The sequence below is a fragment of the Brachyspira hampsonii genome, from assembly GCF_001746205.1.
GTDB lineage: Bacteria > Spirochaetota > Brachyspiria > Brachyspirales > Brachyspiraceae > Brachyspira > Brachyspira hampsonii_B.
Window position 1 is genome coordinate 1 of sequence record NZ_MDCO01000015.1, and the last position, 56,444, is coordinate 56,444.

General features: G+C 27.3%; 67 protein-coding genes and 2 pseudogenes (1 of these 69 running past the window's edge). 43 read left to right on the plus strand and 26 right to left on the minus strand.

The features are described from left to right. Positions 1-71: 71 nt before the first annotated feature. The 4 genes from BFL38_RS13885 (at position 72) to BFL38_RS13900 (ending at position 2,290) form a co-directional block, all read left to right on the plus strand. Positions 72-365: a DUF2314 domain-containing protein gene (locus tag BFL38_RS13885; RefSeq protein WP_069727599.1), complete on the plus strand. Its 294-nt coding sequence runs from the start codon at positions 72-74 to the stop codon at positions 363-365. A gap of 233 nt (positions 366-598) precedes the next feature. Continuing rightward, complete coding sequence (locus BFL38_RS13890; protein ID WP_069727600.1) at positions 599-1,318, plus strand: N-6 DNA methylase; 720 nt, start codon at positions 599-601, stop codon at positions 1,316-1,318. Between the two features lie 30 nt (positions 1,319-1,348). Continuing rightward, a complete protein-coding gene (locus tag BFL38_RS15635) occupies positions 1,349-1,870 on the plus strand; it encodes a hypothetical protein (protein WP_256097286.1) in 522 nt (173 codons plus the stop codon). 72 nt (positions 1,871-1,942) lie between these two features. Further along, positions 1,943-2,290, plus strand: coding sequence for a hypothetical protein (locus tag BFL38_RS13900; RefSeq protein WP_013113819.1), 348 nt, complete (start codon positions 1,943-1,945; stop codon positions 2,288-2,290). Between the two features lie 43 nt (positions 2,291-2,333). Here BFL38_RS13900 and BFL38_RS15225 read toward each other — a convergent pair whose 3' ends face one another. The 3 genes and pseudogenes from BFL38_RS15225 to BFL38_RS15640 form a co-directional block, all read right to left on the minus strand. Further along, a complete protein-coding gene (locus tag BFL38_RS15225; protein ID WP_176720590.1) occupies positions 2,334-2,492 on the minus strand; it encodes a hypothetical protein in 159 nt (52 codons plus the stop codon). 33 nt (positions 2,493-2,525) lie between these two features. After that, complete coding sequence (locus BFL38_RS13905; protein WP_069727601.1) at positions 2,526-2,963, minus strand: hypothetical protein; 438 nt, start codon at positions 2,961-2,963, stop codon at positions 2,526-2,528. 4 nt (positions 2,964-2,967) lie between these two features. Then, positions 2,968-3,051: pseudogene (locus tag BFL38_RS15640) on the minus strand (glycoside hydrolase family 19 protein); the annotation flags it as partial. A gap of 117 nt (positions 3,052-3,168) precedes the next feature. Here BFL38_RS15640 and BFL38_RS13910 point away from each other — a divergent pair. The 5 genes from BFL38_RS13910 to BFL38_RS13930 all read left to right on the plus strand — a co-directional run bounded on the left by BFL38_RS13910 (position 3,169) and on the right by BFL38_RS13930 (position 6,908). Next, complete coding sequence (locus BFL38_RS13910; RefSeq protein WP_008728128.1) at positions 3,169-3,495, plus strand: YbjQ family protein; 327 nt, start codon at positions 3,169-3,171, stop codon at positions 3,493-3,495. Positions 3,496-3,511: 16 nt separating this feature from the next. Next, a complete protein-coding gene (locus BFL38_RS13915; protein ID WP_008728127.1) occupies positions 3,512-3,838 on the plus strand; it encodes a YbjQ family protein in 327 nt (108 codons plus the stop codon). A gap of 23 nt (positions 3,839-3,861) precedes the next feature. Then, entirely contained in the window at positions 3,862-4,521 is a 660-nt protein-coding gene (locus tag BFL38_RS13920) for an LOG family protein (RefSeq protein ID WP_069727602.1), read from the plus strand. 104 nt (positions 4,522-4,625) lie between these two features. Next, the gene (locus BFL38_RS13925; RefSeq protein WP_256097287.1) at positions 4,626-5,111 is read left to right on the plus strand and encodes a hypothetical protein; all 486 of its coding nucleotides are present in this window, start codon (positions 4,626-4,628) and stop codon (positions 5,109-5,111) included. A gap of 411 nt (positions 5,112-5,522) precedes the next feature. Then, complete coding sequence (locus BFL38_RS13930) at positions 5,523-6,908, plus strand: sodium-dependent transporter (protein WP_069727604.1); 1,386 nt, start codon at positions 5,523-5,525, stop codon at positions 6,906-6,908. 106 nt (positions 6,909-7,014) lie between these two features. Here the strand turns inward: BFL38_RS13930 and mgtE are convergent, their stop codons facing one another. Beyond that, positions 7,015-8,379: a magnesium transporter gene (mgtE, locus tag BFL38_RS13935; protein ID WP_008722877.1), complete on the minus strand. Its 1,365-nt coding sequence runs from the start codon at positions 8,377-8,379 to the stop codon at positions 7,015-7,017. Positions 8,380-8,515: 136 nt separating this feature from the next. Between mgtE and pfkA the strand changes: the two genes are divergently transcribed. Together pfkA and BFL38_RS13945 are read left to right on the plus strand one after the other, a co-directional pair. Then, positions 8,516-9,496 (plus strand): 6-phosphofructokinase, encoded by a 981-nt coding sequence (gene pfkA, locus BFL38_RS13940; protein WP_069727605.1) that lies wholly within the window; start codon positions 8,516-8,518, stop codon positions 9,494-9,496. A 22-nt stretch (positions 9,497-9,518) separates the two neighbouring features. After that, on the plus strand, positions 9,519-10,277 hold the full coding sequence (locus BFL38_RS13945) for a WecB/TagA/CpsF family glycosyltransferase (protein ID WP_069727606.1): 759 nt from the start codon (positions 9,519-9,521) through the stop codon (positions 10,275-10,277). 82 nt (positions 10,278-10,359) lie between these two features. Here the strand turns inward: BFL38_RS13945 and BFL38_RS13950 are convergent, their stop codons facing one another. The 4 genes from BFL38_RS13950 to BFL38_RS13965 all read right to left on the minus strand — a co-directional run bounded on the left by BFL38_RS13950 (position 10,360) and on the right by BFL38_RS13965 (position 13,911). Next, entirely contained in the window at positions 10,360-11,400 is a 1,041-nt protein-coding gene (locus BFL38_RS13950; protein ID WP_069727607.1) for a tetratricopeptide repeat protein, read from the minus strand. A 16-nt stretch (positions 11,401-11,416) separates the two neighbouring features. Beyond that, a complete protein-coding gene (locus tag BFL38_RS13955; RefSeq protein WP_069727608.1) occupies positions 11,417-12,388 on the minus strand; it encodes a hypothetical protein in 972 nt (323 codons plus the stop codon). A 149-nt stretch (positions 12,389-12,537) separates the two neighbouring features. Then, positions 12,538-13,395 (minus strand): DUF368 domain-containing protein, encoded by an 858-nt coding sequence (locus BFL38_RS13960; protein WP_083249433.1) that lies wholly within the window; start codon positions 13,393-13,395, stop codon positions 12,538-12,540. A 132-nt stretch (positions 13,396-13,527) separates the two neighbouring features. After that, positions 13,528-13,911: a RidA family protein gene (locus BFL38_RS13965; protein WP_008729803.1), complete on the minus strand. Its 384-nt coding sequence runs from the start codon at positions 13,909-13,911 to the stop codon at positions 13,528-13,530. 193 nt (positions 13,912-14,104) lie between these two features. Between BFL38_RS13965 and aroE the strand changes: the two genes are divergently transcribed. From aroE to BFL38_RS13980, 3 genes are all read left to right on the plus strand, one after another. Next, positions 14,105-14,956 (plus strand): shikimate dehydrogenase, encoded by an 852-nt coding sequence (aroE, locus tag BFL38_RS13970; RefSeq protein WP_069727610.1) that lies wholly within the window; start codon positions 14,105-14,107, stop codon positions 14,954-14,956. 34 nt (positions 14,957-14,990) lie between these two features. Next, positions 14,991-15,749: a type I 3-dehydroquinate dehydratase gene (gene aroD, locus BFL38_RS13975; protein ID WP_069727611.1), complete on the plus strand. Its 759-nt coding sequence runs from the start codon at positions 14,991-14,993 to the stop codon at positions 15,747-15,749. 77 nt (positions 15,750-15,826) lie between these two features. Continuing rightward, positions 15,827-16,660, plus strand: coding sequence for a leucine-rich repeat domain-containing protein (locus tag BFL38_RS13980; protein ID WP_069727612.1), 834 nt, complete (start codon positions 15,827-15,829; stop codon positions 16,658-16,660). 73 nt (positions 16,661-16,733) lie between these two features. On the opposite strand, the gene BFL38_RS13985 is transcribed toward BFL38_RS13980, so the two are convergent. The 3 genes from BFL38_RS13985 to BFL38_RS13995 all read right to left on the minus strand — a co-directional run bounded on the left by BFL38_RS13985 (position 16,734) and on the right by BFL38_RS13995 (position 19,193). Next, positions 16,734-17,552, minus strand: coding sequence for an amino acid ABC transporter substrate-binding protein (locus BFL38_RS13985; RefSeq protein WP_069727613.1), 819 nt, complete (start codon positions 17,550-17,552; stop codon positions 16,734-16,736). Positions 17,553-17,785: 233 nt separating this feature from the next. Beyond that, positions 17,786-18,559: an amino acid ABC transporter ATP-binding protein gene (locus tag BFL38_RS13990; RefSeq protein WP_069727614.1), complete on the minus strand. Its 774-nt coding sequence runs from the start codon at positions 18,557-18,559 to the stop codon at positions 17,786-17,788. Further along, entirely contained in the window at positions 18,543-19,193 is a 651-nt protein-coding gene (locus BFL38_RS13995; protein WP_008722892.1) for an amino acid ABC transporter permease, read from the minus strand. Before BFL38_RS13995 ends, BFL38_RS13990 begins: the two co-directional genes overlap by 17 nt. Positions 19,194-19,375: 182 nt before the next feature. Between BFL38_RS13995 and BFL38_RS14000 the strand changes: the two genes are divergently transcribed. Next, positions 19,376-20,125, plus strand: coding sequence for an SDR family oxidoreductase (locus BFL38_RS14000; RefSeq protein ID WP_069727615.1), 750 nt, complete (start codon positions 19,376-19,378; stop codon positions 20,123-20,125). Between the two features lie 442 nt (positions 20,126-20,567). Here the strand turns inward: BFL38_RS14000 and BFL38_RS14005 are convergent, their stop codons facing one another. The 3 genes and pseudogenes from BFL38_RS14005 to BFL38_RS15875 form a co-directional block, all read right to left on the minus strand. Then, positions 20,568-21,956 (minus strand): DUF4132 domain-containing protein, encoded by a 1,389-nt coding sequence (locus BFL38_RS14005; RefSeq protein WP_069727616.1) that lies wholly within the window; start codon positions 21,954-21,956, stop codon positions 20,568-20,570. 54 nt (positions 21,957-22,010) lie between these two features. Further along, positions 22,011-23,015 (minus strand): C45 family autoproteolytic acyltransferase/hydrolase, encoded by a 1,005-nt coding sequence (locus BFL38_RS14010; protein WP_069727617.1) that lies wholly within the window; start codon positions 23,013-23,015, stop codon positions 22,011-22,013. Positions 23,016-23,284: 269 nt separating this feature from the next. Further along, positions 23,285-23,401, minus strand: a pseudogene (locus BFL38_RS15875) (PepSY-like domain-containing protein); the annotation flags it as partial. A gap of 7 nt (positions 23,402-23,408) precedes the next feature. Between BFL38_RS15875 and BFL38_RS15230 the strand changes: the two are divergent. After that, complete coding sequence (locus tag BFL38_RS15230) at positions 23,409-23,579, plus strand: hypothetical protein (RefSeq protein ID WP_176720591.1); 171 nt, start codon at positions 23,409-23,411, stop codon at positions 23,577-23,579. A 113-nt stretch (positions 23,580-23,692) separates the two neighbouring features. Here BFL38_RS15230 and BFL38_RS14015 read toward each other — a convergent pair whose 3' ends face one another. Then, positions 23,693-25,537: a methyl-accepting chemotaxis protein gene (locus BFL38_RS14015; RefSeq protein WP_069727618.1), complete on the minus strand. Its 1,845-nt coding sequence runs from the start codon at positions 25,535-25,537 to the stop codon at positions 23,693-23,695. Between the two features lie 489 nt (positions 25,538-26,026). On the opposite strand from BFL38_RS14015, the gene BFL38_RS14020 reads away from it, so the two are divergent. Genes BFL38_RS14020 through BFL38_RS15235 form a run of 6 tightly spaced genes read left to right on the plus strand, consistent with a single transcriptional unit; the run spans position 26,027 to position 30,847 of the window. Then, positions 26,027-26,623: a restriction endonuclease subunit S gene (locus BFL38_RS14020; RefSeq protein ID WP_069727619.1), complete on the plus strand. Its 597-nt coding sequence runs from the start codon at positions 26,027-26,029 to the stop codon at positions 26,621-26,623. Between the two features lie 39 nt (positions 26,624-26,662). After that, positions 26,663-28,159: a type I restriction-modification system subunit M gene (locus BFL38_RS14025; protein ID WP_069727620.1), complete on the plus strand. Its 1,497-nt coding sequence runs from the start codon at positions 26,663-26,665 to the stop codon at positions 28,157-28,159. A gap of 47 nt (positions 28,160-28,206) precedes the next feature. Continuing rightward, the gene (locus BFL38_RS14030; RefSeq protein ID WP_069727621.1) at positions 28,207-28,509 is read left to right on the plus strand and encodes a helix-turn-helix domain-containing protein; all 303 of its coding nucleotides are present in this window, start codon (positions 28,207-28,209) and stop codon (positions 28,507-28,509) included. A gap of 8 nt (positions 28,510-28,517) precedes the next feature. After that, positions 28,518-29,669, plus strand: coding sequence for a nucleotidyltransferase domain-containing protein (locus BFL38_RS14735; RefSeq protein ID WP_083249435.1), 1,152 nt, complete (start codon positions 28,518-28,520; stop codon positions 29,667-29,669). A 15-nt stretch (positions 29,670-29,684) separates the two neighbouring features. Next, positions 29,685-30,020 (plus strand): HepT-like ribonuclease domain-containing protein, encoded by a 336-nt coding sequence (locus BFL38_RS14040; RefSeq protein ID WP_069727622.1) that lies wholly within the window; start codon positions 29,685-29,687, stop codon positions 30,018-30,020. Positions 30,021-30,028: 8 nt separating this feature from the next. Continuing rightward, entirely contained in the window at positions 30,029-30,847 is an 819-nt protein-coding gene (locus BFL38_RS15235) for a restriction endonuclease subunit S (RefSeq protein ID WP_256097289.1), read from the plus strand. Here BFL38_RS15235 and BFL38_RS15005 read toward each other — a convergent pair. Then, positions 30,844-30,990, minus strand: coding sequence for a hypothetical protein (locus tag BFL38_RS15005; RefSeq protein WP_305143776.1), 147 nt, complete (start codon positions 30,988-30,990; stop codon positions 30,844-30,846). The genes BFL38_RS15235 and BFL38_RS15005 overlap by 4 nt on opposite strands. A gap of 1,150 nt (positions 30,991-32,140) precedes the next feature. On the opposite strand from BFL38_RS15005, the gene BFL38_RS14055 reads away from it, so the two are divergent. The 14 genes from BFL38_RS14055 to BFL38_RS14115 all read left to right on the plus strand — a co-directional run bounded on the left by BFL38_RS14055 (position 32,141) and on the right by BFL38_RS14115 (position 40,554). After that, positions 32,141-32,344, plus strand: a complete 204-nt coding sequence (locus BFL38_RS14055) for a hypothetical protein (RefSeq protein ID WP_069727623.1) — start codon at positions 32,141-32,143, stop codon at positions 32,342-32,344. Positions 32,345-32,347: 3 nt separating this feature from the next. Further along, positions 32,348-32,521: a hypothetical protein gene (locus BFL38_RS15245; protein WP_176720592.1), complete on the plus strand. Its 174-nt coding sequence runs from the start codon at positions 32,348-32,350 to the stop codon at positions 32,519-32,521. Between the two features lie 128 nt (positions 32,522-32,649). Further along, a complete protein-coding gene (locus BFL38_RS14060; RefSeq protein ID WP_069727624.1) occupies positions 32,650-33,405 on the plus strand; it encodes a cobalamin adenosyltransferase family protein in 756 nt (251 codons plus the stop codon). Continuing rightward, positions 33,402-34,037 (plus strand): phosphate propanoyltransferase, encoded by a 636-nt coding sequence (gene pduL, locus BFL38_RS14065; RefSeq protein ID WP_069727625.1) that lies wholly within the window; start codon positions 33,402-33,404, stop codon positions 34,035-34,037. The genes BFL38_RS14060 and pduL overlap by 4 nt, the downstream gene beginning before the upstream one ends. Then, positions 34,034-34,879: an ethanolamine utilization protein EutJ gene (eutJ, locus tag BFL38_RS14070; protein WP_069727626.1), complete on the plus strand. Its 846-nt coding sequence runs from the start codon at positions 34,034-34,036 to the stop codon at positions 34,877-34,879. Before pduL ends, eutJ begins: the two co-directional genes overlap by 4 nt. A 2-nt stretch (positions 34,880-34,881) precedes the next feature. Then, a complete protein-coding gene (locus BFL38_RS14075; RefSeq protein WP_069727627.1) occupies positions 34,882-35,526 on the plus strand; it encodes a hypothetical protein in 645 nt (214 codons plus the stop codon). Between the two features lie 20 nt (positions 35,527-35,546). Beyond that, the gene (locus BFL38_RS14080; protein ID WP_008725473.1) at positions 35,547-35,819 is read left to right on the plus strand and encodes a EutN/CcmL family microcompartment protein; all 273 of its coding nucleotides are present in this window, start codon (positions 35,547-35,549) and stop codon (positions 35,817-35,819) included. 18 nt (positions 35,820-35,837) lie between these two features. Continuing rightward, a complete protein-coding gene (locus BFL38_RS14085; protein ID WP_069727628.1) occupies positions 35,838-37,208 on the plus strand; it encodes a 4Fe-4S dicluster domain-containing protein in 1,371 nt (456 codons plus the stop codon). Beyond that, complete coding sequence (locus tag BFL38_RS14090; protein WP_069727629.1) at positions 37,205-37,750, plus strand: BMC domain-containing protein; 546 nt, start codon at positions 37,205-37,207, stop codon at positions 37,748-37,750. Before BFL38_RS14085 ends, BFL38_RS14090 begins: the two co-directional genes overlap by 4 nt. A 17-nt stretch (positions 37,751-37,767) precedes the next feature. After that, complete coding sequence (locus BFL38_RS14095; protein ID WP_069727630.1) at positions 37,768-38,082, plus strand: hypothetical protein; 315 nt, start codon at positions 37,768-37,770, stop codon at positions 38,080-38,082. A gap of 10 nt (positions 38,083-38,092) precedes the next feature. Further along, positions 38,093-38,368 (plus strand): BMC domain-containing protein, encoded by a 276-nt coding sequence (locus BFL38_RS14100; RefSeq protein ID WP_069727631.1) that lies wholly within the window; start codon positions 38,093-38,095, stop codon positions 38,366-38,368. Between the two features lie 22 nt (positions 38,369-38,390). Continuing rightward, a complete protein-coding gene (locus BFL38_RS14105) occupies positions 38,391-38,822 on the plus strand; it encodes a EutQ-related cupin domain-containing protein (RefSeq protein ID WP_069727632.1) in 432 nt (143 codons plus the stop codon). Between the two features lie 170 nt (positions 38,823-38,992). Then, the gene (locus BFL38_RS14110; protein WP_069727633.1) at positions 38,993-40,027 is read left to right on the plus strand and encodes an RluA family pseudouridine synthase; all 1,035 of its coding nucleotides are present in this window, start codon (positions 38,993-38,995) and stop codon (positions 40,025-40,027) included. Positions 40,028-40,125: 98 nt separating this feature from the next. After that, positions 40,126-40,554 (plus strand): PepSY-like domain-containing protein, encoded by a 429-nt coding sequence (locus tag BFL38_RS14115; protein WP_069727634.1) that lies wholly within the window; start codon positions 40,126-40,128, stop codon positions 40,552-40,554. Positions 40,555-40,607: 53 nt separating this feature from the next. Here the strand turns inward: BFL38_RS14115 and BFL38_RS14120 are convergent, their stop codons facing one another. From BFL38_RS14120 to BFL38_RS14140, 5 genes are read right to left on the minus strand one after another with little or no spacing between them, the layout of a single operon-like run. Then, the gene (locus BFL38_RS14120; RefSeq protein ID WP_069727635.1) at positions 40,608-41,660 is read right to left on the minus strand and encodes a sulfate/molybdate ABC transporter ATP-binding protein; all 1,053 of its coding nucleotides are present in this window, start codon (positions 41,658-41,660) and stop codon (positions 40,608-40,610) included. 9 nt (positions 41,661-41,669) lie between these two features. Next, positions 41,670-42,338 (minus strand): molybdate ABC transporter permease subunit, encoded by a 669-nt coding sequence (gene modB, locus BFL38_RS14125; protein ID WP_069727636.1) that lies wholly within the window; start codon positions 42,336-42,338, stop codon positions 41,670-41,672. 2 nt (positions 42,339-42,340) lie between these two features. Then, positions 42,341-43,120 carry a molybdate ABC transporter substrate-binding protein gene (gene modA, locus BFL38_RS14130; protein ID WP_069727637.1) on the minus strand — a complete coding sequence of 260 codons (780 nt, stop codon included), beginning with the start codon at positions 43,118-43,120 and terminating at the stop codon, positions 42,341-42,343. A 43-nt stretch (positions 43,121-43,163) separates the two neighbouring features. Beyond that, positions 43,164-43,640, minus strand: coding sequence for a MogA/MoaB family molybdenum cofactor biosynthesis protein (locus BFL38_RS14135; RefSeq protein WP_069727638.1), 477 nt, complete (start codon positions 43,638-43,640; stop codon positions 43,164-43,166). Then, on the minus strand, positions 43,612-44,061 hold the full coding sequence (locus BFL38_RS14140) for an MOSC domain-containing protein (protein WP_069727639.1): 450 nt from the start codon (positions 44,059-44,061) through the stop codon (positions 43,612-43,614). Before BFL38_RS14140 ends, BFL38_RS14135 begins: the two co-directional genes overlap by 29 nt. 164 nt (positions 44,062-44,225) lie before the next feature. Here BFL38_RS14140 and BFL38_RS14145 point away from each other — a divergent pair, with 164 nt between their 5' ends. The 4 genes from BFL38_RS14145 to moaC all read left to right on the plus strand — a co-directional run bounded on the left by BFL38_RS14145 (position 44,226) and on the right by moaC (position 47,726). After that, positions 44,226-45,086: an XdhC family protein gene (locus BFL38_RS14145; protein ID WP_069727640.1), complete on the plus strand. Its 861-nt coding sequence runs from the start codon at positions 44,226-44,228 to the stop codon at positions 45,084-45,086. A gap of 172 nt (positions 45,087-45,258) precedes the next feature. Continuing rightward, positions 45,259-46,470: a molybdopterin molybdotransferase MoeA gene (locus BFL38_RS14150; protein WP_069727641.1), complete on the plus strand. Its 1,212-nt coding sequence runs from the start codon at positions 45,259-45,261 to the stop codon at positions 46,468-46,470. After that, positions 46,454-47,251 (plus strand): GTP 3',8-cyclase MoaA, encoded by a 798-nt coding sequence (locus BFL38_RS14155; RefSeq protein ID WP_069727642.1) that lies wholly within the window; start codon positions 46,454-46,456, stop codon positions 47,249-47,251. Before BFL38_RS14150 ends, BFL38_RS14155 begins: the two co-directional genes overlap by 17 nt. A gap of 25 nt (positions 47,252-47,276) precedes the next feature. Next, complete coding sequence (gene moaC, locus BFL38_RS14160; RefSeq protein WP_069727643.1) at positions 47,277-47,726, plus strand: cyclic pyranopterin monophosphate synthase MoaC; 450 nt, start codon at positions 47,277-47,279, stop codon at positions 47,724-47,726. Between the two features lie 73 nt (positions 47,727-47,799). Here moaC and BFL38_RS14165 read toward each other — a convergent pair whose 3' ends face one another. The 5 genes from BFL38_RS14165 to BFL38_RS14185 form a co-directional block, all read right to left on the minus strand. Further along, a complete protein-coding gene (locus BFL38_RS14165; RefSeq protein WP_069727644.1) occupies positions 47,800-48,474 on the minus strand; it encodes a hypothetical protein in 675 nt (224 codons plus the stop codon). A gap of 170 nt (positions 48,475-48,644) precedes the next feature. Continuing rightward, positions 48,645-50,477 (minus strand): methyl-accepting chemotaxis protein, encoded by a 1,833-nt coding sequence (locus BFL38_RS14170; protein WP_069727645.1) that lies wholly within the window; start codon positions 50,475-50,477, stop codon positions 48,645-48,647. 115 nt (positions 50,478-50,592) lie between these two features. Then, positions 50,593-51,492 carry a patatin-like phospholipase family protein gene (locus BFL38_RS14175; protein ID WP_069727646.1) on the minus strand — a complete coding sequence of 300 codons (900 nt, stop codon included), beginning with the start codon at positions 51,490-51,492 and terminating at the stop codon, positions 50,593-50,595. Between the two features lie 20 nt (positions 51,493-51,512). Then, complete coding sequence (locus tag BFL38_RS14180) at positions 51,513-53,006, minus strand: hypothetical protein (RefSeq protein WP_069727647.1); 1,494 nt, start codon at positions 53,004-53,006, stop codon at positions 51,513-51,515. Positions 53,007-53,699: 693 nt separating this feature from the next. Continuing rightward, the gene (locus tag BFL38_RS14185; protein WP_069727648.1) at positions 53,700-54,128 is read right to left on the minus strand and encodes a phage terminase small subunit P27 family; all 429 of its coding nucleotides are present in this window, start codon (positions 54,126-54,128) and stop codon (positions 53,700-53,702) included. 322 nt (positions 54,129-54,450) lie between these two features. Between BFL38_RS14185 and BFL38_RS14190 the strand changes: the two genes are divergently transcribed. From BFL38_RS14190 to BFL38_RS14200, 3 genes are all read left to right on the plus strand, one after another. Next, positions 54,451-54,618 (plus strand): group-specific protein, encoded by a 168-nt coding sequence (locus tag BFL38_RS14190; protein ID WP_069727649.1) that lies wholly within the window; start codon positions 54,451-54,453, stop codon positions 54,616-54,618. Positions 54,619-54,848: 230 nt separating this feature from the next. Continuing rightward, positions 54,849-55,847 (plus strand): hypothetical protein, encoded by a 999-nt coding sequence (locus BFL38_RS14195; RefSeq protein WP_069727650.1) that lies wholly within the window; start codon positions 54,849-54,851, stop codon positions 55,845-55,847. A gap of 108 nt (positions 55,848-55,955) precedes the next feature. Further along, positions 55,956-56,444, plus strand: the 5' portion of a protein-coding gene (locus BFL38_RS14200; RefSeq protein WP_069727651.1) for a PhzF family phenazine biosynthesis protein. 309 nt of this gene lie beyond the right edge of the window; only the first 489 of its 798 coding nucleotides appear in the window; its start codon is at positions 55,956-55,958; its stop codon lies off the right edge, out of view.

Sequence of the window (56,444 nt, forward strand, 5' to 3'; positions counted from 1 at the left end):
ATAAAAAACATTGTAAAAAAGTAATTATTGAAATATCATTTTTTAATTGAAGTAATAGGAGTTTTTTTATTATGATTAAATACTATTTAGAAAATGCATTTGAATTAAATAAAGAGTATCCAGACACTTTTAAAATTCCCTCTAAAGAAGAAACTTATTCTTTAAAACCTGATGATTATGTTAAATTAATTTTTACTGAAGAAAATGCTGTACCTGAGAGAATGTGGGTAAAAATTACAAATATAAATGGTAATAATTTTACAGGTATATTAGACAATGATCCTTATTGTTTGAAAAGTGTAAAATGCGGCGATAAGATAGTTTTTAAAACTGAAAATATAATTGATATAGACTTAAATTTTTAAGTTTATCAAAGTTTTATAAAATAAATAAATAAAAAATAATGACGAAGTATAAAATTAGATATTATAAAAACTATTCTTACTAATTAGAAGAAAGAGAAAGCAGAGATAGAGGAATAGACGGTAATCTTACTATAGATAAATTTGGTTTTGACATGACAGGTGTACATATATAAAGTCAAAGATAATAAAGAAACTTTGTATAAATATATAAAAAAGAATAAGGGAAATAAAAAATGAATAAATTAAAATCATCTAAATATAAAAATCTGTATAACATATTAAAGAATGTTTCTTATAAACATACAATAGCTAAAGTATTTTATGATTTTATAGCTATGACAGCATTAAATATTGCAATAGGAATAAGTCTTAATATGGAAGATAAGGAAAAAAGAATAGAACAATTTAAAAAAATTGCTGTTACTTATGATGAAAATGAAATGGAGTTTTTTAATGCATTTAAATTAGGATTAGTAAATGAATACCAGAGCAACAGATATCAGGATGTATTAGGAGTTTTATTTCAAGAACTTGAATTAAAAAATGATTTCAAAGGTCAATTTTTCACACCTTATGAATTATCATACTGTATGAATAAAATTAATTTTGATAAATCATTATTGGAAAGTAAATCTTTTATTTACTGCAATGAACCAGCAGCAGGAAGCGGAGGAATTGTTATAGCTTCATGTCAGATAGTAGAAGAATTAGGCTATAATTATGCAGAAAAATTAATATGGAATATTAATGATTTAGATTTGATGTGTGTATATATGTCATTTATACAATTAAACTTAATAGGAGCTTCTGCTTTAATACAGCATTGCAATACATTAAGTATGGAAGTTTTTGATAGGTTTTATACACTCGGATATATTTTAAATAGATGCGGTGAAAGACTTCGGATAGAAAAAAAGTGCAATAAAATGTTGGAATTAATAAAAGATATATAAACCTTAAATAATAAAAAACGGAGTGTAAAAATGATTTGTGATATATGTCAAAAAAATATAAATGATGATGAGATATTGGAAGGACAAATAAATATTAAATATAAGGATAAAGATGGTATAGAAAAAGAGAAAGAAAAAGAAGGTAAACTTTGTATATCACTTTTTATATTTTTCAGATGGAACTTAGTGCTTGACAAATTAGGTTTTAAGTTTAAAGAAACGGCAGTATGGGAAAAAGAAAATGCATCAAATTATCTAAATAATTTTTTAAGGATACATGAGGATATATCTTTTCGCAGTTTAGGTAATGCTAATCTAAGAAAAGAATATGTTGACTATTTAGAATATCAAATTAATAAAAATAAATTAGATAGAATAATAGATATTTGGAGAGGATTAAGGAGTGCATTAAACAGCAAAGACAAAGATGATGTTATTAAATATATAGAGACAGGCATCAAGGAGTTTAATTATGAAAGTAAAAGAAAGAATTTCTATATCTTCTATCACAGGAAAGGCAGAAGGTACAGCTACATTAAAAATCACAGCTAAAAAAACAGGCAGTGAAGATATTGTAAAAGATATAGAAGTAAATATAAATGCGAATATATAAGGATCTGAAATATGGCAGATATAGAAATTGTAGATTTAGAAGAGTTTAGTAATAAAAAAGCAGTTTATGCCAAACTTGGCAAATACAAGATAAATGTTAATGATATACCTGTGGGCTTGGCATTAAAAATAAGTGATTATAGCCAGTCTATAGCAGAGAAAGGTTTTCTTGATTCACAGACTGTGATAGAAGATATAGTAATTCCTCTTATACAAAGACAGGATAAAAATACCTGCCGAGAAGATATATTAGAAGATTTTAATTATGACCAGCTTATAAAAATATTCAGAATGATAATGGATGGCTTTTATAAAGCAGGAATTGACGCTCCTAATGAGGATAAAAAAAAAGAAAACTAATAAAAATAGAATTAATAAAGTTATTGGCACATTTAGCTAATAGCTATGGGTGATACTGTGCAATCTCTTTTTCTTTTTTATGTATTTCACTGTCTTTAGCAGCTATTAATACTATAAAAATAGAAACTATTAAAACCATTATGACTGCTATAATGATTTTTTTGTTTATTTTGGACAAAAAGCCCGTTATTATTGTAATCATATATACTCCTATTATTATATTTTTTAATCTTTTTTATTTAGTAAAATAAAGAATAGCTCCAACTATAGTACCTATTGCTGTAAGAAGTCCTGCTATACCCACAACCGCTTTTTGAAACTTATGCAAGGTATCAACAGTAATATTACCTTCTAAACTTTTCTTTATTTCTTTTAATTCTTCATCTATTTTATTTTTATATTCCTGTATTTCAGTTAAAAAATCTTTCACATGATTTTCCAGCTTTTCTATTCTCAAATCTATTTTGATAAAATCTTCTGACAAATTATCTAAATATGTATCATAACTTTTTATATCATTTCTTAGATTTTTAATTTCTTCTTTCACTTCTTCTACTTTATGAATAATACCGTTTCCATTTTTTGTACCGTCTTCGTTATATCCGACTTGAAGTTCCAAACGGCTCAATCTTTTTTCCAATACAGTAGTTTTACTTTCTCTAGTTGTTGCCATTACTTTAACCTTCTAATATTTTTAAAATATTATTATATCTTTCTTCTCTGTCTTCAAGTCCATTGTATCCACCATTAATAAGTTTAGTATTAATTTCAAAACTTACTAATTATAGCTAAATCATTATAATAAAAAATCATTAATAATGTTTACAGCTTTTCCGACAAATTAACATAATATTTTACAATATAAATGGAGATCAAAAATGAGTGCTGATATCAAAATGTTTACTGTTAATTACTTGCCTAGCAATTATAATTATGAAATGTTAGGATTAGTTAAAGGAAATGTATCTTTAGCTAAACATGTTGGAAAAGATTTACTTGCAGGACTTAAAAATATTGTAGGCGGTGAAGTTGAAAGTTACACTGAAATGCTTAATGAAGCTAGAGAAATAGCAACTAAAAGAATGATAGAAGAAGCTAAAAAATTAGGTGCTAATGCTATAATAGGAATTAATTTTTCTTCATCTTCTGTACTTCCTGGAACTGTAGAAGTTGTTGCTTATGGTACTGCTATTGTATTGAAATAATTTATGAGGAGTAAAAATGGATAACGATATAAAATTATTTACAGCTGATTATTTACCCAACGGATATAATTATGAATTATTAGGTTTGGTTAAAGGAAATATAGCTCAGGCTAAACATATAGGAAAAGATTTGCTTGCAGGTCTTAAAAATATTGTAGGCGGTGAAGTTGAAGGCTACACTGAGATGATTAATGAAGCTAGAGAAGCAGCAACTAAAAGAATGATAGAAGAAGCCAAAAAATTAGGTGCTAATGCTATAATAGGAATACATTATTCATCTTCATCTGTAATGGAAGGAACTACAGAAGTTATTGCTTATGGTACTGCTGTAATAATAAAATAATAATAAAAGGCGGGAATTTTTTCATGAAAAGAGAGACTTACGAATTACAGAATTCTGATATGCCTAATGAATCTTGGCGTATATTTAGAATAATGGGAGAATTTGTAGAAGGATTTGAAACTATGTCCTACTATAAAAATGCTGTTTCTATATTTGGGAGTGCAAGAACTTCAGAAGATCACCCTCATTATAAATTAGCTTATGAAACTGCTAAATTACTAGGTGAAAATAAATACGATATAATAACAGGCGGCGGTCCAGGAATAATGGAAGCTGGAAACAGGGGAGCTTTTGATTCCAATGCAGGTTCTATAGGTTTATGTATAGAATTGCCTTTTGAACAGAAAACTAATCCTTATGTTAAAGAAGAATTAAAATTCAGATACTTCTTTGCTAGAAAAGTAATGTTCTTAAAATATGCAAAAGCTGTTATAATATTTCCCGGCGGTTTTGGTACTATGGACGAGATGTTTGAAACTCTCACTCTAATACAGACAAGAGTTCTTGATAGAATGCCTCTTATAGTTATGAATTATAGTTATTACACTGATTTAATAGAATGGATAAAAAAATATATGATAGGAGAAAATTATATAGATATTGAGGATTTGAACTTAATAAAATACGCTGAAACTCCTCAGGAAACTTTAGATATAATCAATTCTTTTTATCAAAATAAATAAAAATGAAATATATAATAATAATTTTATTAATCAACATCAATATAGTATTTGCCCAATTACCGGAGTTTTTTAATCTAAATGGGTATAAAGATTTAAAATTTGGGATGAGCATTGAAGACGCTGATAATAAAATTACTAATTATAATGTAAACTTATATGCTGATTTTTTTGAATCATTTGAATTAAAAAATAATACTATTCTTAACATATATAAAAATGACACAGAAAAATTAGCATATTATCTATATTTCTACAATAATGAGCTTTACAGAATAGAGATATGCAATCATATAGGTGATATTTATAATAATCCTTCTTTTTATAATCCTGTAACTATGGCTGATATTAACAATATAAAAGAAGAGCTTACTTTACAATATGGGCAAATAACAAAAACGGATGTAAAACACTATTCATTTTATAAAAAACCTTTTGAAGAATATATAATATGGTGGTCATCCGAGCTTGCAAGCGTATCATTATATATAAAACCAGATTTAGATACTTTAGATAATGTTATGAAGCATTATTCATATAGAATTTCTTTTTATGATGAGATTAAAATAAAAAAAATATATTCATCAAAATAACTCTAACTCCCCACCCTTTTTTCTTTATTACTTCATACAAAATTTTAACTTTTACTTTTTTAAAGCTTATACAGAAATTATAGCTCCCACCCTAGTTTTTTATAGAAATGAATACATGTCAAACGCACGTTAAGCAAAATAAAAAATAAAGATAAATTAATAATACAATTTAAATTATATTTATAGCTAAGCTAACCGTGCGTTAAATAGATTTTAAAACTAATACCAACTTGGGCGGGTGCTGAAATTTCTAATAGAGTAATAAATATAATTTAAATTATAAATAAAAATTTAGCTGCAAAATATAAGGGGCGGGGTATGTAAATAAAATTTTATTATTATAAGTTTTAATAATTTATAATATATAGTATAATTTAAAAAGATTGTTATAATAATTTGGAGTATATACCAATGCAAAAAAGAGAGAAACTAGGCAGCAGATTCGGATTTATACTAGTATCTGCAGGCTGTGCGGTTGGAATGGGTAATGTTTGGAGATTTCCATATATAACAGGACAATACGGAGGCGGTGCTTTTGTAATATTATATATCATATCTATAATCATACTAGGTGTGGCTCCTATGGTAATGGAATTCGCTGTAGGAAGAGCCGGAAGACATGATATAGCTACATCCTTTGAGAAACTTGAGAAGAAAGGACATAATTGGCATAAAATAGGTTATATCCAAATATTGGGTAATATTATTCTTATGTTATTTTATACAACTATATGCGGCTGGTGTTTATCTTATTTTTACTTTATGCTTTCAGGACAATTTGAAGGACTTAATGCAAATGAAGTTGGCAATTTCTTTAATGGTGTTTTAGGAAGTCCATCCACATTAACATTATGGATGGGAATAAGTTTATTAATTGGTATAGTAATATGTTCTTTCGGACTAGAGAAAGGTGTAGAAAGAGCAAGTAAATTTATGATGATTTCATTGTTTGCACTTTTAATACTTCTCATTATAAGAGCATTAACTTTACAAGGTGCTGTAGAAGGATTAAAATTTTATTTAGTACCGGATTTAAATAAATTATTTGGAAACGGACTTACAGGATTTATAGGAATATTTTACGCAGCTATAGGTCAGGCATTCTTTTCTTTGAGTGTAGGTCAGGGCGGAATGGCTATATTCGGAAGCTATATAGATAAAAAACAATCTCTTACAGGAGAAGCATTAATAATAATAGCATTAGATACTATGGTAGCTTTATTTTCCGGACTTGTAGTATTTCCAGCATGCTTTGCTTTCGGTGTAAATCCAGGAGAAGGTGCCGGACTTGCATTCGTAACATTGCCTAATATATTTAATTCTATGCCATTAGGAAGATTATGGGGAGCATTATTTTTCTTATTCTTAGCAATGGCAGCTCTTACTACCATAATAGGTGTATTAGAAAATATATATTCATTTATCATGGATAAATTTAAACTTACGAGAAAAAAAACTTCTATTATGCTATTTATAATATTATTCATACTTAGTCTTCCTACAACTTTAGGATTTAATGTATTGTCTAATATCAAACCATTGGGAGAAGGCACTGTCATAATGGATTTACTTGACTTTATGGTATCAAATAATATACTTCCTTTGGGTGCTTTGGTAACCCTATTCTTCTGCACAAGAGATTTCGGATGGGGATTCGATAACTTCATCAAAGAAGCCAATACAGGAGAAGGTATAAAATTTCCTCGAAGATTAAGATTCTATATTAGTTATATACTTCCTTTTATAGTATTGGCAATATTTTTATATGAGTATATAAACAGATTTTTTTTGAAATAATTGTTTAGATTATTATGCATATATTTTATAGATATCATAAACAATTAATGAAATGTATGCTTTTTTATTATTTATAAAAATATATGCATTATTTTAAAGCATAAAACTATTTAGAAAAGTTAGCAAGTATCGTAGTTGCAAGAAGTAAATATATAGCAGTACCGCTAATATCACATATAGAAGTAACAAGAGGTACGCTGCTGGTAGTAGGATCTTTTTTAAACTTGACGAATAAAAACGGCAGGCATAAACCTATCAAACTTCCTATAACAACAACTAATATCATAGAAAGCGATACAACCAATGCTATGATTAAACCGCCCCTAAAAATAGCAATCAATGATACAGCTGCACTCATAGTAAGTCCAAGAGCAGTAGAAACAAGTATCTCTTTTCCAAGCATAAAAAGCCAATCGCTTTTCTTAACATCTCCTACAGATAAACTCCTTATTATGAGAGTAGATGACTGAGCCCCGGCATTTCCTGCACTATCTATAAGCAGCGGTAAGAAAAATATCAAAGAAACATACCTGCTTATAGTCTCTTCAAACATTCCGATAACATATCCTGATACAATATTAACAAATACTAAAACAAAAAGCCAAAATATTCTTCTTTTGTAAAGCACAATAGGATTAGCTTGTTTTATATTACTATCAAAATCATCATCTATACTAATAGCTCCCAATTTATGAAAGTCCTCTGTATCCTCTTCTTCTGCTATATCAAATATATCATCTATAGTAACAATACCTATCAAAGCATTTTTAGAATCAACAACAGGTATATAAAGTAAATCGTATTTTCTTCCTACTCTAACAGCTTCTTCCTGATCCGAATATACCGACAAATATATTATATCTGTATGCATAAGGTCTTCTATTTTATCATATTGATTTGCAAATAATAAATCTTTTAATAAAATATATCCTATTAAAGTATCATCTTTTTGAACAACATATATAACTTCAAAAGTTTCAGAGTCTTTACCATATTTTCTAATATATTCTAAAGTCTGTTTAACAGTATAATCTGGCAGAACATCTATATATTCAGGAGTCATTATACGCCCTATACTGTCTTCAGGATATCCTAATAACTGCCTTGTAATATTTAAATCTTTCTCCCCCATCAAAGAAAAAATCTTTTTTGTTATATCGGAAGGAAGTTCTTCAAAAAGAGAGGTTCTGTCATCAGGACTCATATCATGAATAAGTTCTTTTAACTCATTTTCATTCATAGAAATGATAATTTTTTCCTGTTCTTCCGGTTCTAATTCGGAAAATACATAAGCGGACATTTCTCTTGATAAAAGCCTAAATACTATGCTTCTGTTTTTATCGCTGTCTAATATTCGTATAATATCTACTATTTCAGCTGCATGCATACCAGCAAGTAAATATTTAAGTTTGTCCCATCTTTGATTTTCTATTATATTAATAATTTCAGTATATTCTTTATTTTCTACCATGCTTCTATCATATTTTTTTTATATTTATATATATCAATTCTTTTATTATTATTATATAATATATACATTATATAATAATAATAAAAAAAAACCAACAATATAATTTTAATATTATCAATATAAAGGAGTTACTTATATGGCTGATATAAAAAGAATTGGGGTATTAACAAGCGGGGGAGATGCTTCCGGAATGAACCCTGCTATAAGAAGCGTAGTTAGAACCGCAATAGCCAATGGTTTAGAAGTTATGGGCATAAAAGAAGGATATCAAGGTCTTATGTATAATGATGTATATCAAATGAATCCCGGAAGTGTAGGCGGAATCATTAATCATGGAGGCACTATACTATTTTCAGCAAGATCTCCTGAATTCCAAACAGAAGAAGGCATGAAAAAAGCTGCTGATAACATGAAATATCATGGAATGGATGCTTTAATTGTTATAGGAGGAGATGGAACTTATAAAGGAGCATTAGATTTCTATAATCATCACCCTGAATATCCTATAGTTGCAATACCCGGAACTATAGACAATGATATATTTGGTACAGATTACACTATAGGTTATGATACTGCTGTTAATGTGGCAATGGATGCTATAGATAAATTAAGAGATACTGCCACAAGCCATGGAAGATGTTTCGTTGTAGAAGTTATGGGAAGACATGCCGGATACATTGCATTAGAAGTTGGAATAGCTTCAGGAGCTGAGGATATATTAATACCTGAAACTACAACCGATATGGACAAGATAGTAGAAGAATTACAAATAGCTAAAAAAAGAGGAAAAAAATCTTCTATCATAGTTGTAGCTGAAGGTGATGAATCAGGCGGAGCTATGGAAGTTGCTAAACAAATTGAGGGTAAAACAGGTTTCGATACACGCGTTACTATATTAGGACACATGCAAAGAGGCGGTTCGCCTACTTCAAGAGAGCGTTTGATGGCTGCAAGATTCGGTTATATTGCGGTTAAAGCTTTATTAGAAGGAAAGAAAAATGTTGCTGTAGGAATTTGGAAAGGTGAATATACTTACACTCCTTTAACCGATGCTGTAAAAAAAGTTCCTAAAATAGATCCTATAGACTTGGCTTTATGCAGAACTCTTGCTATATAACAAATAAAGGCTATAATTTATTATGATACAGAATAAATCCATTTTAGGAATAAGAATAGATAATTTCCAAGTTAGTCTTGAAGAAATATTAGACTACCTTAAATATGGAAAAAATATACTCATAATATCTCTGGATGTGCATCAATTACTAAAAGTAAGATATAATAAAAAATTAAAAGAGATTATAAATAATTCTTCTTTAGTGGTTGCCGCACACCCTTCTATAGCCAAAGCTTATAAATTTATTCATAAAGAAGAAATAAATTATATTAATGAATTCATTTTATTTTCAAAAGTTCTAGATTATATAGAACAAAAAAAGATGTCTATGTTTTTATTCGGAGATGAAGAAAAATATTTCTTTACTATATCTGAAAAAATTAAAAAGATTTATCCCGGTATTTATATGCTTGGTAATTATCAAAATACCAAAGATAAAGAAGAATTAGATAAAGCATTTATAGGTTTTAAAAAGATAGAACCTGATGTATTTTTAATGTATATGGAATTCAAGAAATCTTTATATTGGTTCAATAATAATAAACAAAATTTAGATATGAAATTTTTTATTCCATTCAAAAGACCATTAGATAGTTTTGCTGGAAAAATAAAACCTCCTAGTATGGAGGTATTAAATAAAGATAAATATGAATCATTCTATGCCAAAAAAAATATATTCAGAGTATTCTTATATATTGACTATATAAGATTTTGGATATTAGTTTTCTTTGAAAAACTTACAACTAAAAAAGATAAGAAAAATACTGTTTCAAACAACTAATCAATACAAATATATTTTATTCTAATATATGATTTTCTAATCCTTTACAAATTCATAAAAATGTCAATTTGATACAGCATTTCTAATTGATAGCAAGCAAAGTTTCCTGTAAAGCCTGCATATATTCTCTTGCCCTTGAAACATTAGGATTAGCAGGATATTCCGATATAAAAGTATCAAAAACCTTATAAGAATCAGAGTATCTTCCTACTTTAAAATATGATAAACCTATATAAAGTAAAGCCTCAGCATCTAAGGTATAAACATTATTAAGTCTTACTCTATTATAATATTCCAATGCTCTGTTGTAATTTTTTTCATTATAGTATGACTGAGCTATTCTAAATAAAGCCTCTTCTGCATATTCAGTTCTAGGAAATAATTCTGCTATTTTTGTATAATACATTCTTGATTTTATATAATTAGTTTCTACAAAAGTTTTATGGGCCATAGCAGGTACTTGTATCAAATATGTTCTTACAACTTCATCATAATATATACTTGTTTTGTTATATTTAAGGAAATCCTCATAAGTTTCAAATGCTCTGTCATATTCATTCATATTGAAATAAACTCTTGCTCTTCCAAGAACTGCCAATTCTCCTTCATTTCTTAGGAAATAACTTAAAGCTTCTCCGTATTTTTGCTGAAGGAATAATTGATAACCGTATTGTACATTTATTTTTGATGCTAAATTTGAATCGCCAACTTTTAAATTTTCCTGCAGTTTTGACATTATATATGGATCTGCATTATTTTCTAATCTTGATATATCCGCATAAGCTATAACTGCATTTGTGGAGTATTGAATAAAGTTAGGATTATTTATGATATTGGCAAGTCTTTCTTTTGCCAAAGAATATTTTTTTAATCTTTTTAAAGAATCTGCAACCATAAAATATGATTCTGCTATATTATTTATTGGTCTTGATTTACTATCTATGGATAAATATTCATTTAAATTATTAATAGCTTCCTGATAATTTTCTATCTCATAACTTCTTTTACCTTTTTGAAAATATCTTTCAGGAGATGATAATGCTGATACTTTGGTGATGAATACTCCGCCTAATATTGCCACTATAGTTATAACAGATGCTAAAACTGCTGCATAAGTTTTCATAAATCATATACTCCAATTATAAATCACTTAAAACCTGATTTATCCAAAAATTAACTTCCTGACTGTTATAAGATTTTATACGATTAAAAACATCTAATGAATTTTTCTTTCTGCCCAAATACTTATAACATTTTCCAAGAAGAAGATTAATATCATAATACAAATTTCTATTTATATTTCTACTAGATACAGGCTCCAATATAGAAACTGCCTGAGAATAATTTTTTAATTTAAACTGTGCTAAAGCTCTGTCATATTCAGTTTTATACCTGCTATACTCATTTTGAGCAGAATTATTAATACTTATGCTAGATGAAGAAGATGCTGGTAGAGAACTAGTTATATTATTTGTCAATGTAACTGTATTTGTCAATGTAACTGTGTTCGTAAAAGTAACTGTATTTGTTAATAAAATATTATTTGTAAGTGTAACATTGTTAGTAACAGTTACAATATTAGTAATAATATTATTATTTGTATTATATTTTAAATTATTATTAAAAGCATTATTTGTTGTTATTCCATTAAATGAAAAAGTTAATGTATCAATATTTTCTTCAGCATTATAAAAAACCGAATCATTTATATATGAAACTACAGCATAATAGTATGTAGAAGTAATTACAGGACTATCTGATACAATATATGTCCTTGAATCATTAGTGGCTTTTATATAAGCAACTACTGTAGAATTAGAAAAAGATGATTTACCTATTATAGGGCTTTTACTTCTATAAACATAGTATACTAAATTACTATCAGTTATTCCCTGCCACTCTATCAATACTATATTACTATTAGTATCCGAAACAGAAATCTTTATATCAGATACAAATCTTTCAGCATTAGGTAAATTATTTATCAAAGCTTCATCATAATAAACAGAGGTTTGGGTATATAAAACATTTATTGATATATAAAAGAATATTATGCTTATAAATCCAAATAATAAATAAATACCATTTTTTTTACTTCTATTTTTATTCATATAATTATCCTATAAATGCTTTTTCAATTTTCGGAAATGAAATATATAAAATTTAATCAAAGCAGATAAATGATAAAACCATAATTTAAAATAAAAAAGCTGGAAAATTAACTTTCCAGCTTATAATAATATAATGGATATTTTATTAATTATATTTTTTCCATACCTATAGCAACCAAGAAACCAACACACATAGAAATAACTGTGGAAGCTAACATAGGAAGACTCATAGATGTAATATTAGGCCATAAACTTAAAAATGACACTATTATAATACCAAGAACAAATCCGAATAAAGTAGATTTATATTTCTGAAGCAGTATAGTTACAAGTTTTGATATGCCGAATATTCCTATAACTACACCTAAGCCTAAAAATATTAAAGGGATTAGAAGGCTGAAATTAAAAGTATCTACAAATGAGGATATAAAATAGGATATATTTTCATATTCTCCTAATATAAGTAAAAGCAAAGAACCTGATATTCCGGGTATAACCATAGCAACAGCAGCAGCTATACCGCATAAAAATAATTTAATACCATAAATTAGTGAAAAATTTCCAGCATAAGTGGTTTCACCTACAGGCTTATTTATATCAAAATATACAAACACCGCCATAATAAAAGCACCTATAAAAAATGCTATAAAAACTTTAAAATTAAATTCTTCCACTGTTTTTGTTATAAATGGAAAAGAACCTAATATGAGTCCTACAAAAAATATTCTAGTCGGTATAGGATAATAAGTAAATGTATAATTTATGAGTTTTAAAAATAATACTATGGAAATACCTGCCCCTAAAACAACAGGAATCAAAACTTTTAAACTTTCTTTTATTTCTTCCCATTTTAATTTTATTAATGCATTAGGTAAAATTGATATAGCATAAGTTAATTTTTCATAAATACCTAATACAAAAGCAATAGTACCTCCAGATACACCCGGTATGGCATTAGCAATACCTATAGCCATTCCTTTGATAAAATATGATACATAATTTCTCATGATTTCCTCTTTAAGATTCATTATTTATATAGTGATAAAAAGATAAGTAAAATATTTGAGTAATATACAAAAGAAAAGTTATAAAAAAATAACCATGAATATATACATACTCATGGCTATTATTAATAATAATCAGTTTATAACAGCAATTATTTCAACTTCTACTAAAGCATCTTTAGGCAAAGCTTTTATAGCAACAGTGCTTCTTGCAGGAGGATTTTCTGGGAAATAAGTTGCATATACTTCATTAAAAGCTGCAAAATTTCCCATATCTGTTAAGAAACAAGTAGTTTTAATAATATTAGCCATAGTTAAATTTTCTGATTCTAAAAGACCTTTAATATTTTCCATAACTCTTTCAGTTTGTTTTTTTATATCATTTTCAGCCATATTGCCGCTTACTGGATCCAAAGGTATTTGACCTGATGCAAAAATAAAATTTCCGCTTTTTACTGCTTGAGAATAAGGACCTATTGCCTGAGGTGCTTTGTGTGTTTTAATAATTTTTTTATCCATGTATCGATTCTCCTTTATATGTCTTTTTAATTTTTTCCATCTTTCTTATTATGTTAATTATAATTATTTTTTTATAAAATATCAAGTAATTTATACACTATTTTTTTTATTTATATAATTATTAGTATTTGACAATAATAAAAATTATATTATTATCTATGATAATATTTATAAAAATAATAAGGCTTTAAATATGCAAGTAAATGCTGAAACTATATTAACAGGACTATTCGCATCGCCTTCAAAGCATAGCATATCACCTATTATGCATAATGAAGGATTTAATAAACTTAATCTTAATTATATATATTTAGCTTTTGAAGTTGATAAAAGCAATTTAAAAGAGGCTGTAAATTCTATAAGAACACTCAATATGAGAGGCGTTAATTTATCTATGCCTAATAAAAAAGAAGTAATAAAATATTTGGATAATATATCCGAAGCTGCAGAACTTTCACAAAGTGTAAATACTATAGTAAATAATAATGGAATACTTACAGGATACAGTACAGACGGTGAAGGATTTATAAAATCATTAGAAGAAGAACAAGTATTTATAAAAGATAAAAATCTTACTATATTAGGAACAGGAGGAGCTTCTATTGCTATAATATCTCAGGCAGCATTATATGGAGTTAAAGAAATATATGTATTTAAAAGAGATACGAATTGGAATGAGCAGAAAAAGATTATAGATAATATTGCTTGTAAAACTAACTGTTCTATAAGCCTGTATTCTTTAGAGGATAAAAATATATTAAAATCAAAGATAGAAAATAGTTATGTATTAATAAATGCCACAAGTGTTGGTATGAAAGAAGATGTTTCTCTTATAGAAGATGCATCTTACTTTAGAAATGATTTAGTAGTAAGCGACTGCATATACCACCCTGCCAAAACTAAATTATTAAAAATAGCAGAAAAAGAAGGATGCAAAATAATAAATGGAATGGGTATGTTATTATATCAAGGTGCTTTGGCTTTTGAACTTTGGACTAATAAAAAAATGCCTGTAGAATATATTAAAAATATTATATTTAAATAGATATTACAATCTAAATACGAGAGAGGATGCGGAAATGGAGAATATAGTAAAAATAAAAAATCTTAAATTGGGCGACGGTATTCCAAAAATATGTATATCTGTAGTTGAGAAAAATGAAAAGGATATCATTAAATATATAAAAGAGATAAGCAAACTTCCTGTTGATATTATAGAATGGAGGGCTGATTTTTTTATAAATAATATATCTGAATATAATGATAATTTTGATGATATAATATCATTTGCAAAAGAAATAAAAAAATCAAGCAGTAAGCCTATGTTATTTACTTTAAGGAGCAATAAAGAAGGCGGAAATATTAAATATGATAAGTATGAAAGTATTATAAATTTATACGATAATATAATAGAAAATAAATGCTTTGAATTGATAGATTTAGAATTATTAACTTTAAAAGAAAATGATATAAAAAAGTTAATCCAATCAGCTTCTTCAAATAATATAAAAACTATAATATCAAATCATGACTTTAATAAAACACCTTCAAAAAAAGAAATAATATCAAGAATAAATAAAATGATAAGATTAAAATGCGATATAGCAAAAGTTGCTTATATGCCAAAAAATAAAAAAGATGTTATTACATTGTTGGATGCCTCAAGTGACATAAAAAATTTCCCAATAATAGCTATCTCTATGGGAAATATTGGAATTATAAGCAGAATATTTGGTTCTATACTAACTTTTGCATCTGCAAAACGCTCATCTGCCCCGGGACAAATAGAATCTATGAAATTAAAATACATATTAGACACTATTTACGAAAAAATTTAATTTTATTTTTTTTAATGACAAAATCTGTCATAGTTATCTCCTATTATTATTATATAAAATAAATAGGAGAATAATAAATGCAAAATAAACCTGCAATAAAAGAAAATGAATTAAACAATATTTATGAATTCTTAAAAAAGAATAATATAAATAAATATATTAATTACAGCAGAAAAAAACTATTAAATATTAAGAAATTAGATTTAAGCTCTTCAAAATTAAATTATATTCCAAAAGAAATCAATATATTAACAAATCTTGAAGCTTTGGATATATGCAATAACCGTATAGAAGAAATACCTGAGAGTATATCACTATTAGTAAATTTAAAATATATAGATGCCAGCTTCAATAAATTAAAAAAATTGCCAAAAAAAATATCATTACTTAAAAATATTGAAGAAATAGATATATCGAATAATATGTTTAAATCTTTTCCTAAAGAGATATACGATTTAAAACAATTAAAAGCTATTAATGTTTCAGGATATTCTTTAAATGAAATACCAAAAGAAATTTTTAGCTTAGTAAAATTAGAAAGATTGGATTTATCTAATAATAATATAGTAAATATACCTAATGATATTGCAAAGCTAACAAATTTAGAAAAACTTTGTTTAAATAATAATAATATAAATAAAATACCTAAAAATATAGAAAAACTCTCTAAATTAAAAATTCTGTCTTTAAAAAATAATAATTTAGATGATATTAATGAATATATAGGAAAATTAGAAAATCTTGAAGAATTTTATTTCAGCAGCAAACATACAATTAAAGCAGCAGAAAATTTTTATTCTTTAGCAAAATTAAAAAAACTATATATAGAGGGGGATTTTTCAGATATAAAAAATGATATATATAAATTAAAAAATATTGAACATTTATATTTAGCAAATAATTATCAATAATAAACTATTAAAAAAGTGCATACTATTATAAAAGCTATAATAACATGCACTTTTTAATCTATCAATTTTACTGCTATTTTAAAAATATATCTTTAGCAAACCATTTCTGAGATATTTCAGCAGCCTTACCATCAGCTCTCATCTCATCTAATATTCTGTCTACCTCTGCCAAAAGTTTTTCATCACTTTTTCTAAATCCAACACCGTATAATTCTTCTGTCAAAGGACTATTATCAACAACTACGAATGGAGCTTGTTTCTCAGATATATAATACTGAGCTGCAACTTCATCTATAATAACAGCATCTATTCTTTTAGCCTGCAAATCCAAAAATGCATTTACATTAACATCATATCTTCTAATCTCTTTAGCATCTTTACTTGCAGGATCAGCAGTTAATGCTTCATCATTACTTCCAACCTGAACGCCTAATACTTTTCCTTTCAAATCATCTTTAGAATTAATAGTATTGTCATCAATAGCTTTTACTATAATAAGTCTGTTATTAAGATAAGGTTTAGAAAAATTAATCTGCTGTTTTCTGGCTTCATTAATAGTAACACCATTCCAAAGTACATCTACATCGCCTTTATTAAGACTCAATATTGAACTAGACCATTCTATAGGTTTTATTTCCAATTCAACTCCAAGTCTTGAAGCAACTTCTTTGGCTAAGTCTATATCAAAACCTACTACTTCTCCATTTTCATCTCTGAATCCCATTGGAGCAAAAGTGTCGTCTAAGCCCAATACTAATTTTCCAGCATCTTTTACCTTCTGCAATGAATTATCTCCTGTTTGAGCAGAGTTGTTTTCTGCAGTATTACCTCCACCGCAGCTTATAATAAATGCAAAAATAATAAATAATAAAACACTTGATATACGCTTCATAATTGTTCTCCTAAATTTTATGATTTTTATAATATGATAAAATTAATTGTTTGAATTTTTATTAATATATTAAGGAAGCATAAAGTTTATATGATAAAAAATTATCAAAAAACCATTCATAATAGAAACTCCATAACACACTTTTTATTAATAAATACTATAATAATATTTAAAAAAATGTCAATACAGAAATTAAATTAATAATAGTTTATTCAGCTTTATTTTATAAATAATCATTTATGAAATATTTTATTTAGAAAATCTTTGATTCTTTCATTACTCTGATTATTAAAGAAATTAGAAGAAGTATCCATAGCTATAATTTTTCCGCCGTCCATAAAAGCAATATTTGTAGAAAGTTCTCTTACAAAACTTATTTCATGGCTTACAACAATCATAGTCATTTTCTCTTTAGCAAGCTCTTTTAATACTGATAAAACCTCTCCTATAAGCTCCGGATCTAAAGCTGATGTAGGCTCATCGCAAAGAAGTATCTCCGGTTTCATAGCCAATGCCCTTGCAATTGCAACTCTCTGTTTCTGTCCGCCGGATAATTCATTCGGATAACTGTCTTTTTTATGTTTAAGTCCGACACTATCTAAAAGTTTTAATGCCTCTTCAATTGCTTCATATTTATTCTGCTTCTTTACTATTATAGGAGCTTCTATTATATTTTCTAATGCCGTTTTATGTGGAAATAAATTAAAATGCTGAAATATCATTCCTATTTTTTCCTTACGCTTCATAAAATCTGCATGTGTAATATTTAAAGCCTTCTCCCCTTCTCTCTTACAAAATAAAACTTCATTGTCTACATAAACTTCTCCGTAATCCGGCTCTTCTATCTGTATAATATTTCTTAATAGCGAACTCTTTCCAGCTCCTGAAGGTCCTATGATAGAAAGTATATCTCCTTTATTAACTGTAAAGGATACTCCGTTTATAGCTGGAGTGTCTTTATAATGCTTTTTTATATTTACAACTTTCAAATTAGTTTCTGATGACATATTTCTTCTCCAATCGTCTGAATACAAGAACCAAAATAGAAGTAAAAATCAAATATATAATAGCTGCTATCAAAAACGGAAGCAATTTATAATCTCTAGTAAGTATTTGTCTTGCATGAAGCATTAAATCACCTATACCTAAAACTATAACTAAAGAAGTATCTTTTATTAAATTAATAGCTTCATTAGAAAGCGGAGGAAGCACTCTTCTCACAGCCTGCGGAAGTATTATTCTAGTCATAATCTGTCTGTAGCTTAGATTAAGTGCAAAACCTGCCTCATACTGACCTTTCTCTATACTTTCAATACCAGCTCTGAATATCTCCATCATATAAGCAGAATAATTAAGTATAAAAGTTACCGCGGCAGATGTAAAAGCGGGAAAAGCTATCATATTATTGGTCATAAGAGGAAGTCCGTAATAAAAGAATATAAGCTGAAGTATTAAAGGAGTTCCTCTGAATATCCAAGCATATATATCAAAAATATACCTTAAAAACTTTGGAGCACTAAACTGCAATGCGGCAAAAAGCATAGATAAGGGAATAGAAATTACTGCAGTTATAAAGTAAAGACATAAAGTAATGTATGTTCCCTTTAATAGGTACAAAGTAGTAGATATTACATAATCCATAAATAAAGCCAATAAATAATATAAAAGTTAATTGAAATACCATTATAATACTATTTGTAAAAATATCAATAATAAAAGATAATTCAGAATATATATATTTTATTATTTAAATATTAAAACATTTATTTATTCATATTATTGTATATAATGTTAATCAAAAATGAATAATTAGGAGTTTTATAATGGCAAATAAAGTTTGTATAATAACAGGAGCATCAAATGGAATAGGAAAAGAAACTGCATTATTATTTGCAAAAAACAACTGCGATATAGCATTTATTGATAAAGACAATGAAAACGGATTAAAGCTATATAAACAAATAAAAGATATTGGCAGAGAATGCTTATTTATAAATGACAACATTGATAATGAAAAATCTATAAAATCATTTACAGACAAAGTAATAGAAAAATTTGGGAATATAGATTATTTAATAAACAATGCCTGCTATTCAAATAAAGGACTTTTAAGTAACTGCAGTTATGATGACTTTTTAGAGATTTTTAAAATTGGTGCTGCTGCTCCTTATGAAATAACAAAAAATTTAATGAATAATTTTAATGATAATGCCTGCATAATAAATATTGCTTCTACAAGGGCTTTTATGTCGCAGAAAGACAGTGAAAGTTATAGTGCTGCTAAAGGTGCTATTATAGCTTTAACTCATGCTATGGCGATAAGTTTATCACATAAAGTGAGAGTTAATTCTATTAGTCCGGGTTGGATTAATACTATTGATGATGCCTCATTCAGCAAGGAAGATATACTTCAGCATCCTAGCGCCAAAGTAGGAAAAACTTCTGATATAGCTAGTACTGCTTGGTTTCTTTGTAATAATGACTTTATAAATGGAGAAAATATTATTGTAGACGGCGGTATGACAAAACTCATGATATATCATAATGATGAGGGATGGAAATTAGAAATTTAATTAAACGAACGGTTAATAAAATTTCATATATAAATAACATGTTATTATTAATTAACCTATATATAATTTCATTTTTCGTGCGGTGTATGCACTCTAAATTTAAAAAACTCTTGGGTGGGCATCTAAAATTACAGAAAAAATTTTTAAAATAATATATAACAAAAATGACAGATAAATTCAAAAAGCCTATAGGGTGGGAATCAAAACAGACAAAAAATCTATTTACATACCACGCCCTTTATTCTTTGATGCCTATTTTTTAATTCTAATTTTAATAAACTTCATAACTTACTTTGAAAAAGCATACCCGCCCAAATTTTTTTTAGCTTATTGTGTTTCCTAACGCACGCAGAACTAAATAAAAAATACAGAATTGTTTTAAATTAAAATTTTTATTAATAAAAAAATTTAGTACACCGTGCGTTAAATTAAATTAAAAAATCTATTTTAAATAATTAGATAATATAAGATAAGCTCCGTATTCAAATCTTTCATCAGAGTTTTCAAATTTTATTTCTATATCTGTTGTGTCATTATTAGCCGAACTATAATAAATATCTGATACTTTTATATATAGAGAGGCTTCATTATATGAGTCATACAAAAAATAAGAATTAATAAATCCTCCGTCTCCGTCTTCTTTTTCCATACCCAATTTTAATGCAGTATTTTTTATAGTTCCTACAGTTACAGTTCTCGGTATTTTTGATATTAATTCTTCTTCGCTATCCAATGATAATTGATTAAAAGGCTGAACTATATCATAATCTGCAAGCTGATTTTTCCATTTTTCTATTAATTCTTTATTAACTTCTATAGGACTCAATAAAGTTATTAAAGTATTATCTTCTATCTTCATTTCTTCATCATCAGCATTATTAAATGAACCGTCCTCCATATATCTAAAAGTGCTTAATAAATTATTATCTTTATCATATACTCCCCAAATAAGCTTAACAGCAAATGCTCTCATAAAAGGATTATCAAAAAATATTTCTTTCCACTCATTTAATGCCCATTTTCTGCCGTCCATTAATACTAACTGCAAACGCTCAGTCTGAGTCTTAAGCATTTTATTTATTTCACTTTTTAATTTTGTTAATTCTTTTTTAGGAGTTTGAGGAAAATCTTTCGGTAATGTTTTGTATTCTTTGTTTTTTATTTCATCGAATATTGATATACTAAAATCAGGCTTCAATGTTATTTTAAATTTTTTATTATTACTTTCTATTATTCTTATTCCATCTCTATTAAAATCGAAATCCGGTATAATCTTATCAGCAAAAGCCTCCTTACTCATTCCAAGCCTTATAGTAATATCAGTTAAAATTCCAGAACATGTATTTCTTATGCTGTGCTGTTTGAATTTTCTTGAAGCCTCATAAACTAGTCCAAGTCCTTTTTTTGATGCACTTAATGCAATAGCCTCAAACATAAAACATGCTAATTTGAATCTGTTTCCTGCTATTTCTTTTGCTCTTTTATAAACTCTATCCAACTGTGCATTTCCAGAAAATATGCAGTATGGATATAGTATTCCTTTAGTCTTATTATCTTCATTCCATATATTGTATATGTTATCAAGTGCCTGTGTAAAGCTTTCATTGTCTAAAGAATATCCTACTAAATCGGCATTTCTTATTCTATATGATTCTTTTATATCCAAGTATTCTCCTAAAATATATCTTATTACCTTACTTGGAACTTTACTGCTTTTATCTTTTATAAGTATATTAGATATTATAGAATCATCTATAAATGAAGTAGTTTTATCAAATTTTTTATTATAATTTTTTTCTGCTATGTTATTAATCTCTTCTAATGAAAGCATTATAATTAACCTTTAAAATATTTTCATACAAAATATATTATTTATAAAATAAAATCAATAATCAAATGTTAATCTCTTATCCTCTTTAAATTTTTTTCTTGAAGGATTTCCTTCTGCCATATATACTTTTTTATTTTTGATTGAGTATATAGAAGACCAAACAGTATCAAAATTGAGTTTTCTATCATATTGACATAAAAATCCATACTCTCCTGAAATAAGTTTTTTGGCAAAATTTAAATCATAATCATAATTTTTGAATGCATTTTCCATAGTGATATATCTTTCATTAGAATAAATATCATCTTCAATATTAGTATTATATTCTTTCATAGACTTGCTTACAAAATGATTTGATATAAACACATAATCATTTTTTATTATTGCTAGTTTTTCAGAGTTACATTCTATTAATGCAATACTTCCATTTCTATCTGCCAATATTATATTTTGTGCAGATGAAATTGGAATATTTTTTAAAAACTCTAAAGCCTCATCAACAGTACAGCATTTCTCTAAAATATACCTTATTATCATTCCTGCATTAAATCCGTAATCTATTTTCGTAGGATACACAAAAGTTAATGCAGCTGCAAGTCCTTTTTCATTTATGCCGTCTTCAATTTCTATAAATGCCGTAGTATTACCAATAAATGAATAAGAACTATTTAATTTATAATACATACTGTCGCAATAATTTTTTATATCTTTTAAAAAATCACTATTTTTGACAAGTATTATATCTTCATCAGTTTTGAAAGCAAAAGACGAACATTTATTATCAAAAGTAAATGCATATATTGTAAATAAAAATTCGCATATATTTTTATAATTGATTTTTATATTATTATTTGTATTTAGTCCGTCGGATATTCCTTTTATTTCTTCTATTATTTCAGGAAAAAATTGATTGTATATTGGCATGCATTTATTAGCAAAATATTTTCTATCATTTGATATTTGAATTTTTTCTAATGGGTTAATATTATTTTTAGAAAGCAATTTACCATATTTAAATCCCGCTTCATAATGACTTCCTTTAAATCTTGAATGATACATTTTATATCTCCATATGATTATAATATTTATACAAAGACTAGCATAATAAAAATTTTAAGTAAATATGAATAAAAATTTTTTTAAGTATTAAAAAATATAGTAAAAGGGGCGGGTGGGCGGGCAGAATAAAACTATAAAAATATATCGATGCATTTTTATTTAAACAAAAAAAGAGGAAGCTCTTTTTAAGCTCCCTCTCTCTATTTGTATTTTTCAATAAATAATTAGTATCTTCCTATAAATAAATATTTGTATTTAATCAGTATTTATCAGTCATCGAATTTCTGTCCCATTAACTGTCCGTTAGCAGAGATAAATAATTCCATAAAGTTATTTAATTTAACTTTATAATTACCCCATTCTTTTTCTACTTCAAGTGCTTTTGCTGATGAAATGAGTACGGTACTAAACTTAAATGCTAATCAAATAAAGTATTTAAGTGATAATTACGGCTACGCATTAGAAGGAATAACAACTGACAGATTTTCTGAATTAGTAAAAGAAATAGAAAACAGTATATCCGCTTATGAAAGAGGCGTTGAGGTTGCTGAGGACAATATATGATAATTCAAAATCATAATTTAAACTATAAATAAAAGCCTGTTTACCGTGCGTTGTAAAAGATTATGATAAACTATAATATGACAATATATTTTTTTACAAAAATATTAAATAAATTACTTATTTAATTTAAAAAATTGCATAGCCTCTTCTAATTCCTTAGCTTCATTTAACAAAGAAGCAGCCGCTGAAGCAGATTGTTCTACCAATCCGGCATTCTGCTGTGTTACGCTATCCATTTGAGAAACTGCTATATTTACCTGATCAACTCCTGACTGCTGCTCTATAGCTGTTTCACTGATATCTCGCATTATATTAGAAGTTTCTTCTATTTTTTTCTCCAAATCTTCAAATATTTTCTCTGACTCTTTTGCTTTCTCTACAGATTTACTAATTTTATCATATATAACATTAATCAAAGAAGTAATATCCTTAGCTGAAGACTGAGAATTCTGTGCTAAATTCCTAACTTCGCTCGCTACAACAGCAAATCCCTTACCCTGTTCTCCGGCACGGGCAGCTTCAACAGCAGCATTAAGTGCCAATATATTAGTTTGAAAAGCAATATCTTCTATGACCTTTGTTATATTTTTTATTTTTTCACTATCCTCATTAACCTCTTCTATACTTTTAGTTGTTTCTAAAATTATGGATCCGGCATTTCTAATCGAATTCATAGATTCCTTCATCATATTATTGCCTTCTATAGAATGCGAAGTAGAAGACTTAATTGTAGAAGCCATCTCCTCCATAGAAGAAGCAGTTTCTTCTAGACTTGCCGCCTGAGCTTCTGTTCTTTTTGATAAATCAGAATTACCATTTGCTAATTCCTGAGCTGCTGTAGTTATTTTGATAGAGGAATCATTAACTTGAGATATTATCTCTGTAAGTTTTTTACGCATTCCGCTGAAAGATTCAAATAATATTCCAAGCTCATCTTTTCTTTTATGCTCATTGGAAACATAAGTTAAATTTCCTATCTCTATTTCCTTTGCCTCTCTTATAATGCTGTTTATATGACTCATTATTCTTTTTATAAAAAGATAAACAAATATAGATAATAATGCAACAGCAATTAAACCTACCAATGAACTTATTAAAATCAATTCCCTATTTGTAGAATATATCTCACTATCGAACATAGTCATAGCTATTATCCAATTCATAGATTTCATTTTGCTATAAGAACCTGTTCTTTTTTGATCCATATATATGTACGATAAAGTACCCTTAGTTAAATTATTATCAAATACTGTTTTGTAATCCTGAACAACACTAGAGCCTATTTGATCATATAGATTATCCATTATGTCAATTAAATTAGAATCTATAGTTAGTATTCTGCCTGTTTCTCCTAAAGTGATATCTGAAAAGTAATTATCATGTATAAGTTTCCAATCTATTACAACAAGTATCGCACCTAATAAATTACCGTCTAAACTTTTTATAGCACCGCCCAAAACCAATGATTTATTTCCCGTATCTGCTGAATCTATTATTTCATCATCAAATGTATATTCAAAATTTTTGCTTTCTAGTTCAGACCAGAAATTAGGTCTAGTATCAGAAATATTATTACCTATTGAACTTCCTAAAGCATCGGCTATAATATCACCATTTAAATCTGCTACTGCTATATTTATAGAATATTCATTAGCCCCATTAAATAGTGCCAAAGCATTTAAGGCGTCAGCTTCTGTTTGTTCATTTCTATTTAAAAGCGAATTCATAATAGCAGGAGCAACAGAATATGTCTTAGCTAAAGAAACTTGATCCACCAATATGGCATCAAATAATTTAGCATAAGACTGCACTGTATTAGCAAATCCTTCAAATCTGCTTCTGCTTATACCTTTATTAGCAAAAGTTACTGCTATACTTAATATAATAAATATTATTAATATAGACATAATTGATATTATAGCAGGAACCTTGAAAGATAAACTATGTATCTTCTTCATACACAAACTCCAATTTATATAAAATATAGAATAATGCTTTATATTTAATCGTTATTTTTTAGTAATTTTATACTTTTTTTCATAGTAAAAATATATTATTTTAAAAAAAAATATATAAAAATCGTATTTTTTTTACACTTTTTTTAAAAGTTTTATATATTATTAATATAACAAAGTTGATTTGTATCTAATTTTATAAATTTTTTCTTCATAATTTACCTTAATAGCGGATATATTTTTATATCCGCTTATTTATATATCAAAATAAAATATTACAGCTAAATAATAATCTGTATCATCAAATAAATTTTATATAAAAATAACAGTATGTTTCCTGATAGGTAAAAAATATATATTATATATGAATAAAAATATGGCATCTATATATTTTTAACAGCATATTTTTAATTAGAGCGTAGTTTTATAATAAAAAATATTGACAATGCCTCATTTATGTGCTAATATTATAACATAAGGAGGCGATAAATTATGAAAAAACTCATATTAAAAGAGCTGGCAAATATAAGAGTAGGGGCATCTGTTTCAAGGGCTTCAGCAAAAAAATATGAAAAAGGATATGAAGTTAATCTCATAAACTTAAAAGCATTCGATAATAAATCTGTTAAGTACACTCAAAATGAAAAAAATATTGATACAATACAAATCAAACAAAAAAACATTGAATTAATACAAGCAAATGATATTATCATAAGACTTAGAGAACCATTCAATAGCCTAATAGTAGAAGATAATATTGATAATTGTATAATAAGTTCATTAATGGCATGCATCAGAATAAAAGAAGAATTTTATAATATATGTCTGCCTCATTTTCTTGCTATTTATCTAAATAATAAAAAAGTTCAGAAATTTTTAAAAAGAGAATCAAGAGGAACAGGGATAATATCAATAGGAACTTTTGATATAGCAAATATAGAAATAGAATTGCCTAGTATAGATAAACAAAAAGAAATCATTGAAATAAATTCATTATTTGAAAGAGATATTTTTATTCATGGAAAACTTTTTGAATTAAAACAAGTATTTTATAAAGAAGCTATGAATAAAATATTAAAAAACTGTTAATCATTTACTAAAATATATTTTTTAAAAGGAGAAATCAAGATGAAAACAACAAAAGAAGTAGTTGAAAATATAGTTTGGAAAGCATGCGATACTTTTAGAGGATCAATAGACTCATCTGTTTATAAAGATTATATATTGAGTATGCTTTTTGTGAAATATTTATCAGATTTCGTGAAAGAAAAAACTGAAGAATTAAGAAAAGAATATAAAGACAATGAAGGCATTTTATCAAGAATGATTGAAAGGCTGGATTATAAAATAAGCGAAACTGCTAACTTTGATTATTTATATTCTATAAGAGAAGAAAACAATATTGGCGAGAGGATCAATACTGCATTAAGAGAAATAGAAAAACAGAATCAGAGTAAATTTGAAGGCATTTTTAACAATATAGATTTTAATGATTCAAATAAATTCGGCAACACAAAAACAAGAAATTCTATATTAAAAAATTTGCTTGAAGACTTCAATGATCCTGCATTAGATTTAAGTCCTAGTGCATTAGAAAACAATGATGTTATGGGTGATGCTTATGAGTATTTGATAAAAAACTTTGCAAGCGATGCCGGTAAAAAAGGCGGTGAGTTCTTCACTCCTCCCGAAGTATCTATGCTTATAGCTAAAATAGTAACTTTGAATATAAAAGACGGTGTTAAAGTATATGACCCTACTTGCGGAAGCGGTTCTTTGCTTGTTAAAGTGTATAAAGAATTAAGAGGCGAAAACTGCTCTGTCTACGGACAGGAAAAAAACAGTCAAACATATTCTTTATGCAGAATGAATATGTATTTGCATGAAATAGGCGATAAAGGAATGATTGAATGGGGCGATACTATAAAAGAGCCTAAATTTTTGGATAAAAATGGAAATTTAGAAAAGTTTGATATAGTAGTTGCTAATCCTCCTTTCAGTTTGGATAAATGGGGGGAGGAAACAGCAGTTAAAGACCAATACAATAGATTTGAGTACGGCATACCTCCAAAGAGCAAGGGCGATTATGCTTTTGTACTTCATATGATAAACAGTATGTCTGAAAATGGAATCACTGCTGTTGTAATGCCTCATGGCGTATTATTCAGAGGAGCCAGTGAGGGAATAATACGAGAAAGAATAATAAATGAAAATTTGCTTGATGCTGTTATAGGTCTTCCAAACAATTTATTTTACGGCACTTCAATACCTGCCTGCATTCTAATATTAAAAAAGAACAGAAAAGAGAAAGATATTTTATTTATAGATGCAAGCGTAGAATATGAGAAAGGAAAAAATCAAAACCGCTTACGAGATGAGGATATAGAAAAAATAGTAAAAGCCTACAAAGACAGAAAAAACATAGAAAAATACTCTAAATCAGCAAGCCTAGAAGAAATCAAAGAAAATGAATACAATCTCAATATACCTAGATATATAGACTCATTTGAAGACGAGGAGCATGTGGACTTGAAGAGCATAAACAAAGAAATAACAGCATTAGAAAAAGAACGCGAAACTCTAAGCGGCAAATTAGAAGATTTTTTGAAAGATATAAAACTTTAAAAAATTAATTTATAAATTAATATAATAAAAATTTAAGGAAGTATTTTATGAAAAAAAATATAGGTGAAATATTAAAAAATATTAGAATGAATAAGTTTATTAGTTTAAGAGATTTATCATTAAAAATGAATTTAGGTAATGAAGGTCATATATATTTAAGTGATATAGAATGCAGTAGAAAAATACCATCAAAAGATGAAGTAATAAAAATATTGGACACTCTAAAAGCAGATTATAATTTAAATGAAATAATTGATATATTGGAAAATTCAGAAGCAGATAATAGTATAGATGAAAATATTGATTATCAGGAAGAAACATATTTTAAAACTTTCAAAAAAAGAGGCTGATTATTATTATGAAAAATAATGAAATAGTAAAAATCATAGAAAAAAATTTGAAAGACTATGAGAATAAAGGCGGAATAATAAAATATCCATTTCCTGTTATCGATTTTGCTTTTAGAAATTTTGGATTAGATGTTCAGTATGATGAAAGGTTGTTCTATAAATATAAAAATAAAGCAGGTATGATAAATATAAAAAAATCTGTTATAAATATAAACCCAAAAAGAGAAGATTTTAAGATAGGAGATTTTGTAGTACCTAAAGAATTTTATATAGATGAATCTGAAAATCAAATTATAGCTCATGAAATAGGGCATTATGTAAAATACAATAGTATAGACAATAAAGATCTTTTTGATAAGGCTTATTATGTTGATGAGTATTCTAATATAATGTTTAATAATGAAGTATTTGCAAATAAATATGCTAGAAATTTATTAATTCCTAAAGATGAATTAAATAAATTTCTTTCTGCAAATGAAATAATAGGAACAATAGATTTAATAAGAGAATCATCTGTCATAAGAAAATATTTTGGTATAACCGAATTTATGCTTGAAGTTAGGCTAAAAGAATTAAAAATACCATTTGTAAATGGATACTATATACCAGATCAATTAAAAAAAGATAATCTTATATATAGCAGAGAAAATTTATTAAAATTAATGGAAATTTCTATAGGCAATGGTTTTGGTTTGACACCTAATTATGGCGATGCTGAAAAAATAGTATATTTGTACAATAAAGCAACAGGAGAAAACAGAGACAGCGGACCTATTTATATGACATTATGGAGGATAGCAAATGGAAAATATGATCATTTTGCAGAAATATGTGAAAGAAGATTAAGATTTATAAATGAGCAAAGAAAAAGAATACCATTTATACAGAAACAAATAATACTAAAAAAATTAGAAAAAGAAGGAGCAAATAAAATAACAATATTTGGTTCATTCGTAAAAAAAGAAAAATCTGTTTTCAATGATAAAAGCGATATTGATATATTAGTGAATTTTAAAGAGACTAAAAGTATGTTTGAAATAATGAGAATAAAAAATGAATTAGAGCAGATGCTTTCAAGAAAAGTAGATTTAGTTCCTGAAAATAGTATAAAAGATTATATGATTGAGTCAATAGAAGAAAATAAAGAAGTATTATTATAATAAAGTAGGTAGTAAATGAAAAGAAGTGATGTATATTATATTAATGATATAAAGAAATGCATAAATTCGATAGAAAATTACCTTATTGAAATAAAAGATAAAGATGATTTTTTTAATAATGAAAGAATGCAAAAGTTAATGATCTATGAAATAATGATTATAGGAGAAGCATCTTCTAAAATATCAATAGAGACTAAAAACAATAATCCTCAAATAGAATGGCGTTTGCTTTCAGACATGCGTAATTTTTTAATACATCAATATCATGATATTTGCAATGATATAGTATGGGCAACAGTAAATAAAGATATTCCAAAATTAAAAGAAGACATCTATAGTATAAAATTATAGGAGGTACAATGAACCACCCGCTCCCAACAGGCTGGCAGGAAGTAAAACTGCAGGAATGTCTATTAGAACAACCAAAATATGGAATTAATGCCCCTGCTGTAAAATATGATAATTCATTACCAACATATATAAGGATAACCGATATAGATGAGTATGGCAATTTTATAAATGATAATAAAGTATCTGTTAATAATGCGGATTATGAAGAGTATATTTTACATGATAATGACTTTTTGTTTGCAAGAACAGGAGCTTCGGTAGGAAAAACATATTTATATAATAGAAAAGACGGCATTTTAGTTTTTGCTGGTTATTTAATAAAAGTAAAACCAAATCAAAATATATTAAATAGCCTATTTTTAAAATATTATACTCAAAGTAAAAGATATTGGCATTTTGTAAAAATAACATCTTCAAGAACAGGACAGCCGGGAATAAATGGAAAAGAATACGCTAATATGAATATAGTGCTGCCGACCCTAGACGAACAGAAGCGTATAGCAGAAGTTTTGTCATTATGCGATGATGTTATAGAGAACCTTACTAATCAAACGCTTCAAAATGAAATATTATTTATTAAAGAAAATGAGAAGTTTCAAAATAGTTTTAGTAATTCTAGTTTAATGATTAAAAATATAGATGAAGAATTACTGACAAGGACAGAGAATGAAACATTTAATAGTATATCTAATAATTTTTATAAGTATTTTAATAATGCTAACTTCATGCAGTACAAAAATAAAATATGTCAAAGTACCGCTTTCTACGCCTCCAGAAATATTTATTATAAACTCCCCATTCATCATTTCTCTTATAAAGTACCTTAGGCTATTTCTAAATTATCTATTTTTTCTATTTCACTTTTCAAATTATCTTTATCTAATTTTATAACTGTTAATTGATTTATTGGCTGTGCTATTTCATAATCTTCAAGCTGCTTTCTCCATTTATCTATAGTGTTATCGTCCATTTCTACAGGGCTAAGGATCCCTCATCTCAGTAGGAGGGGAAACGGGTCTCCCCTGGATGTGTGCGGGACCCTCGTGCTTCCTCTCGAGTGGAGACGGGTGTGTCGGGAACTTCTTGAGTTGCAGAAAGGGTGTGAAGGACCCTTTGGAAGTTCCAGGGGTTAGATGTGATTAGCCTCGAGAAGCCTCAGCGGAAATGGGCCTCATCTCGCCTGGAGGGCAAAACCTCCTGGATTTTCTCGAGTTGCGGCAGGTGCTCTCGACTTACGACGGGGCCCTCAGGGACCCGCTCTGGTGGCCTCAGGAAAGGCCAGTCCCCATGCGAGTTCCTCGGGGGCCTTTCGGAATTCCTCTCCCGCTGATGCCGGGGCCTAAGACCTTGTGTGAACTCAGGGCCGGAACCTGAGGATTCCTCTCCAGTGCTGACATGGATCTTGGGGTACTTCTGGAGTCTCCCCAGGGGAGTCAGTCCTCGTCTCGAATGCGGGCATGCACTTGCGCTTTCCTCCAGAGCGGTAGCAGCAGTGTCACGCAGTCCGCCCCGTGGATCAAAGCATCTATGGTTTTCCCTCGTGTCTTTCCCACGAGGCTTTCCCACGAGGCTTTCCCACAGGGCTGTCCCACGTGCACACGTGGTGGGAGTCGATCCTCGGCTTGAACGTCAAGGCAGTGCAGGGAAAACAGGTTCCTCTGGAATGGACTGACACATCTGGGGGACTCTTGGAATGGTGGCACGACCCTGGAGTTCCTCTCGCCTTTCCTGTGGAGAGCGCCTCCTCTTGAGATGCGACGGGAACGCCGGGAATTCTTTCCCTACGAAACAGGGAAAGGATCCCTCATCTCGAGCTCGGAGGCGGAAACGGGGCTCCCCTGGATGTGTTCGGGACCCTCGTGCTTCCTCTCGAGTGGAGACGGGTGTGTCGGGAACTTCTTGAGTTGCAGAAAGGGTGTGAAGGACCCTTTGGAAGTTCCAGGGGTTAGATGTGATTAGCCTCGAGAAGCCTCAGCGGAAATGGGCCTCATCTCGCCTGGAGGGCAAAACCTCCTGGTTTTTCTCGAGTTGCGGGTAAACTTTGTATATCATGCTTAGAAGGTTTATCGAAGTATATGGGTATTCCAATAACGATTGTTTGTGAATATGAGGAGTAATTTATGCTGAAAGGTATTTTTTTTCAAAATAAATATTTAATCAATATAAACTGTATATCAAATATTTATTTTGATGAAGATAAAAAAACTATAAAAATATTTACTTTAGAAAGCGGATTGCCTACAACAATAGAATGTGATTCAGAAGATGAATATAATAAATATTATAATGTTCTAAGCTCATTATTTGATATAGTAGAGATATAAAAAATGATTAAAGCGATTATTAATTATAATGATGTAAATGATGAGTTCAGAAGAATGAATGATATTCTAGGAATATTAAAATATAAATACAAAAATATTAATGTTAGTTATAAAAAACTAAAAAAGAAAAATGAATTGTTTGTAATCTCTATCAAACAGCAGCAGCGGCTAAAGTAGGAGAATTAATAAGCGTTCATGTAATACCAAGACCTCATGAAGAAGTGGAATCTTTGCTTCCTAATAATCCTCCTGTTAATAATAGTGATAAACAAGAGTAATATAAACAATAATGTATAGGTTTATTTATGAAAGTTTTAACAGAACAAATGCTGAGAAGTGAAATACTCAATAGAGATGTATCAGAATATTTTATAGAGGAAGGAGTTTTTGTTACACCTTCTGCTAAAGAATATTTGGCTTCCCGCAAAATAGAACTAAAAATAGCATCTAATAATCTTAATATTGGAAGTTCTACATCAAGCCCTAAATCTTATGGTATAAGAGAGATAGAGAATATGGGGTACTATATAGATTATGAAACAAATAAGAGATTGGATACTAAACCTGAAAATTATACTCATTTATATAATAATGTATTAGTGGAAAAGAATCACCCTAGAATAATGTTTAGAGGAAAATTAGATAGTCTTCTTGCTTTGATAATAGATATACAATATGAGTTTAAAGAAAAGCATGAAGATAAATTATTAGAATATTTAAAAAAATATCAGAAACTTATTCATACAATATTATATTCTGAGGTTTCAAATAAAGGTTTGGAATTTGACACTATATTCGGCTTGACAGAAGAAGAGATAAGAAAGATATCTCATCACCCTAAAGAGTATTTCGGATGTGATCATATATTTGTTAATTATAATATGCCCTATACTGTTATAAAACTTAATTTAATAAGAACGGCAGTTAGAGAAGCAGAATTAATAGCTTATAATGCCTTGAAAAATGAAAGAGAAGATCTCATCAAATTATTAAATCGTATGAGCAGTGCTATTTATATATTGATGTTGATGGCATATACAGGTAAGGATGTAACCAAATGAATGGACAATCGCTTTTGATTAGGAATATATCTGATTCTATTAAGTATGAACTGAGTAAAAGAAGAATTATAAAAGTGGAAATATCTGCTAGGCATGTTCATTTGTCTAAAAAAGATTTAGAAACATTATTTGGTGTTGATTATTCTTTAACTCCTAAGAGAGAGCTTTCTCAGCCTGGGCAGTATTTAAGCGGTGAGAGAGTTAAACTTATAGGACCAAAGTCTGAAATGCGTAATGTTGCAATATTGGGACCTACTAGAAAAGATACCCAAGTTGAATTATCTTTGTCTGATGCTAGGGCTTTAGGTGTTAAAGATATTACAATTAATGAGTCTGGATATCTTCAAGGTGCTGGAAGTATAATTATTGTTGGTGAGAATGGACGCATAGAAGCTAGAAATTCTGTTATAATTGCAAAAAGGCATATTCATTTAAGAAAAAAAGATGCTGAAGAATGGAATATAGAAAATGGTCAGATTGTTAAAGTTAAAGTTTATGGTGTTAGAGCTTTAATATTTGATGAGGTTGTTGCAAGGGTAAGTGATAGATTTATGCCTGCTATGCATATAGATTTTGATGAAGCTAATGCATGCGGTTTGCTTAATCAAGGTTATGGAGAAATCATTTTATGAGTTTTTCATTTGAGCATGTTAATTCACTTATAGATGAAACTACTGAGTGCATAGAAAAAGTAAATGATTTCAATATAAATGATAAGTTATATGTAGGAGTAGATTTAGGTACAGCATATATTGTATTAGTGGTTGTTGATTCTAATGGAAAGCCTATAGCTGCTGAGTTGCAATATGCTGAGGTTGTAAGGGACGGACTAGTTGTTGATTATTCAAGAGCTTGTTCTATTGTTAGGGAATTAAAAGGAAAATTGGAGAATAGGCTTGGAGTTGAGCTTATAAATGCGGCTATTGCTATGCCTCCAGGCGTTAATAATAAGTCGGTTGCCACGCATAGATATGTAGCTGAAAGTGCAGGTTTTGAAGTTTTGAATGTTATAGAGGAACCTGAAGCTGCCAATTATATATTAAATATAAAAAATGGGGCTGTTGTTGATGTTGGCGGCGGTACTACAGGTATTGCTATATTTAATGATGGAAAGATGATATATACGGCTGATGAACCTACAGGAGGAACGCATTTTACTCTTACTATTGCTGGTAATTATGGAATTCCTTTTAATGAAGCAGAAAATAGAAAGAAAGATAAAAACAATGCAAAAGAAATATTTAGAATAGTTATGCCTGTTATACAGAAAGTAGGAAGTATAATAAGCAGACATATAAAAGACTATAATGTTGATTTAATATGTTTGGTAGGCGGTACAGTTTGTTTAGATGGATTTGAAGGTATTATAGAAAAAGAAACCAATGTACATACTATAAAACCGAAAAATCCGTTTTTAGTTACTCCTTTAGGTATAGCTATGAGCTTAGTAAATAATAACAAAGGCTTAGAGTAAGTATGGACGATTTAACATTAAAAAAAATTGTATTAGAAGTAATAAATCAATTGAATAAAACTTGTATGGATTCTATATTTGTTCTTTCTGATAGTTTTTGTTTTAAAAATGAATTGGAAAATATCGGATACAATTTAAATATAGCATCTTCTGCAAATGATATTAATATTGATAATTATTCTGCTGTCATAATAGATGATTTATCAGCAGAGATTTTATCATGTATATCTAATCTTCTATACAAAAATGAAAATGTTTCTTTTATAATTAATGCTTTATTATCCGGTAAGAATGTTATAGCTTTAAAGAATAATGAAAAATTTGATAGTTATAAAAATACTGCTTCTAGTCAATTATTCTCTAAGTTATTGGAATTAGAAAATACAGCTAAATCTTACGGACTTATTATATTGGATAAAAGCAATTTTTTATCATATTTTAGAAAAGACAAAAAAATAAATGATGATAAAAATATTGTTAGTTCAGGAAATTGTTTTAATTTTCAAGATAAGAAAGTTATTACTAAAAGCGATATAGTTGATATTATTAATGATTATTCAAGTATAAAAATCAGCAGTAATGCAATTATTACTCCGCTTGTTATGGATTATATTAAAGAAAATAAAATAAATATTCTATATGAATAAATAATAAAGAGGGATTATCAATGGTATTAGCAAAAGTAATAGGAAGTGTATGGGCTACTAAAAAAGAGGAAGCTTTATCTGGAAGCAAACTTTTAATAACAAGAGTTTTTGAACCTGATACTAATAAAGAATTAAATATTGTTGTGGCTTGCGATTATATAGGTGCTGGTATTGATGATATAGTTATTATTACTTCAGGAAGCGGTGCTAGAAATGCTCAGGGTGATAAGAATATGCTGCCTATAGATGCGGTTATAGTTGGTATAGTAGATCAGGTAGATTTAAATAAATAAAAAAATAAAGGTTTATATATGAGCTTGAAAGAAAAAATATATAATGCTGGTATTGTAGGTGCCGGCGGAGCTGGTTTTCCATCACATATAAAACTTCCGGAAAAAGTAGAATATTTAATAGCTAATGCAGCTGAATGCGAGCCGCTTTTACAAACGGATCAGTTTCTTATGCTTAAATATGCTGAAAAGATAGTGAAGGCATTGGCTATTATAGGCAAGGAAATATCAGCAGAGCATATAATCATAGGAACAAAGAAAAAGTATGTTAAGCAGATAAATGCTCTGGAAGAAGCTATTAAAAAAGAAAATGCTCCTATAGAAATAAAAGCATTTAAAAGTTTTTATCCTTTAGGAGATGAGCAAACTTTAGTATATAATATTACGAAGAGAGTTATTAAAGCAGGCGGTATACCTTTAGAGGTTGGATGTGTGGTATTCAATGTTGCTACTTTATGTAATATTTATGACAGCTTAAGCGATAAACCTGTAATTTCAAAATATATGTCAATATTGGGAGAGGTTGAAAATCCCTGTATTGTAAAAGTGCCTATTGGGGCGAATTTAAGAGAGATTCTTCATCAAGTAAATGTAAAAGATGATAATAAATATGTGATAGTAGGAGGCCCTATGATGGGCAGATATTATCATATAACTGAAACTAATAATCTTTATGTTAAAAAAACAACAGGTGCCTTGATAGTTATTGATGAAGATCATTATTTAGTAAAAAAGAAACAAATAAATTACTCAAAAATTGTGGCTATGGCAAAATGCTCTTGTATACAATGCAGTGCATGTTCTGAATTATGCCCTAGAAATTTAATCGGTCATAAAATTAATCCTCATTTGGTTATGCGTACAGTTGCTTTTGCCGATTTGGAAAATATAGAAAATAATAGTGAGCATACTTTAGATAAGCTTAAAGAAGCAAATTTCTGCTGTGAATGCGGAATATGTGAACTTTATTCCTGTCCTATGGGTATAAATCCTGCAAATATGAATATATATGTTAAATCTCTTTTAAGAAAGGCTAATATTAAACCTGATAGGAATGTAAAAGATCATGGAGTACATCCTTCTATAGAGTATAGGAGAGTATCAACAAATAGATTGACTACTATTTTAGGATTAGATAAATATTCTCATGTTGAAGCTGACATGGATAATCCTAAAGCAATAAATGTTTCAAAGGTATCTATAGAATTGAGACAGCATATAGGAATGCCTGCTGAAGCTGTTGTACATGTTGGGGATTCAGTTAATGAGGGACAAATTATAGCTGCAGTACCGATGGATAAAGTTGGGGCTAATATACATTCTAGTATAAATGGTATTGTAGAGTATGTTGATACTGAAAAAATAGTTATAAATGGGGAGAGTGTTAAATGAAGTCTATAGGAATGATAGAATTAAATAGTATAGCTAGAGGCATATTAGTTACAGATCATATAGGAAAAGCCGCCAATGTTAAAATATTAAGATCCCATTCTGTATGTCCCGGAAAATATATTGTTATATTCTGCGGAGATGTAGGGGCGGTGGAGTCATCTAAAAAAGCAGGTATTGAAATAGGCGGTGTTTCTGTGATTAATTCTTTTGTTATAGCTAATATTCATGAAAGTGTAATAGAAGCTATTAATGGTACTTTGTCTGATTTTCCTAGAGAGGCTATTGGTGTTATAGAATATTTTTCTATAGCTTCAGCTGTACAAGGAGCTGATGATGCTGCTAAGGCAAGTGATGTTTCTCTTGTTAATGTAAGGCTTGGTTTTGCTATAGGAGGAAAATCCTATATTACTTTGACAGGTAAGGTAAGTGCTGTTGAAGAAGCGGTTAAAGCAGGAATGAAGAGGGCTGAAGATGAGGGACTTATAGTTGATTATTGTATATTGCCTTCGCCTATAGATGAATTATATAATTCTATTTTATGATTTTAGGAGCGTATATTATGAATAAAAATAAAATAGTTTATAATACTCAGAATATTCATGAACTTATAAATTGTAATTCTGATACTATATATGTGCCTTCTAATGTTATTTTTACGCCAAGTGCTATGGATATTATAAGATCAAAGAGAATAAAAATAGTATATGGCGATGAAAATTGTAATTGCGGCAGTAATAAGATTGCTGACAATAATAATGATACTGCTGAAATAGTTAAGCAGACAATAAAAATTTTGGTGAATAAATGTAATATAACTGATGAAAAAATTATAAAAAATGTTATAGTTGAAGTATTAAAAAGGATTAATTCATAAAAATTTTTAAATGGAAAATTTAAATTTATCTATTGGAATAATAGAAACTACAGGATATATTGCTACAATTAGTGCTTTGGATACTTTATTGAATGCATCTGATGTGAAAGTCATAGATAAAGAACTTATAGGAGCTGGAATAGTTGTTATAATTATAGCAGGCAGTATATCTAATATTAAAGAGGCTGTAAAAAGTGCTGATATGGCTGTGGAAAAATTAAATGCTAAATGCAGGCATGCTATTATTGCAAAGCCTCATAATGATATATGGAGTATCATACCTTAATTATTAAAGGAGTTTTACTGTTATGGAAGATATAAAAAATATTGAGTCTATTGTAAATAAAGCTGTTTGTGATTTTCTGCATACAGGTACTGCTTCCGGGTATAAATTGGATGCTTCAAATAATCATAAAAAAACATTAGTAAAAAAATCAATCTCTGATATAGATTCTAATAAAATAAAGTATGAAGATAATTCTTATGTAACTGATGTTTTTAATGAGTATGAGAGATGTCATTTAAAATGTTTATTAATGGAATTGGATAATACAGATATGCAATGCGTGCTTGGATATGATGAAATGTATTTTGTTTTGGAAGGAACTCTTATTATTCATTATGAAGGAAGAAAAATTGAAGTTAAAAATGGTGAGGTTGTATCTGTATTTAAGGGAGATTCTATAACTTTCTCGACTCCTTTTTATACTAAATTTTTAAGAATTATAAATCCGAAATAATAATTTTTTATTATTAATAAGATAAACTCGCTAAAAAATAGTTGACAATTTTCTTCATTAGTTATTAGTTTCTTGTTTATAGCTTTAAAATTAATATGTAATTTTTATTGGTAATATGAGCAATAATAAATATTTTGACAAATCTTTATACTCTTAGTATAATCATATTCATGAAAAAGAAAAAAAATAAATTGAATGAAAATATAGAAGAATTATATAAAAAATCTGTAATAAGAAAATGCCGTATAGAAGAAGATATAGAAGAAAATACAAGATTAGATAAATATATGGGGGATAGATTTTCTTATTATTCAAGAAATAAATGGCAGGATTTAATAGGGCAGGGTTTAGTTCTTCTTAATAATAGTAAAGTAAAATATACAAGAACTGTAAAAAAAGGCGATGAGATAGCTTATCATATTATAGGAATGAAAGAGCCTGAAGTTGATAAAAATGTATCTATAGTATATGATGACGGAGATTTAATCGTAGCGAATAAGCCTGCTAATTTACCTGTTATACCTTCGGGTAAATATTATCATAATACACTTCATACAATAGTAAAAAACATGCTCAATAGCAATATAAATATGCTTAATAGAATAGACAGAGAAACCAGCGGATGTGTAGTTCTTTCAAGAAGCAGCAAATCGGCATCGAATTTCTGTGCTATGCTTGCAGGAAGAAAAGTAAATGGGAAACAGTATAAAAGAAATTCAATAAAAAAAACATACATTGCTGTAATAGAAAATGCTAAAGATATAGAGGATAAATTCACTGTTGAAGGCTATATGCTTGAAAGCGGACATGAATATTACAGAAGATTTCAAACACTTCATAAAGAAAATATAGAAGGTTCAAAATATTCAAAAACTTCTTTCAAAACTATAAGAAGAATTGGAGATTATGCTATTGTTATGGCAAGACTTTATACGGGAAGAATGCATCAGATAAGAGTGCATTTATATTCCAAAGGGTTTTTTATGATAGGTGATAAAATATATGGAAAGTATGGTCCTAAAGTTTTTGATGATTTCATAGAAAAAGGTATTATTCCTGAAGGTTTTTTCAATAGACAGGCTCTACATGCCTATAGTCTTAAATTTAATCATCCAATCACTGATGAAATAATTAAAGTAAAAGCTCCTTTACCTAAAGATTTAAAAGAATTAATAAAAAAAATAGAAAATAATGTAAAAAAATAGTAAAAATATTGTAAAAAAACTTGACAAATATGATGAAAGTGCTATACTTATAATCGTAAAGATAATTTACATATATTAATATTTAAGGAGAGTAAATCATGAAAAAATTATCTATCTTTTTAGCATCATTATTTATTTTATCAGCTTCAAGCCTTTTTGCTGATATGGTAGTTCCGCCTTCAGCATTACCTCAGCAAGCATCAGCATTTATACAAAGAGTATTTCCGGGAGCTCAAATTTGGAAAGTAGAAAGAGACGGAAGAAAATTTGATGTGCAGTTATCAAATGGTGTGTCTATAGACTTTTTGGGTAATGGAGATTGGGATAATATAGACAGTGAATATGCACCTATACCAGATGCTGCTTTTCCTGCTGCTGTTGTACAGGCTGTAAGAAATGCATATCCTCAGGCTGCTATAATTGATGCAGAAAAAGAGTGGGGAAACTATAAACTAAAATTAAACAATATGATGGAGCTTATGGTAACAGGAAACGGACAGATTATGAGACAAAAATTTGATGATTAATTGATGATGCATTTTTATAAAAGCGGCTGGATTTTTTATCCTGCTGCTTTTATTTATTTTAAAAATATTATATCATTACTTTCAAAGCCTAAATTTACTTCTTTTCCAAGTTTATAATCATTTTTATATTTATCCTTATCAAGCCTCCAAGTTATTTGGTTTTCGCTGTTTACCGGCACTAAAGTTATAATATATGAAAACATATCCTCTGTAATATTTGTTATTTTTGATTTTATATATATATCACTTTTTTTATCATCATCATAATCAAAAAAAGAATAAGGACGCATTCCTATATAATTAGCATTTTCTATATTTTTTAAATTATTATTTTCAATAGTTAAATTAATATTCCAATCAATGCATTCTATTTTGCTATTTTCTAATATTTTTATTCTTGAAAAATTTTTATATCCTGTAAGAAGTGCCGAGAAATATGTTTTAGGATTTTCAAAGAGATTATATTTAGAATCTATTATATCGAATTTTCCTTTATTTATTATTCCTATATTGTCCGATAGTCTGTAAACCTCGTCTCTGTTATGCGATACAAATAAAGTAGTGCCTTCAAACTCTTTTATAGCTGATAAAATAAATTTTTCTAATTCCCATTTTATATGATAATCTAAAGCACTCAAAGGCTCATCAAGCATTAATATGCTAGGAGATGATACAAATATTCTTGCTAATGCAGTTCTTTGCTGTTCGCCTCCTGATATTTCTCTTGGCTTTTTATTTTTAATGTCATATATAAAAAATTTATTCATTATACTTTTAATGTCAATATTATTTTTTTTATCTCTTATACCGCATTTAATATTTTCTTCAACTGTCATATTTGGAAATAAAGCATAATTTTGAAATAAAAAACCTACATTTCTTTTTTGAGGTTTTATATTAATATGTTTCTTAGAATCATAAAAAACATTTCCATTAAATTCTATATATCCGCTGTCAGGTTTTTCAATTCCTGCAATACATTTTAAAGCCATACTTTTACCGCTTCCAGATGCTCCGAGTATAGAAAATACTCCGCTTCTTACTTCAAACTGTAAATCTAAATCAAAATTAGACAGCTTCTTTTTTATATCAACTATTAAACTCAATATAAAACCTCATAATCTTTTTTTTATACTATCAGAAATAGGCAGTATAATATTCATAATCATTATGCTTATAAATGATATTGACACAATTATCATAACCCATTTAAAAGCTAGTTCTCTGTCTCCAGACTGAACCGCTGTATATACGGCTAATGACATAGTTTGTGTTTTTTTGGGTATATTTCCTGCTATCATTATAGTAGCACCAAATTCTCCCAATGCCCTTGTAAATGATAGTATAGTTCCTCCAAGTATAGAATGCCAAGTATTTGGAAGTATTACTCTCCAAAATATCCAATTTTCTGATTTTCCTAATGTTCTTGCTGCATTTATTATGTTTTTATCGATTTGCTCGAATGCACCTTTTGAAGTTCTATACATTATAGGAAATGATACTATAAATGAAGCTAATACTGCACCTCTTAATGTAAATACAAAAGGAAATCCTAATTTAGCAGCTATGCCTCCTATAAAAGAATTTCTTCCAAACAATAATAATAGAAAAAATCCCACAACTGTAGGAGGAAGCACAAGCGGAAGTGTAAATATTATATCAAAAAGAGATGAAAACTTTTTAATTTTTACTACTATAAGAACTGCGTATATTCCTATAAAAAAAGTTATTATTGTGGAATATAATGCAGTTTTTATAGATAAAATTAATGGAGAATATTCCATGTTTATTGTATTACAGTAAAACCGTATTTTTTGAATGCTTCTATAGCTTTGTCATTAGATATATAATCTATAAACTTTTTAGCTTCTTCTTTATTTTCTGAAGATTTTACTATAGCTATAGGGTAAATAACTTTTTTATGACTGCCTTCAGGAGCTTCTGCTATTGTATTTATATTTTTTGCTATTTGTGCATCAGTAGCATAGACTATACCACAGTCAACTTCTCCTGTTTCTACCCAAGAAAGTACATTTCTAACATCAGAACCGTAAACTGCCTTTTGTTTAACATCATCTAATATGGATAAATTACTTAATATTTCTTCAGAATACTGTCCAACAGGTACGCTTTTTGGCTCTCCTAATCCTACTTTAGTAATATCGGCATTTGTTATATCTGTAAATGATTTTATATTTAAAGTAGAATTGCTTGGCGATATTAACACAACTTTATTTTCAAGCAAATCTTTTCTTGTATCTGCATCAATTAAGTCTTTTTCTTGTAAGGCATCCATTTGTTTTTGTGCTGCCGAAAAGAAAATATCAGCTGGTGATCCTGCTTCTATTTGAGTTTGTAATGCTCCTGATGAAGTAAATGAGAATGCAACAGTTGTTCCTGTTTCTGTTTTATAATTGTCAGCTAATTCTGTAAGTACATCAGTTAAACTTGCCGCAGCCAATACTAATATTTCTTTATTTTCTGTATTAGTTTGTGCAGTATTTGAAGAACCGCATGATACAAATAAATAAGATATTAATAAAGTTATAAATATTATTTTTTTCATAGCAACACCTTTAAATTTATTTTATTTTTTATATTAAAAATATTTAATGCCCTTCACCTTTCATCATACTAATGATATGTTCTAGTAAAGGTATCAGTAAATTAGTGCAGTATTCAGCACCTTTTTTGCTTCCGGGAAAATTAACTACAAATACATTATCATTAATACCAGCATATCCTCTTGATAGAGCGGCAAATATTGTATCCTTTATTGACTCTTGTCTTAAATAATCAGATATTCCTCTTACTTCTTTTTTACAAAATGCCTCTGTTGCTTCAGGAGTTACATCTCTTTGAGATAAGCCGGTTCCTCCTGTAGTTATTATAATATCAAAGTTATTTTTATTTTCATTTAAAGTATTTAATATTATATCATATTCATCTGGAACTATTATTTTTTTTATATTTGTAATTTTATCTTTCAAATTATCTTCAAGAGTTTTTACTATAACAGCACCGGATTTATCTTCATATATGCCTTTGAAAGCTCTATCAGACACAGTAATAACAAGTATCTTCAACTTTTATTTCACCGCCTTTAACAACTCTTACAAATATACCTTTTTTCGGCATAATGCAGTCGCCCACTAATTGTTTTATATCGCATCCATTATGACATGCCTTTCCTATTTTGGAAACTTCCACTATAGTATCTCCTATATACATTTTCGTTCCTATAGGCAGTTTATAAAGTTCAATGTCTTTTGTTGTTATGTTTTCTGCAAAATCACCCGGTTTGAGATTGGTTTGCATTTTATTATTTGTGTATTCTATATCTTCAATGGCAAGCAAAGAAACTTGTCTGTCTTTTAACCTATTAAAATGGGCATCATTAAGAACGCCTTTATCTTCTACCAAAGTTATGCTTTCTACAGGAGTTTTTATTGTACCTGTATCTTTGGATATATTTAATGAAATTAATTTGAAATATTTCTTTTCCATAATGCAATTCTACTTCTATTTAATAAAAAAGTATTATTATTTAGAAGTTTATACAAAAAAATAAAATATTCAATATAAATATAATTTTTTTTTAGAATTTTATTTAAAAATTACAAAAAATTTATTATAATATTATCTGAAACTATTTTTAATGAGAAATGAAAATGAATAATAAGCAAATATTAGATAAGGCTTTGGAACTTGTAAATAATAATATAGAAACAGAGCTAATAAAAATACTTAAAATATCAGGATCTGCTCCAAGAACATTAGATGCTTTTATGATAGCTTATAGAGAAAATAATAAAGAAAAAAATATTGGTACTATAGGCGGAGGTTTATTGGAATTTGAAGCTTTAAAAGATGCTTATGTATTTTTAGATAATAAAGAAACTTCTAATAAAAAATATAATTTAACTCCTCAGGAAGCAGGCGGAATTGGTATGGTATGCGGAGGAAGTGCTGAGATATCATTTATATATTTAAATGATAATAAAGATACAATAAATAATATAAAAAAAGAAATTGAAGATAAGGAAAGCAATGTTTATATATTCGGCGGAGGGCATGTATCTTATGATTTGGTAGAAGTTTTGTATAGAATAGGTTTTAATTGTATTGTTATAGATGATAGAGAAGAGTTTGCAAATAAAGATAGATTTCCTAATGCTAGTAAAATAATAGTAGAAAATTATGAAAATGTTTTTGATAAAATAAATATTAGTGATAAAGATTATATAGTAATAGTAACAAGAGGACATTCTCATGATTATATAGTTGAAAAAAATGCTTTAAAAACTGATGCATTATATATTGGTATGATAGGAAGTAAGAATAAAATAAAAACATTGCATGACAGATTAAAAAAAGAAGAAAATTATACTGATGAAAATATATCGAAAGTGCATGCTCCAATAGGAATAGCAATAGGTGCAGAGACTACAGAAGAAATAGCAATAAGCATAGCAGCAGAACTTATACTTGTAAGAGCAAAAGCAGAGAATAGAAGAAAAATAAAAAATTAATTTATTATTAATTACAATATTATTCGGAAAGTATAAACTATAAGTATTTAATAATTGCAGACATTTATTATTATAAGTAAAGTTACTGCAATTAAAAAACTTTAATTAAAAAACTATAATTTTCATAACTATAACTTTATGAAATTATATATTTGCAATAATAGGAGCATATATGGCTAGAACTTTTTTACATCCTAATGAAGCTTTAGAATTAGTATTGAAAAATTCTGAAGACTATGGTAATGAAAAAATATCAGTGCTTGATTCTTATAACAGAGTTTTAGCTGATGATGTTTATGCTTTGAATGATGATCCTCCTTTCAGTAAATCTTCTATGGACGGATATGCTTATAAAAAAGAAGATGAAAATAAAAATAGTTATGTTTTAATTGAAGATAAAATTATATATGCTGGACTTTGCGATAAAATTGAAGTTAAAAGCGGAGAATGTGTTAAAATAATGACAGGTGCTATGCTTCCTGAAAATTGCGATGCGGTTCAGAGAGTGGAGTGGATAGAGGAAGTAAAAGAAAATTCTAAAACAGTTATTAATTTCACTAAAAAAGAAATAACTAGTAATGTAATAAAAAAAGGAAATAATAAAAAATCGGGAGATAAAGTATTGGATAAGAAAATGCTTTTACCTAAAGATGTTGCTGTACTTGCAGGATTTGGTTATTCTAATATAGAAGTGAAAAATAAAATAAATACTGCTGTAATATCCACAGGTAATGAAATAGCAAATATAGGCGAAAGTTTAAAAGAAGGTCAGATATATGATGCTAATGCTCCTATGCTTGCGGCTAGAACTTCTTCTTTATCATGTAATACTAAATTTTATGGTAAAGTTAATGATGATGAAAAAGAGATAAAAGAAATACTTTCAAAAGCATTAGATGAAAATGATATTGTTCTTATAAGCGGAGGCGTATCTATGGGAGATTTTGATTATGTACATAAAGAGTTACTAGAGCTTGGAGTTAATCAAATATTTCATGGTATTGCTATGAAACCAGGAAAACCTTTATTTTTTGGTAAATTAGGTAAAAAGGCTGTGTTTGCTTTGCCGGGTAATACGGTTTCTGCTTTTATGACTTTTGAAATAATGGTTAAGCCTTATATATTTAGCTGCTTAGGTATAAATTTCGATACTAATTATATAAAGGCTTTAATCACTGAAGACTTTAAAAGAAAAGATGCTGAAAGGCTTGAATATATACCTGTACGATTATTTTTTGATGATACAAAATTATTAGTGAAACTTATAAAATATAATAATTCTTCTATGATATCATCATTCTCTGAAGCTAATGGTATATTAAAAATAGATATTGGAATTTCAGATATTGTAAGAGGAAGTATAGTTGATGTTAGATTCCTTTAATAGAGAGATAAATTATATAAGAGTTTCCGTTACTGACAGATGTAATTTGAGATGTGTATACTGTATGCCTGAAGAAGGTATTATAAAAAAAGCACATAATCAAATTTTGAGTTATGAGCAAATATATGATGTGGTTAAAGAGGCTTCTGAACTAGGAATTAAAAAAGTTAGAATAACAGGAGGCGAGCCTTTAGTACGAAAAAATATTGATGAGCTTGTAGCTATGATTAGGAGTATAGAAAAAGTTGATATAATAGCTATGACAACTAATGCAGTTTTACTTGAAGGCATTGCGGAGAAATTAAAAAATGCGGGTCTTGATTCTATTAATATATCTCTTGATACTTTAGACAGTGAAAGGTACAAATATATTACAAGAGGCGGAAGTTTATATGATGCTATGAAAGGAATAAAAATAGCTTCTGAATTGGGATTTCAATTAAAAATTAATGTTGTTGTTTATGATGAAAAAAGCATAGAAGAATTACCTTTATTAAAAAAATATGCTGAAAGTATAAATGCTAAACTTCAAACTATTCAGTATTATGATCTTAACAGTCAGAAAATAGATTCTGCAGATTATGACAGACCTGCAAAATGTAAATACTGCAATAGGATAAGATTATTATCTGATGGATATTTATTAAGCTGTCTGCATAGTAATATAAAATTCAAAGTTGATTTTGACGATATAAGAAGTTCTATAATAAAATGTATTGAAGGAAAACCTGAAAATGGTGCTTATAGTGATGCCGAATCATTAAGTATGATAGGCGGTTAATTAAATAAAAATTAAGGTCATAAAAATGAGTGATAGATTAACACATATAGATGAAAGCGGTAATGCCAATATGGTTGATGTAGGTGATAAAGATATTGTAAAAAGAACTGCGGAAGCATCAGGAAAAATATATTTATCAAAAGATACTCTTAAATTGATAGAGGAAAATAATATAAAGAAAGGAGATGTTATATCAGCTGCTAGGATTGCAGGCATTATGGGAGCTAAACACACTTCTGAACTTATACCTTTATGTCATAATATTAATATAGAAAAAGTATCTTTAGACTTTACTTTAGAAGATGACGGAATAGTTATAAAATCTTATTGCAGATGCAGTTACAAAACAGGTATAGAGATGGAGGCATTAACTGCTGTTAGTGTTGCCGCTCTTACTATATGGGATATGTGCAAGGCTGTTGATAAAAATATGAGAATATCTGATATTACTTTATTATCAAAGACTAAAAATTAAAACCTTGAAATAAAAAAGCATTGATTAAATTTATATATCTAATCAATGCTTATTTCTATTTTTTATATTAATATTAATTAGTTGGTTTTAATCTAAAGCTGAATTGAGCTCCTATACTGAAGCTGTCTGTTCCTATATTATTTTTAGCTTTAGGTCCGAAATCATATCCTAGATATATACCTATTCCAGCATCCATTTTATCTGAATCCTTATCAAAATTTGGTGTGTAAAAATCAAAAGTTAATTTTACATAAGGGATAACAAACATTTGATTATAAGTATTATTTATATATGAGAAATTTACATACTTATAATGATAATTTATCTCTGAGGATGAGTATTCATTATATGTCATTATGTATCCGGAAAATGGTATTTTAACTCCTCCTCCTAAACCTATAGCGTACTTTCCAATATTAAATTTAGGAAGCAAACCTAACTGCAAACTATGAAATGAATAATAAACAACTTCTTCATTTGGTCTGTTAGGATAATAATTGGCAAATTGATTAAAAGCATATCCTACTTCTCCTAATATGCTAAAACCTAGTCCGTTTTCTAAATATAATCCGTATCCAAGCTGAGCTGTAATTCCTGTATTAGCAGCTCCGCTAACATCACGTTTTTCACCAGTATTTCCAATAGGTATTCCTAAAGAAATTAATACCGGAATATTGAATGATACTTCAAAACCTCCGGCTGCAAATGCTGAAGCACTCATTAATAACATTAAAAATAATTTTTTCATATAATAATCTCCTATTTTTATTGATAATTGATTTTAATATATTATGATAATATTTTATATTTTTCAATATGAATAATACTTTTTTATAAGAAAAAATTGAATTATTTAATTAATTATTTCTTAATAGTTATATATAAATAGAAAAATTATTATATATATAACTATTAATTTTAATTAAAATGAAAATAAGAAACTTGTTCTACTATGTTATTGGATTTATCAAGTACATCTTTACTAGCATTTGCTCCGTCATTTGCTATTTTAGAAGTATCCTGAGTTATTTTATTGATTTCTATAACAGCTGTATTAATTTGAGAGAGACTGTTTTCTTCTTCTATAATAGCACTTGATATTTCTGTTAATAGTGTTAGAACATCATTAACAGATGATTCTATTTGATTTAGTATGTATGATGAAGCCTGTACAGATGCACTTCCATTATTTATTTTTTCAACGGTTTCATTAGCTATTGCTGTTATATCCTTAGCAGCATTTCCAACATTAATAGCAAGGTTTCTAACTTCGCTTGCAACAACAGCAAAACCTTTTCCTTGATCTCCAGCTCTAGCAGCTTCAACAGAGGCATTTAAAGCCAATATATTAGTTTGGAAAGCTATAGATTCTATTATTTTTGTAATGTCTGAAATCTTTTTACTAGCTTCGGATATTAGTGCCATATTTTCTGATGTGGCATTTATAGCATTAACTCCGTTTCTTGTAGCATTTGATACTTTTTCACTCATATTTTTGGCATTTCCTGCATTTTCAGCAGTGTCTTTTAATGATGAAAATACAAATTCTATTGACCTTGTTAACTCTTCTAAAGAGCTTGCCTGTGATACAGACCGGTCAGATAAGTCTATATTGCCGTTTGTTATAATATTAACGGAACTATTAATTCCATTTATATTATCTTTCATGCTATAAATAATATCGCCTAGTTTATTTTGCATATCATTAAGAGCCCTTATTACATCGCCTGTTTGATCTTTTTTATTTAATTCTTTTTCATCAAAATGTGTATTAAAATTACCTTTGGACATAGATTTTATTATTGAAATAGTATTGTCTAAAGTATTTGATATAGGTTTTGCTATAACTATTACTAATACTGCCTCTATGGCGGATAATAATATAAATACAGATATTATAAGTATAAGTAATTTTAATAATGATAAATTTAGTTCTTTATTTTCTATACTAAGAATTATATGCCAATTAGTGTTTCTTATTTTTGAAGATATATATGATAATTCTTTATCTATCCATGCATAATTATTGTTGTTCATAATATCATTTTTATGAGATGATATTTCTTGATTATTAAATATATTTTCTTTTAATATAGAATTTTGATTTTCACTATATATGTACAATCCTTCTTTGTTAATAATACTTATATTATAACTGTATTTTTTTGCTTCCTCTAATGCAGAAGATATAATTTTAGAAAAATCAACATCTATTCTTACTACACCAGAAAGCTGTCCATTCACATATATAGTTTTTGAAAAAGTTACTATGATAGATTTAGTAACAATATCTATATAAGGTTCTGATATGACTATTTCCTTTGAAGCTATGGCATTCTTATACCATTCTCTTGATGTTTGATCATAGTTGCTTGGTAATGTCCCAGTTGTATTTAATACTGTTCCTCCGTCTTTGTAGGGTATTGTATCAGCATAAAATATATTTACTAAATTAGGTTCATTTTTGATGATATTTTTGAATACATTTAATAAGTTATCACGGTTTGTTTCTTTTTCCAAATAAGAACAAAATATATTTATTTTTCCGTATAAGTAAGAAATATTATTTTCTATTTCAGATGAAATACTAGATGCATTATATTGATTGGAATTGATAAATCTTATTTTATACTGCGGAAAATATAAAATATATATAGCTGTACAAATTATAAATAAAGCAGCCATATATGGTATTAAAAATTTAAATATTAAACTATTATTTCCAATACTTTTCTTATTATTATCCAACATGTATACAACCTCTCTATAATTAAATTAAAAATGAATAAAATAATTTTTAAAACTGTACTAGTATACTTTAATATACAAAAATAGTAAATAGTATATAAAAAATATCATTTAATTATTAATTATCATCATTTAATTTTAAACTATCTATTGCTTTGTTTAATTTATTTTTGATTTTCTTTCTTTCTGCTTCATTTTCATTTTCGTACATATAAAGCATGTTATTATTTTCTAAATTATCTAATTGTATTTTTCCCATTTTAAATATTTCTCTAAGCATATTTTTGGCATCATTATAGCCTTCTTGAATACGAATTTTAGCTCCTTCCAGCGAGAAATCCATAGCACCGTTAAAGAAGTTTCCTATATCATGGCTCGGTACTATTTCATAAACTTTGCAGTCATTGAATTTTTCTCTGGTGCTTTCTTTATATAAATTAATAGCTATTATTTCATCGCATTTTTCTTCATAATAGAGAGGCTTTAATGGAAGATTATTTCCTTTTAATATCTCAACTCCTCCATCTATATAATCAACTCCTTCTATCGTCTGCCTTCCGAATATAACAGGTATTGCACTTGTAGCCATCATTATTTCTTTTATTTCTTTTGCTGATTTATTATTTAATTTAAAATATTCAGCATCAATGTTTTTTAAATTTACCGCTGTAGCATATATTGGATATTCATAATTTATGATAATATCAATATTTAAATATTTTTCTATTATTTCTATTAAGCCTTTTCTGCTGAATATACCATTTGAAGATATATAATTGTTCTCTGTATTCATTTTCTTTTTTGAAAGTATTTTATCTTCTATTTCATTAGTCCAAATATATTCTGCTATATCATAATTATTTTGTGCTATTAAACAGGCATTAAGAACACCTACAGAAGTACCGGATATTGCTTTAATCATTTTATCAACTTCATATTCTCTTAAAGCTTTCCATACTCCTATTTGATAGCTTCCAAGTCCGCCGCCGCCGCCTAAAACTAAACCTAATTTTTTCATAAAATCTCCAAATATGAAAATTAAATTTTATTTAAATACACTCCCCAAAAGTCATTTATAAATTCTAAATAATCTCTCTTATTCTTATCTGTAATTTTTTCAAGCTTCTTATTAGTTTTCTCTTCATATTCCATTATTTTTTTATATTGAAATTGAAGCTTCTCTTTGTATTTAAATATTTCCTTATTTGATGAGTATGAATCAAAATATTTATTTAAGTATTTTAATGTGTTTTCATAATCTCTTTTAATTAAATATATTTTAGCTATTTCTTTATAGCATAAAGGCGATTCAAAATTTTTTACCTCTTTAATTAGAAGCTGGTATAAACTTTCTATTTTTATATGATGTGCTTCTTTATTATTTTTATCTTTTGATAATATTAAATCGCATTGAATCATTGCCTTTTTATATTTTTTTTGTTCAAAATATTTATTAGCTGATTCTATAGATTTCTTTTCGTCTGAATATTTTATTGGAGTATTAAAATTTTTGGATATCATTTTAAGCTCATTTATAATAAGCACAATAATATCATAATTTGTAATTTCAGAATTATAATCAAAATTAGATATGTTTATTCCATATTCATTTATTAAATCAATTTTTATATCTTTTACATTTATGTTAGGATTAATTTTTATTATGGTATTTATTATATAGTTTTCTTCTTTATCTAATTTTTCTATCTTTTTTATTCCGCTTAATATAGGTGTAATATATTCATAAGTATTGATATTGCTGTGTGTATTTAAAAAAAGTTTGTTTATAAAATTAGGTTTTTCTATTAATTTACAGTATATATCATTTACTTTTATTTTTTGATTCATATCAATATTAAAATCAAATAATATAGATTTTATCATATAAATATTTTCTTTTGGTATATTATTGCCTGCATTATTTACATTTGATATTTTTGTAAATAGGTCATTGCTTAAACATATAATCTTTTCTATATTATCCATATCAATATATTTTATATTATCAAATTCAAGAATATTGGATGCAGCTTTAAACTCTAATAATTGAACTTTTTTTTCTAATGAATCTATTCTGTTTGATTCTTTATTAATTTTATTAAGTATTAGATTAAATGATTCTCTTACATTATTGCATATTGCGATTAATTCTTCTTCAATATTTTTTTCTATATTGTTTAATTTATTATTTAAATATATAAGCCCTTCATAGGTAATTTTATTTTGATTAGCTAAATATTCTATCATTTTTAATGAGGCATTTTTTACTACAGCATAATTATAATCTATTTCGCCTCTTATTTTTCTGTTTTGTCCTGTTATAGAGTTAATTATATTCTGTAAAAAACCTTGCTTAGCTAGATACTCAGTTCTGGATTTTCCTGCACTTAAAGATGATACAGCTTCTATAATAAGTTCTGTTAATTTAGTTGAATTATTTTCATAATCCTTTATATTGTTAAGTATATATTCTTGTATTATAGTTTTATCTTTTTCATCAATTTCATTTTCATAGGGTATAGTAAAATCCATGATAACTCCGACTATATAGTATCATTGTATATTATACTATTTATTTCATTTTATCACAAATATTTTTAAATTATGAAGTTTTATATTTAAGATATGATTGTAATATAGATATGTTTGATTTAGTTTAAAAAATTATAAAATATAATTTCTATAAAAATTAATAATGCAGTTTCATTATATAGTATAGTTATTATTGTATTAACAAATTGAGGTAAATAAAATATAATATTATCATTATGGAACAGAAACTCAAAACTCAAAACTCATTAATATACTATAAAATATATTCTATTTCTTATAGTATAAAGTCTCTATTGTCATTGCAAGACTTAGTTTTAATAAAGATTTTATTAGACAATCAATTTCTGCTTTCAATTAATTATTTGATTATAAAAAATAAATTAATATTTTTTTTAGTTTACTTTGAAAATAAAAAAATAATAACTCTTTTAAGCCAATATATAATTTTATGAATATTTGTTTAAGAGCCATAGATATTGCACACTTTTAGTTTAAAAAAAGAAGGTATTCCTTATAATTTAAATTACTACAAATAAAAAAGGAATACCTATGAAACAATATAATACAAATCAGAAAAAAAAGATAGTATTAATTWTTAGCTTCAGCTTGACAGACTGGTAATTCTTTATTTATAACTTTATTGATATATTCTTCATAGGTATACATTTATATTTAACCATTTATCATTTTTTCAAGCGGATCATTCTCTTCTATAGTTTCAGGAATAATAACTTTCTTTTTTGAAGCAGGAGTTAAACCAAACTCAGTAAGCATTTTATGATATGCTGTTATAGCTTTATGATAAGCTAAATATTCGCCCATAGTCTGAGAGTTTTTCCCTTCTAAATATCCAGCTATAGAACCTCCTTCATTAATCATAGCTTGATAAAGATCCATAGCATCGCCGTAATGCAGACATAAAAGTTCAAAAGCAGATAAATCAGCAGGTCCGAGCATATTTTTTTCAGCAAAAATAGGTGCAAGTTCTTCCCATTTTTTTAGAGAATACCCACTAAAATATTCTGGCGGATTTGGTATTATAACGGCTTTTTTGGGCTTATTTTTGGCGTTTTTTGGGGCTTTTTTAGCTTTATCAGGCATTTATACTCCTAATCCTATATTTTAGTTAAAAACCTACACTAATAATAAGTAATATAATATTTTATAAATATATGAATGCGGCAACTCTACATTTTTGTCATAAGAAAAAAATAATTTAGGAGATTTTATGGTTAGAAAAGTCATAATTGGAAACTGTACTTTGATAATTAAAATATAAATACAAAAATATTAATGTTAGTTATAAAAAAGTAAAAAAGAAAAATGAATTATTTTTAACTATAAATAATGAGAGATTGGAGTGTCATCATAATTTAGGTTTTTATATGCAGGCAGTAGAAAATATATTGAATAAGGTTATAAAATGATGGTTTATCAAATAGGTTCTATAAGTTTTGGAATATTTAGTGTTATATGTATTTTTATTAGTATAACATCAAAAAATGATATAGCTAAGGCTTTCTATTTACTTTGTTTCTTTTTATCAAATATTGCTGCTTTACTTTGTGATATAGTAATAAAATTAAATTAGGAGTTATAAAAGTTTATATTCTTTTTATATAAATAAAGACTAAAAATAAGTCTTTAATTTATAAAAAGGTATAAACATGGCTTCTAAAAGCAATAATAAATTAATAGCACAAAACAATAATAAGAGGCTTATAAATAACAATGCTAATCTAATAATAAAAATTTGGGGTGGGCGGGCGGGGTGTATAGACTATTATTGATATTTTTCGTTTTTATTTTATTATAAATACTATGATGGAGAATGCTGTTTTAAATGATAAAAACTTAGAAGAATATTTCTTATTTACTGATGATTTAAAATTAATAAAGTACAATAAAAAAGATAATTCATATAAAGAGTTAAAAAAAATAGAAAATATAAATTCAAAAGAAGAAGTTACAGTTTTAAAATTAATGTACCCTTATATATGTATAACTGAGGAGAAAGGATTAAACTCTGCTGTTGTAAATATAGAAACATTGGATATTATTAATTTACAAAGAGAGGATTACTGTTCTAAATATTCAAGCTATTCTAATGAATTTTGTATTATTAATGATGAAATACATCTTATCACTCAAACTAAATGGAATACTCTTAATATAATAAATTTAAAAACTAAAGAGATTATAACTGATATAAACAGAGATGAAAAAGAGTTTGGTATAGATTATTTTCACAGCAATTTATTAGTATCAAAAGATTATAAACATTTTCTTTCTAATGGGTGGGTATGGAATCCTATTGACTGTATAAGATATTTTAATATTGAAGAGTTTTTAAGGGTATATGAGAAATGCCACACAGATGTTGTTAATAAATATATAAGCGGTTATAATTGGGACAGACCTTTAACTTTTATAGATAATAAAAGATTTGTTTTGGCTTGTGATAATACAAATTTTAATGATGAAGATTTTGTTTATAATCAATTAAGATTTTACAATATAGATGATATAAAAATAGATAATAGTGATGAGTATAGATATTTAGAAAGTTATAAATCTATTAATATTAATTTATTTAGTTTAGATGAAAATAATGAAGTGCATGGTAAGTTATATTTTTATAAGGATAATTTAATAGCTTTGGATTTTAATGAATATTGTATAAATGTTAATAGCTATAATATAAAAAATAATACATTAAAAAATATTGCAGTTATAAATAATAATAATTGCTTTTTTAATGATATGTTTGGGATTATATATTATATTGAAAATGATACTATAAAAGAAATTAATATATAGATTTATTATGTAAACATTAATTTTGATATAATAAAAAATGAATTATTTAAATTTATCATTATTTTGTTATAATTATTCCTTATAAAAATAATTTTTGCGGGGTATAGAATGAATAATTATTCATTTAAACAATATATTACGGATGCATTTACTGATAAAGTCTTTAGAGGAAATCCAGCCGCTATTTGTTTATTAAATAAATGGCTTTCAGATGATATGATGCTTAATATTGCAAAAGAGAATAATCTTTCTGAAACTGCATTTGTATTAGAAAATAATAATTATTATGAACTTAGATGGTTTACTCCGGGCGGCGAAATAGATTTATGCGGACATGCAACTTTGGCATCAGCATATATACTAATGAATATAGTTGATAATAAGTTAAATAATATATCTTTCAAAACTAAAAGCGGAGTCTTAAATGTTATTAAAAATAATGATTTATATGAAATGGACTTTCCAGCTTATGAATTAACAAAAATAGATGTTACAGATGAAATGGAACATGCTATCGGATTTAAACCTTTAGAAGCATATATCGGCAGAGATTTATTATGTGTGCTTGAAAATGAAAATCAAGTTTTTGAGGCAAAT

What these genes read in the sequence shown, in the direction of transcription:
- BFL38_RS13885 (WP_069727599.1), top strand. Translation starts at nt 72, where the DNA reads ATGATTAAATACTATTTAGAAAATGCATTTGAATTAAATAAAGAGTAT.
- BFL38_RS13890 (WP_069727600.1), top strand. Translation starts at nt 599, where the DNA reads ATGAATAAATTAAAATCATCTAAATATAAAAATCTGTATAACATATTA.
- BFL38_RS15635 (WP_256097286.1), top strand. Translation starts at nt 1,349, where the DNA reads ATGATTTGTGATATATGTCAAAAAAATATAAATGATGATGAGATATTG.
- BFL38_RS13900 (WP_013113819.1), top strand. Translation starts at nt 1,943, where the DNA reads ATGGCAGATATAGAAATTGTAGATTTAGAAGAGTTTAGTAATAAAAAA.
- BFL38_RS15225 (WP_176720590.1), bottom strand. Translation starts at nt 2,492, where the DNA reads ATGATTACAATAATAACGGGCTTTTTGTCCAAAATAAACAAAAAAATC.
- BFL38_RS13905 (WP_069727601.1), bottom strand. Translation starts at nt 2,963, where the DNA reads ATGGCAACAACTAGAGAAAGTAAAACTACTGTATTGGAAAAAAGATTG.
- BFL38_RS13910 (WP_008728128.1), top strand. Translation starts at nt 3,169, where the DNA reads ATGAGTGCTGATATCAAAATGTTTACTGTTAATTACTTGCCTAGCAAT.
- BFL38_RS13915 (WP_008728127.1), top strand. Translation starts at nt 3,512, where the DNA reads ATGGATAACGATATAAAATTATTTACAGCTGATTATTTACCCAACGGA.
- BFL38_RS13920 (WP_069727602.1), top strand. Translation starts at nt 3,862, where the DNA reads ATGAAAAGAGAGACTTACGAATTACAGAATTCTGATATGCCTAATGAA.
- BFL38_RS13925 (WP_256097287.1), top strand. Translation starts at nt 4,626, where the DNA reads ATGAGCATTGAAGACGCTGATAATAAAATTACTAATTATAATGTAAAC.
- BFL38_RS13930 (WP_069727604.1), top strand. Translation starts at nt 5,523, where the DNA reads ATGCAAAAAAGAGAGAAACTAGGCAGCAGATTCGGATTTATACTAGTA.
- mgtE (WP_008722877.1), bottom strand. Translation starts at nt 8,379, where the DNA reads ATGGTAGAAAATAAAGAATATACTGAAATTATTAATATAATAGAAAAT.
- pfkA (WP_069727605.1), top strand. Translation starts at nt 8,516, where the DNA reads ATGGCTGATATAAAAAGAATTGGGGTATTAACAAGCGGGGGAGATGCT.
- BFL38_RS13945 (WP_069727606.1), top strand. Translation starts at nt 9,519, where the DNA reads ATGATACAGAATAAATCCATTTTAGGAATAAGAATAGATAATTTCCAA.
- BFL38_RS13950 (WP_069727607.1), bottom strand. Translation starts at nt 11,400, where the DNA reads ATGAAAACTTATGCAGCAGTTTTAGCATCTGTTATAACTATAGTGGCA.
- BFL38_RS13955 (WP_069727608.1), bottom strand. Translation starts at nt 12,388, where the DNA reads ATGAATAAAAATAGAAGTAAAAAAAATGGTATTTATTTATTATTTGGA.
- BFL38_RS13960 (WP_083249433.1), bottom strand. Translation starts at nt 13,395, where the DNA reads ATGAGAAATTATGTATCATATTTTATCAAAGGAATGGCTATAGGTATT.
- BFL38_RS13965 (WP_008729803.1), bottom strand. Translation starts at nt 13,911, where the DNA reads ATGGATAAAAAAATTATTAAAACACACAAAGCACCTCAGGCAATAGGT.
- aroE (WP_069727610.1), top strand. Translation starts at nt 14,105, where the DNA reads ATGCAAGTAAATGCTGAAACTATATTAACAGGACTATTCGCATCGCCT.
- aroD (WP_069727611.1), top strand. Translation starts at nt 14,991, where the DNA reads ATGGAGAATATAGTAAAAATAAAAAATCTTAAATTGGGCGACGGTATT.
- BFL38_RS13980 (WP_069727612.1), top strand. Translation starts at nt 15,827, where the DNA reads ATGCAAAATAAACCTGCAATAAAAGAAAATGAATTAAACAATATTTAT.
- BFL38_RS13985 (WP_069727613.1), bottom strand. Translation starts at nt 17,552, where the DNA reads ATGAAGCGTATATCAAGTGTTTTATTATTTATTATTTTTGCATTTATT.
- BFL38_RS13990 (WP_069727614.1), bottom strand. Translation starts at nt 18,559, where the DNA reads ATGTCATCAGAAACTAATTTGAAAGTTGTAAATATAAAAAAGCATTAT.
- BFL38_RS13995 (WP_008722892.1), bottom strand. Translation starts at nt 19,193, where the DNA reads ATGGATTATGTAATATCTACTACTTTGTACCTATTAAAGGGAACATAC.
- BFL38_RS14000 (WP_069727615.1), top strand. Translation starts at nt 19,376, where the DNA reads ATGGCAAATAAAGTTTGTATAATAACAGGAGCATCAAATGGAATAGGA.
- BFL38_RS14005 (WP_069727616.1), bottom strand. Translation starts at nt 21,956, where the DNA reads ATGCTTTCATTAGAAGAGATTAATAACATAGCAGAAAAAAATTATAAT.
- BFL38_RS14010 (WP_069727617.1), bottom strand. Translation starts at nt 23,015, where the DNA reads ATGTATCATTCAAGATTTAAAGGAAGTCATTATGAAGCGGGATTTAAA.
- BFL38_RS15230 (WP_176720591.1), top strand. Translation starts at nt 23,409, where the DNA reads ATGAGTACGGTACTAAACTTAAATGCTAATCAAATAAAGTATTTAAGT.
- BFL38_RS14015 (WP_069727618.1), bottom strand. Translation starts at nt 25,537, where the DNA reads ATGAAGAAGATACATAGTTTATCTTTCAAGGTTCCTGCTATAATATCA.
- BFL38_RS14020 (WP_069727619.1), top strand. Translation starts at nt 26,027, where the DNA reads ATGAAAAAACTCATATTAAAAGAGCTGGCAAATATAAGAGTAGGGGCA.
- BFL38_RS14025 (WP_069727620.1), top strand. Translation starts at nt 26,663, where the DNA reads ATGAAAACAACAAAAGAAGTAGTTGAAAATATAGTTTGGAAAGCATGC.
- BFL38_RS14030 (WP_069727621.1), top strand. Translation starts at nt 28,207, where the DNA reads ATGAAAAAAAATATAGGTGAAATATTAAAAAATATTAGAATGAATAAG.
- BFL38_RS14735 (WP_083249435.1), top strand. Translation starts at nt 28,518, where the DNA reads ATGAAAAATAATGAAATAGTAAAAATCATAGAAAAAAATTTGAAAGAC.
- BFL38_RS14040 (WP_069727622.1), top strand. Translation starts at nt 29,685, where the DNA reads ATGAAAAGAAGTGATGTATATTATATTAATGATATAAAGAAATGCATA.
- BFL38_RS15235 (WP_256097289.1), top strand. Translation starts at nt 30,029, where the DNA reads ATGAACCACCCGCTCCCAACAGGCTGGCAGGAAGTAAAACTGCAGGAA.
- BFL38_RS15005 (WP_305143776.1), bottom strand. Translation starts at nt 30,990, where the DNA reads ATGGACGATAACACTATAGATAAATGGAGAAAGCAGCTTGAAGATTAT.
- BFL38_RS14055 (WP_069727623.1), top strand. Translation starts at nt 32,141, where the DNA reads ATGCTGAAAGGTATTTTTTTTCAAAATAAATATTTAATCAATATAAAC.
- BFL38_RS15245 (WP_176720592.1), top strand. Translation starts at nt 32,348, where the DNA reads ATGATTAAAGCGATTATTAATTATAATGATGTAAATGATGAGTTCAGA.
- BFL38_RS14060 (WP_069727624.1), top strand. Translation starts at nt 32,650, where the DNA reads ATGAAAGTTTTAACAGAACAAATGCTGAGAAGTGAAATACTCAATAGA.
- pduL (WP_069727625.1), top strand. Translation starts at nt 33,402, where the DNA reads ATGAATGGACAATCGCTTTTGATTAGGAATATATCTGATTCTATTAAG.
- eutJ (WP_069727626.1), top strand. Translation starts at nt 34,034, where the DNA reads ATGAGTTTTTCATTTGAGCATGTTAATTCACTTATAGATGAAACTACT.
- BFL38_RS14075 (WP_069727627.1), top strand. Translation starts at nt 34,882, where the DNA reads ATGGACGATTTAACATTAAAAAAAATTGTATTAGAAGTAATAAATCAA.
- BFL38_RS14080 (WP_008725473.1), top strand. Translation starts at nt 35,547, where the DNA reads ATGGTATTAGCAAAAGTAATAGGAAGTGTATGGGCTACTAAAAAAGAG.
- BFL38_RS14085 (WP_069727628.1), top strand. Translation starts at nt 35,838, where the DNA reads ATGAGCTTGAAAGAAAAAATATATAATGCTGGTATTGTAGGTGCCGGC.
- BFL38_RS14090 (WP_069727629.1), top strand. Translation starts at nt 37,205, where the DNA reads ATGAAGTCTATAGGAATGATAGAATTAAATAGTATAGCTAGAGGCATA.
- BFL38_RS14095 (WP_069727630.1), top strand. Translation starts at nt 37,768, where the DNA reads ATGAATAAAAATAAAATAGTTTATAATACTCAGAATATTCATGAACTT.
- BFL38_RS14100 (WP_069727631.1), top strand. Translation starts at nt 38,093, where the DNA reads ATGGAAAATTTAAATTTATCTATTGGAATAATAGAAACTACAGGATAT.
- BFL38_RS14105 (WP_069727632.1), top strand. Translation starts at nt 38,391, where the DNA reads ATGGAAGATATAAAAAATATTGAGTCTATTGTAAATAAAGCTGTTTGT.
- BFL38_RS14110 (WP_069727633.1), top strand. Translation starts at nt 38,993, where the DNA reads ATGAAAAAGAAAAAAAATAAATTGAATGAAAATATAGAAGAATTATAT.
- BFL38_RS14115 (WP_069727634.1), top strand. Translation starts at nt 40,126, where the DNA reads ATGAAAAAATTATCTATCTTTTTAGCATCATTATTTATTTTATCAGCT.
- modB (WP_069727636.1), bottom strand. Translation starts at nt 42,338, where the DNA reads ATGGAATATTCTCCATTAATTTTATCTATAAAAACTGCATTATATTCC.
- modA (WP_069727637.1), bottom strand. Translation starts at nt 43,120, where the DNA reads ATGAAAAAAATAATATTTATAACTTTATTAATATCTTATTTATTTGTA.
- BFL38_RS14140 (WP_069727639.1), bottom strand. Translation starts at nt 44,061, where the DNA reads ATGGAAAAGAAATATTTCAAATTAATTTCATTAAATATATCCAAAGAT.
- BFL38_RS14145 (WP_069727640.1), top strand. Translation starts at nt 44,226, where the DNA reads ATGAATAATAAGCAAATATTAGATAAGGCTTTGGAACTTGTAAATAAT.
- BFL38_RS14150 (WP_069727641.1), top strand. Translation starts at nt 45,259, where the DNA reads ATGGCTAGAACTTTTTTACATCCTAATGAAGCTTTAGAATTAGTATTG.
- BFL38_RS14155 (WP_069727642.1), top strand. Translation starts at nt 46,454, where the DNA reads ATGTTAGATTCCTTTAATAGAGAGATAAATTATATAAGAGTTTCCGTT.
- moaC (WP_069727643.1), top strand. Translation starts at nt 47,277, where the DNA reads ATGAGTGATAGATTAACACATATAGATGAAAGCGGTAATGCCAATATG.
- BFL38_RS14165 (WP_069727644.1), bottom strand. Translation starts at nt 48,474, where the DNA reads ATGAAAAAATTATTTTTAATGTTATTAATGAGTGCTTCAGCATTTGCA.
- BFL38_RS14170 (WP_069727645.1), bottom strand. Translation starts at nt 50,477, where the DNA reads ATGTTGGATAATAATAAGAAAAGTATTGGAAATAATAGTTTAATATTT.
- BFL38_RS14175 (WP_069727646.1), bottom strand. Translation starts at nt 51,492, where the DNA reads ATGAAAAAATTAGGTTTAGTTTTAGGCGGCGGCGGCGGACTTGGAAGC.
- BFL38_RS14180 (WP_069727647.1), bottom strand. Translation starts at nt 53,006, where the DNA reads ATGGATTTTACTATACCCTATGAAAATGAAATTGATGAAAAAGATAAA.
- BFL38_RS14185 (WP_069727648.1), bottom strand. Translation starts at nt 54,128, where the DNA reads ATGCCTGATAAAGCTAAAAAAGCCCCAAAAAACGCCAAAAATAAGCCC.
- BFL38_RS14190 (WP_069727649.1), top strand. Translation starts at nt 54,451, where the DNA reads ATGATGGTTTATCAAATAGGTTCTATAAGTTTTGGAATATTTAGTGTT.
- BFL38_RS14195 (WP_069727650.1), top strand. Translation starts at nt 54,849, where the DNA reads ATGATGGAGAATGCTGTTTTAAATGATAAAAACTTAGAAGAATATTTC.